Consider the following 57671-nt stretch of genomic DNA (forward strand, 5'->3'; position numbering starts at 1 on the left):
AGCCCACACAGTAGGCGCCGCCCACCCGCCGCGGACAGACAGCCGCCCACCCCACCGACCCCACCGCCCGGCGGCGAGCCGCCCCGTGGCAGCCAGCCCGGGTCGGCGCCGGCAAGGCGGACCATCAGCCTCGGGAGCAGCCGACGAACAGCCGGCTCCTCCCGGACGACCGGCCCGGGATCACCGGAACCGACCGGTGCCGCGATGGCTCCGGCGTGGTACCCCGTCCGAGTATCTCCGGGCCTGTGGACGCCAACGTCATCACAACACGAACACTCGCCACGCCTGCCACTCCGATTCGCCTTCGAGCTGCGGAACTCGCTGGCCACCGACACTCCTCAGTGCCCACAGGGAATTCGAGGCCCTACCGAAGCACACACCATGCACTACAGACGACCATCTCATGCCATCCCACCACCAACGACATAGCCCCCCCGAGTGCACACGTCGTGCGCGACTGGGGGAGACTGCCGCCGCGGTCCCCAAATGGTAGGGAGTTCGACGTGGCAGACGAATCGCCGCACAGCAAGAAGCTTCAGGAACTGATGTTCCGGGCGTGGGAGACCTTCGGCGACGCCCGCCATCTCGACAGCGATGACCGGGTCTTCGTGCAGGCGCTCGCGCGCCAGACCGCGGACCGCATCTCCGTCCTTTACGGGGCGAGCTGGCGAGAGGCGCTCGACTGGGTGGCACAGCGGTACGTGCCCACTGCGGATCTGCCGGGCGGGACGACGCCGGCGACACCGACCAGCGCGTCCTCGAACGGCAGCCCGGCCGTGCCCCGGCGCGGGACGGCTGCCGCCGAGGTCGGTTCGACCTCCTGACCGCCGCCCCGGCCGTACTACGGCCCGGTTTATCCCCGGCCTGCCCCTTATCCCCGGCCTGCCCCCTCCCGCGCCCACGGCCCCGCCGTAGCCCGCAGTAACGGGCGACGGCCGGTCCTAGGCGGGGCAGGCTCCGGACGGGGTACGAACCGCGCGCTGCGGACGTCCCGTCCCCGTCCCCGTCCCGCCGGTGTCTCGGTGTACTGGGGTCTCGGTGTACCGGTGTCTCGGTGTCAGTGCGCGAAGTGGCGCACCCCGGTGAAGTACAGGCTTACTCCGGCCTCGCGGGCGGCAGCGATGACGCTCTCGTCGCGCACCGAGCCGCCGGGTTCGACGACCGCGCGCACGCCGGCGTCGGCAAGCACCTGGAAGCCGTCCGGGAACGGGAAGAACGCGTCGCTGGAGGCCACCGCGCCCTTCGCCCGGTCACCGGCGCGGGAGACGGCCAGGCGGGCGGCGTCGACCCGGTTGACCTGGCCCATCCCGACGCCGACAGTCGCTCCGGCCGAGGCGAGCAGGATCGCGTTCGACTTGACCGAGCGCACCGCGCGCCAGGCGAAGCCGAGGTCGGCGAGGGTGGCCTCGTCCACCGGAGAGCCCGCTTCCAGGGTCCACCCGGACGGGTCGTCGCCCGCGGCGTCGAGGGCGTCCCGGGACTGCAGCAGCAGGCCGCCGGAGATCTGCCGCAGCTCCACGCCCCGTGGGTGGAGCGGGGGCGCGCAGACGAGGAGCCGGATTGACGGCTTGCGGGAGAGGATCTCCACGGCGCCGGGCTCGTAGTCGGGCGCGACAACGACCTCGGTGAAGATCTCGGCGATCTGCTCGGCCAGCTCGACACTGACCGGGCGGTTCACCGCGATGACGCCACCGAAGGCGGACACCGGGTCGCAGGCGTGTGCCCTGCGGTGCGCTTCGGCCGCGGTCGCGGCGACGGCGATGCCGCAGGGGTTGGCGTGCTTGATGACCGCGACAGCCGGGTCGGTGAAGTCGAACACCGAGCGCCAGGCGGCGTCCGTGTCGGTGTAGTTGTTGTACGACATGGGCTTTCCGTGCAACTGCCGCGCCGAGGCGAGCCCGCCGCCGCCGTCCTCACCGACGTACAGCGCGGCCCGCTGGTGCGGGTTCTCGCCGTAGCGCAGCACGCTGGTGCGGTGCCACTGTGCCGCAAGCACATCCGGCCAGCCAGTCTCCTGTGCCGTGTCGTCAGGTGCCAGCGCGCTGGCGAACCAGGATGCCACCGCCGCGTCGTAGGACGCCGTGTGCGCGAAGGCGCGGGCCGCGAGCCGGCGCCGGGTGGGCAGGTCGTAGCCGGATCCACGGACGGCGGCGGCGAGGTCGCCGTAGTCGCCTGGAGAGACGACCACCGCCACGGAGGCGTGGTTCTTCGCGGCTGCCCTCAGCATGGCCGGCCCGCCGATGTCGATCTGCTCGATCGCCTCGTCCTCGCTCGCGCCGGAGGCGACGGTCTCCCGGAACGGGTACAGGTTGACCACAAGGAGGTCGAAGGGCTCGATGTCGAGCTCCGCCAGCACGGCGGCGTGCTCGGCGTTGCGCAGGTCGGCCAGCAGGCCGGCGTGCACGCGGGGATGCAGCGTCTTCACTCGGCCGCCGAGCACCTCCGGGAACCCGGTGACGGTGCTGACCGGTGTGACGGCCACGCCCAGGCGGGCCAGGCTGTCGGCCGTCGAACCGGTTGACACCACCTCGACACCGGCGTCGACGAAAGCCGCGGCAAGTTCCTCCAGCCCGGTCTTGTCGTACACGCTCACCAGCGCGCGGCGCAGCCGGCGGTGACCGGTGGCCACCAGCTCACCCGGGGCGTCGACCCGCGGCGCACCACCCGGAACCGCTCCGCCGCCCGTGCCGCCCTGCCCGACCTCGGTCGTCGACGCCCCCGACATGACCCCTCCAGAACCGTTCACGATGCCTCCGTTGGCATGAGCTTCCACCGCTTCGACCTCGGGGGCCGGACCGCCCGACGCGGTGGTTCCCGGCGGCCTGCCCTCCCATGAGAGCTCACCGCGGACGAACCGGCCGATCGCGGCGACAAAGAGGCCACGCTCGACGGCCTGAATCCGGGCCCGCAGACTGTCCTCGTCGTCCTCGGGGCCGACCGGGACGGCCGCCTGCTCGATCACCGGCCCCGTGTCGACGCCCTCGTCCACCCAGTGCACTGTCACCCCGCTGATCCGCACTCCGGCGGCCAGCGCGTCACGCACCGCGTGCGCTCCCGGGAAGGCCGGGAGCAGGGACGGATGGGTGTTCACCGTCGGGAAGCGACCGATGACCTGCGATCCGAGGATCTTCATGTAACCGGCGAGCACCAGCAGATCCGGGTCGAAGCCGGCGATCCGCTCGGCGGTGGCCGCGTTGAACGCCGCCCGGTCGGCGCAGTCCTCCAGCCGCACGGTGAACACCGGTACCCCGGCAGCCTCGGCACGACGCTGCGCGAGGGTGCCCGCCCGGTCCGTACCCACCGCGACCACGCGCGCGTCGAACGCCTCGTCCGCGCACGCGTCCAGGATCGCCTGCAGCGTGGTGCCCGCCCCCGAGGCAAGGACCACTAGACGTGCGGGCACACAACCCTCCGTGAATCATGAAACGACCGGCCCCACCGGCGGTGGCATACCGGGCACACGCCCCCGCCAGCACGGGCCCGGAGCGGCAACGGTCCGAATGTACTTTCTCGGTGCCCCAGACACGCCGGACCAGCACGGAACGCACCCGGCACACCACCCGTGCCGCCAACGGCCGGGTGCGCTTCCCCGCACCCGAGGAAGCGCCCTCAGGCGGCCCAGCCGCCGCCCCAGCCCGCCTCCGGACCGTCCTGGTGCACCATCACCGCGGCCGGCGACCGCACCCAGTCGACGTCGGGGCCAGGGCCGTCGCAGGCACGGCGGCCGCGCACCCCGGTGGCGCCGGCCGCATCCGGACCAACCGCGTCATCACCGCCCGTGAGCAGGCCACCGTTCTCGCGACGGTAACGGCGAAGGGCACCGCCGACGCCCGTGGCCGGCGGTGTTCGCCCGGGAGCGGCGTCGGCCACGGCCCCCTCCTCGCCGAAGTCCAACCCGTCCAGCAGATCGCCCGGCCGGCAGTCGTAGAGCTCCGCGAGCCGCGTCAGTGTCAGCGCGGACGGCGCCCGGCCGCCCCGCGCCGGCCAGACCTCCCAGTAGGAGATCACTTTGCCCGTCTTCACCGCGCCGGCACCGGGCCACCGCTCGTTCCACCGGCGGGCGACGTCCTCCTGGGTCCAGCCGTGCGCCAGCCGGTACGCGACGCGGGCGTTGAGCCGGTGGCCACGGCGCAGTTCCAGGGCGATGCGCCGATAGCTCCAGCCGAGCCCGCGCAGCCGGGCCGACTCGGCCCGCAGCGCCTTCGAGGTGCGTGGCATCCCACCTCCCAGATCTGATCAACAGAAGCCGGAAGCTACCGGATGGGGCCGACATTCCGGTCCGGGCCGACCCACGCCCGTCCGACTCCTACGATGTCGTCCCAGGGACGAGCCCCGGACCGCCGAAGGCCGGCTGCGCCGCGGGGAAACGGAGAGATCGGTGTCCAACCCGCCTGATCACGACCCCGTCGGCCCGCCGGGATCCGCCCCGGCGCCAGGCTGGCAGGGCCACCACGAGACACCACCCGACTGGCCGGACCGGCGGGAGGCACCGCCTGCCAGGCCGTTCCCGGACGGCCTCCTCGCCCGTTACACCCGTCGCGGCACCGGCCCCGGTCAGCTGCCGCCGCCCGGCCGCGGCACGGGGCGGCTGGCCCTGGCGTTGGGCGCACTCGCCCTGGTCACGAGCGTCTTCATCATCGGCGGGGTGGTCGGCGTCGCCGCGATCGTGGTGGGCATGCGGGCACGCGCCCACGCCCGGCGCAACCGTGGCGGCGGCGGCCGCAGCGGCCTGGGTGGCGGGCGTGGAGGGGACGCCGCGGGCGCAGGTGGTGGCACCGGGACCGTCGGGCTGGCCCTCGGTGCGCTGTCGCTGCTGATCGCATTCACCATCGCCAGCGGGATGTGGGTCTTCTACGATCGACACGGCGACGATCTGCACGACTATCAGGAATGCCGGCGCGGCGCCCGCTCTGCCCAGGAGCTCGACGACTGCAGCCGCCGTTTCAACGACGCCGTCCGCACCGATCCCACCTCGAACGGCTGACCGGCGCGGCGCGCCGCCAGCTCCGCCACGCAGGACACGAGCACGGCCACCACCGTGAGCTCCGCGGCCGCGGCCAGGCCGACCGACCAGGCCGTCGGCCCGAAGCGCACCGACCCGCTCCCGATCCGGCCGGCGGACGACGCCGCGGCGAACATCATCAGCAGCCCGCTGACACCAGCCGCGGTGAGGATGCGGCCCAGACGGCTCCGGTGGCCGGCCCCGGGTGTTCCGCGCCGCACCGACAGCGCGAGCATCGTCCCGGCGATGACGGGCACGACGGCCAGCACCAGCCAGCCGCCCTGGGGCAGCGGGCCGGGCGGCAGCGCCGCGAACACCGGCAGGTCGGGAAGCAGCGCCACGTGTACCTCGTCGGGCCGTACGAAGCCGCTGCCGGTCCCGAACCCCGGGCCGAGGGTGTAGGCCAGGGCCCACAGGACGAGGTTGGGCAGGATCGCGAGCTGGATCGCCGCCAGGCCGACACCGCCGACGACGCCGGCCTCGAGCTCGCGGTCCGTCGCCGCGATCTCCGGAAGGGTGGCGGCCAGGACCAGCGCGACACCGAACGCCGACACGGCGATCATCGAGGTGAACGCGGCCAGCGCCGCCGCCACGGGCACCCGGACGGAGTCCGGCAGCGAGCGCCAGGCCGACCGCAGTGCCCCGTAACCGGACAGTACGCCGATCGCCGCACCCGTCAGGCTGAACGACAGCGCTCCGACGAGCACCGAGAAGATGTCCGGACGAGCCGCCGGCGCCGACACGATCAGAGCGATCACGAGGACGAGGATCGTCTGGGTACCTGCCACAAGCGCGACATCGCGGACCACCGCACCCCACGGCGGCGACGTCTCGACCCGCGGCGGGCGGGCCGGCCGAAGGCCGAGGCCCCGGGGCCGCAGACCCCGCTCCGGTGGGAGTCGTTCAAGGCCGGTGGTGGCCGCCCGGTGACCGGCGGTCGTCGCCGCGAGGATCGGCAGGAGTGCGAGGCCGAGGGGAAGCAGGTCGACCGGCCCGCCCGGCAGGCGCACGGTGGCGCCGTGTGCGAGCAGCCACAGGTCCGCGCCGATCCGCGAGGCGTCCTGCGGCCCGGCGGACGAGCCGGTGTCCGCCCCCCACACGACGAGCACGACGAACTGGATGAGAACAAGGCCGGCTGCGCTGGTCGCCACAGCGCTCAGAACCGAGCGGCCGTGGCTCGCCCAGGCCGCCGGCTCGAGGCCGGGCCTGGCCTGTTCCTCGGTCGGACTGCTTCCGGGCTGCGCCCCCGGGGCAGCTCCGGTCGGCGCACCGGAGTTTCGGAGGAAAGCAGCCACGCCGGCAGGCTTGCACGGACGGAGGACCACTTCCGGGACAACACGCCGGGATTGCCGAGAACGACTCACGTCGGTAACAGGACAGGGAGAAAACCCCACGCCGGCAGGCCGGGCCGATAAGGTTCCCGGCCCTGCACCCCCACTCAGGTGGCGTGTTCACCGGCCGCCCGGCACTGGGCCACCGGCCGGCCCTTGCCGCGGCTGCCCCACGGCCATGTACAAGCAAGCCTACGGCCGCCGCGAGCGCCGCACGGCCCAGGCGCAGGCAGCCAGCTCGGCGCCGGTGCCAGCCAGGGCCGCGTACAGCCCGGCACCGGCGGTGGCGGGCATCCGTGCCCTGCCCGCCATGGAGCGGGCGGGCAGGACCGGATCGACGAAGGCGGGCATCGTCAGCCAGACGACCACGACGGCCAGCACGGCGCCACCGGCCACCAGCACGGCCGTGCCGGCGGCCGGCACCGGGAGCCGCCCGCGGGCGGCCAGCCGGCCCAGGGCAGGGATCCGCCGCGCCGCCGTCGGCAGGACGACCACGGAGGTCAGCCCGGCGCCGAGGCCCATTGCCAGGATCGCCGCAAGGCCGAGATCCGATCCGGCGGCGGAGCTCCGGTAGGAGCTGTCGACCGGGACGGACCAGGGCAGGAAGACCGACAGGACGACAAGGAGACCACCAGCGAGGATTCCCGTCCTGGCCAGGCCAGGGCCGAACTGGTCGCCGGAGCGCGCACCGGTGCCCTCGCTCATCGGAACGGCGAGGGCTGGTGGCGGCCGGCGGATCGGCTCAGCGGTCGGAGGGCGGCTGACCATAGCCGGGCTGCTGCTGGCCGTATCCCGGCTGCTGCTGGCCATAGCCGCCCTGTGGCGGCTGCTGGCCGTAGCCACCAGGCTGCTGCTGGCCGTACCCACCCGTCGGCGGCTGCCCGTAGCCGGGCTGCTGCTGGCCATAGCCGCCCTGCGGGGGCTGCTGACCGTAGCCCTGCGGCGGCTGCTGACCGTAGCCCTGCGGCGGCTGCTGGCCGTAGCCACCAGGCTGCTGCTGGCCGTACCCACCCGTCGGCGGCTGCCCGTAGCCGGGCTGCTGCTGCTGACCGTACGGCTGACCGTACCCGGCGGGCGGCTGGCCGTAGGGCGGCTGGTTCTGGCCCGGGTAGCCACCACCGGACTGCGGGGGGCTACCGGCGGCACCGGACCCGGCGCGCAGGTTCAGCACGTTGAACACCGTCTGCACGATGGCCGCGATGAGGACGATGAACAGGCCGAAGGAGGGCCCGCCGTCGTAGCTGCTCGGGACGGACGGGTAGGCGATCCAGCGGATGATGAGCAGGAGCACCGCCAGGCCGGACGCACCGGCCAGCACCGCGGTCAGCGGGACGGGCAGCGTGGGCAGACGCAGGTTGGCGAACGTCAGCGCCGCGACGAGGCCCGCCACCGCGACCAGCAGCAGGATCGCCAGCCAGCCCCAGAACCAGCCGCCTAGATCGGTGCTCCACCCGTTCGCGCTGTCCGAAACGGATGAGCCGAAGAAGTCCGTGCTAATGGAGAACCACGGCAGGAAACTGAAGATGAACGTTGCGGCGCCGGCGCCGATCACACCGACGTCGTTGGTCGCGACGCTACGACCACCGATTTGTACCACGACAGGAATCCCCACTTCGTCTGGTCGGTCGGTCAGGTGGGCCGACCATCTTCCCACGACCCATCCTGACCGCAACAGGAGTCTTACAGCAAGGCCGCAAGACGGAAAGCGTTCGCGTCCGCGCCCCCCGCCCCGCGACCCAAAAACTCCTGGACCGCCCGACGCGGGGGCCTCCCTCGTGGCAGAAGAAGACCCCCCGCGAACAGTGTTACAGCGACCGCATGATGTCAGCCATCAGCCGTGCGGTTTCGCTCGGGGTCTTGCCGACGCGCACGCCGGCCTTCTCCAGAGCCTCCTTCTTCGCCTGCGCGGTGCCCGAGGAGCCGGAGACGATGGCGCCGGCGTGGCCCATCGTCTTGCCCTCCGGGGCGGTGAAACCCGCGACGTAGCCGACGACGGGCTTCGTCACGTGCGCCTCGATGTGGGCCGCCGCGCGCTCCTCGGCATCTCCACCGATCTCGCCAATCATGACGATCGCCGCGGTGGCGGGATCGGCCTCGAAGGCGTCGAGAGCATCAATATGTGTCGTCCCGATGACAGGGTCGCCACCGATACCGACGCATGTGCTAAACCCGAACTCACGAAGTTCGTACATCATCTGGTAGGTGAGCGTGCCGCTCTTGCTCACCAGACCGATCCGCCCACCTGGGGTGATGTCGGCGGGGATGATGCCGGCGTTCGACACGCCAGGGCTTGCGATACCCGGGCAGTTCGGGCCGATGATCCGAGTCGTGCCCTTTGACTGGGAGTAGGCAAAGAACTCGGTGGTGTCATGCACCGGAACGCCCTCGGTGATCACAACGGCGAGCGGGATCGAGGCGTCGACGGCCTCGATCGCGGCGTCCTTCGTGAACTTCGGGGGAACGAAGATCACGGAGACGTTCGCGCCGGTCTCGGCCATGGCGTCGGCCACCGACCCGAAGACCGGAACGCCCTCGACCTGCTGACCGACCTTGCGCGCGTTCACACCGGCGACGACCTTGGTGCCCGCGGCCAGCATCCGCCGGGTGTGCTTGCTGCCCTCGCCGCCGGTGATGCCCTGCACCACCACGCGACTGTTCTCGTCAAGCCAGATTGCCATCGGTTGTGTCCTCCGACCCAGGTCAGGCCGCAGCCGCGGCGAGCTCGGCGGCGAGCTTCGCCGCGCCGTCCATCGTGTCCACCGGCTTGACCACCGCGAGGTTGGCCTCCTTCAGAATCCGGCGGCCCTCCTCGGCGTTGTTGCCGTCGAGGCGCACCACCAGCGGGGTGGTGACGTCTCCGACGATGGCGAGAGCCTGGACGATGCCGTTCGCGACGGCGTCGCAGGCCGTGATCCCACCGAAGATGTTGACGAAGACGCTCTTGACGGACGGGTCGCTCAGGATGATCGACAGACCGTTCGCCATGACCTCGGCCGACGCGCCACCGCCGATGTCGAGGAAGTTCGCCGGCCGCTGGCCACCGAACTCCTCACCGGCGTAGGTCACGACGTCCAGCGTCGACATGACAAGGCCGGCACCGTTACCGATGATGCCGACCTGGCCCTCGAGCTTGACGTAGTTGAGGCCCTTCTCCTTCGCCTTCTGCTCCAGCGGGTCGACGGCGCCGACGTCGACGAGCTCGGCGTTCTCCGGGTGCCGGAAGTCCGCGTTCTCGTCCAGGCTGACCTTGCCGTCGAGCGCGATGACCCGGCCGTCACCGGTGAGGATCAGCGGGTTCACCTCGACCAGCGTGGCGTCGGACCTGACGAACACCTCCCACAGCTTCACCAGCAGCGTGGAGGCGCCGTCGAGCGCCGCTTCCGGCAGCTTGGCCGCGACCGCGATCTCGCGGGCCTTCGCCGCGTCGACGCCGGTCAGCGGGTCGATGTGGATGCGCGCCAGGGCAGCGGGGTTGGTGGCCGCGACCTCCTCGATCTCCATGCCGCCCTCGCGGGAGGCCATGGCCAGGAAGGTCCGGTTGGCGCGGTCGAGCAGGAAGGAGGCGTAGTACTCCTCGGCGATGTTGCTCGCCTGCTCGACGAGGACGGAGTGGACCGTGTGGCCCTTGATGTCCATCCCCAGGATCGCCGACGCCTTCGCGAACGCGTCGTCCGGTCCGTCGGCGACCTTCACACCGCCGGCCTTGCCGCGGCCTCCGGCCTTGACCTGAGCCTTGACGACCACCTTGCCGCCAAGCTCGGTCGCGATCTCACGTGCCTGTTCAGGGGTTGTGGCAATCCTCCCGGTGGGTACCGGTACGCCATGTTCGGCGAAAAGCTTCTTCGCCTGGTATTCGAAGAGATCCACGGTCCGTCCAGTCGGATGCGGTCGGTCAGGGGATGCACAGAACGCCTGCGAGCCTACTGACGAGGCTCCTGGGACGCTCGGAGCCGGACAGCGGGCCGACGTTGATCCCGGTCACCTCCCTGACCGCGGCACCCCCGACCCCACCCCGTCACAGGGGACCCTCGGCCCAGTGGGCCCGGGCGCTTTCGTGGCGGCTCCCACGCACGCAGAACCGCGTCAGACAGGCATGTTTCGGTTCAATTCGCGGCACGGACGGCCGCCGGCACCGGCAACCGAAGGGGCACCACCCAACAGCACGCCGCGTGGCGGACAGTCACCGGGCTCCGACCCTGCCGGAGGCCGCACGTTCCCATAGCCCGACGGTGGACGTTGATATGTCCGATCTCACACGCCCCGATCCGCACACTGATCAGCCTACGGAGGGGCGAACGCAGTCAGATCCGCGTTATCGGTCAGAAAACCGCCCAGACCGCGGTGCCGATGACAAGAGCACTCACGATGCCGAGCCAGCCCAAACCGATGCCGAGCGTGGCGGCGAACGTCCCGCGCCGCGGACGACGGCGCAGCTGCAGCCGGGCGACCAGGCCCAGAACCACCGCGGCGATGCTGCCCACCCCGAAGATCCACAGGATGCCGAGGGCAAGAGAGAGCAGCGCGCACGTGTTCCACTGCTCCAACAGCCGGGTCCGCACCCCTGCCACCCCTGCCATGCGCGGGCCGGGCGGCGCAGGTGGCGGCCCGACGACCCGCGGCCCGGACGGCAGCCCAGCCACCGCTCCCGACGGATCCGGGCCCTGCCCCACCTGCCAGGACCGCGGATCCGGCGGCGCGGTGAGCGGGACGGCATCAGCCGGGCGGAAGGTCGGCTCGCCGTGGCTCGGGGGCTCTCCCTTTCCCTGGCGGTGCTGCTCCCACCCGACGGCCGGCGGTCCACCGGGCAGGGAGCTTCCCTGCGGCCGGTTTCCCGGCAGCGGGCTTCCCGGCAGCGGGCTTCCGGGCGGCGACGTCGGCAGCGGGTAGCTCGGCGGCGACATCGGCACCCGCGCCGCCGGCTCGGAGAACGACGGGGGGCTGGCCGGCGGGACGGGATGGGCCGGCTGCGGCTGTCGTGCCGAGTCGCGTGCCGGGCCCCACGACGGACTCGTGCCCCGCCCCGCGACACCCGGGCCGGAGGTGGCGCGGAAGGACGACGCCGGGGGCGGCGGGCCGACGGGCCCCGCGCGCTGCGGCGGCTGCGGGCTCGCGACCGGAGCCGGTCGCGCCGGGGTCGGCGAATCGGGAGCGGAGACCCCGAAGGCGGGAGACGGGCCCGTCCAGGTCTGTTCCAGGACGGAGCCGGCGGCCCGGTCCGCGTCGGCGACGCCGTGGACCTCGTGGCCGACCAGCGCGGCCAGCACACCGGCCGGGCCCGGCCGGGCCTGCGGTGCCTTCGACAGCGCCTGGGCGACCAGCCCGCGCAGGTAGCCGGGGAGATGGTCGAGATCGGGCTCGTCACGCTGGACGCGCTGCGCCAGCAGGTCGGGAGCCTCCGCGTGGAAGGGGTGCCGGCCGGTCGCAGCGTAGGTCACGCAGCTCGCCCAGGCGAAGACGTCGGCAGCGGTACCGGCTGCCTCGCCGCGCATCTGCTCGGGCGCCATCCACGCGAGAGTGCCGATGACGTGGCCGCTGCGCGTGAGCGTCGCGCTGTCGGTGAGCTGGGCGATCCCGAAGTCGATGACCTTCGGGCCGTCCCAGGCCAGCAGGATGTTCGACGGCTTCAGGTCACGGTGGACAACGCCCACCGAGTGAATGGCCACCAGCGCGTCCGCGAGCCCGACCGCCAGCCCGCGCACCAGGTGGGGTTCCAGCCGCCCCCGGCGACGGACGGCGTCGGCCAGGTTCACACCTTCGACGTACTCGGTCACCATCCACGGCTGGGACGCGGTCGTGTCCGCGTCGAGCACGCTGGCCACGGCTCCGCCGCGCACCCGCAGCGCCGCACGGACCTCACGCTCGAAGCGGAACCGGAACTCGGCGTCCTCGGACAGCTCAGCGGCCGCCACCTTGACCGCGACCGGTTCGGAATCCGGAGTGAAGCCGAGATAGACGGTTCCCATGCCACCGGAACCGATGCGGTTGTGCAGCCGGTAGCGGCCAACCTGTCTCGGGTCTTCCTCCGTCAGCGGTGTGAGCATGACTCCCCTCGCCCGGGCCTGCACCGAACATGACCGCTCCAGGAGCAGAGCAGACCAGAGTATTCCGAACCCTATGACGCATGAGGAAGTGGTCTGCGACGGGCGGCGACCGACACGGCGACCGCGGACGGAGTATTCGTGACGGCACCCGCGAGGCGCATACCGGACGGACCGACCACTGCCCGTGCCGGCGGGGTACCCACGCGAGACCGATCCCACACAGCGTGGCACCGCTGGCCCCGGCACCAGCGAACATCTGTAGGCATGGCGCAACGCAGGAGCATCCCACCGGCCACGGACTGGCGGATCTCGCTGCTGGCCGATGTCATTCGCCGGCCCGCCAGCCCGGGCGCGCCCAACCGCCTGCACTGGCCGGACTACGACGGCCGGTCGGCGCTGTGGTGGGGAACCGGCCCGGTCCAGGGGGTGCCGGCGGTTGTCGCGGTATGGGACTTCACCGTCCACGGGGGCAGCTTCGGTGAGGCCGACGCGGCCGCGTTCACCGCCGCGGCCGGGGCGGCGGTCGCCGGCGCCCTGCCGCTGGTGTCCCTCGTCCGCAGTGGCGGGACCCGACTGCAGGAAGGCGTCGCCGGGCTCGTGGGCCTGGCCCGGGTCTCCCTCGCCCTCGGCGAGGTGACCCGCGCCGGCCTCGCGCACATCGCTGTGTCGGACCACCCCACGACCGGCGGCATGTGGGTCACCGTGGGGTCCCGGGCCGATCTGCGCTGCGCGGTCCTCGGCGCGACCGTCGGCTTCGCCGGACCCAGGGTCGTCGCCGCCGTGACCGGTGAACTGCCCCCGCCGAACAGTCACACCGCGCTGTCCGCCCAGGCTGCGGGGCTGGTGGACGCAGCCGTCGAGCCGTCCGAGGTCGCGGACTGGCTCCGTCGGGCGCTGTGCTCGGTCGGGCCCCCGGGACCGGCCACCGCGGTCGCCCACGGAACTCCGGCCGACAGCGGCGACAGCGGCGACAGCGGCGACAGCGGCGACAGCGGCCGCGGCCGCGGCGGCGGCGGCGAGAACGGTCATGCGGAAGACCACCGCGGCGGGTGGGAACAGGTGCAGGTCGCGCGGCGCGGGCCCCGCCGGGCCGCCGGGATCATCCTTGGCGACCTGCTGCCCGACGGCGTGGACCTGGCCGGACCGGACCGGACCGTGCGGGCCCGGGCCGGCCGGCTGGCCGGCACACCGGTTGTCGGAGTCGCGCTGGCGGCCGGACGCGACGAGGCACCCGGCCCGGACGGCTACCGCCTGCTCACCCGCGCGGCCGACCTCGCCGGGCGGCTGGGTCTGCCCCTGCTCACCCTGGTCGACACGCCCGGAGCGGCCTGCGGGCCGGTGGCCGAGGCGGGCGGTGTCGCGAGGGAGATCGGCGCGGCGATGGCAGCCGTGCTCGACTGTCCCTCCCCGACAATCTCGATCGTTCTTGGCGAGGGCGGCTCCGGGGGTGCGCTCGCTGCCTGCTGCACCGACGTCGTCCTGCTGTCTCCCGACAGCTATCTGACCGCTCTGTCACCGGAGGGCGCAGCCACCACCCTGCGGATCACCCCGGCCGCGGCCGCGGACAGCGCGGGCCTGCTTCCCAGCGATCTGACCAGGTTGGGCTTCGCGGACGGCGTCCTCGCCCGCAGCGACACCGATCTGCCCGGTCTGACACACCCCGTCAGGGATCACCTGCAGGCGCTTACCAGGGGTGACAGCAGCGTCCGCCTTGCGGCAAGAAGAGCAAAATGGTCGACAGGCTTGGGTGGCTTTCAGTAGCGTCGGTCACCCGCCCTGCCACCAACGCAGGCCCGCACGAAGGGGACGGTCATCGACACCCGGCTGTTCACCCGGATCGCAGCGCCCCAGCTCGACGGGGTGAAGGGGCTCGTGGTCGAGGCGGCCTGCATCGCCACCCACGCCGTGCTCTACCCGGCCGCCGTGATCGGGCGCCGGCGCGACGGCGGCCCGGCCGACCACTACCGCCTCGGCGATCTGACTCCCCTGCAGCGCGGGCTGATCGTCGGGGACCCGACGACCGCGCGCACACCGGTGCTGCTGGTGCACGGCCTGGTCGACAACCGGTCGGTGTTCGCCCGACTGGAGCGCTCCCTGCGCCGGCGCGGCTTCACGACCGTGACGGAGATCGATGTCCCACTGTTCGCGACCAGTGTCGAGGCCGCGGCGGAGCAGCTCGCCGAGACGGTCCGCCAGGTCGTCGGGCGGCACGGGCATCCCGGCGTGCACATCGTCGCTCATTCCCTCGGCGGGCTCGTGGCCCGCTACTACGTGCAGCGGCTTGGCGGCGGCGACCACGTCCACACACTGGTCACGCTGGCGACGCCACACAACGGGACCCGGCTCGCCCGCCGGCTCCCCCGGGTGGCCGCGTACCGGGTCCTGGCCCAACTGCGGCCAGGATCGTCGCTGCTGCGTGACCTCGACGAGCCGGCACCCGGGGTCGGAACCCGCTTCGTCGCTGTCGCGGGGGGCCTGGACACGATCGTCCGTCCAGACGAGGCGAGGCTCATCCACCCCGATCTGATCGCCGAGAACATCCTGGTGGACGGGGCTGGCCACCACAGTCTGCCGTTCAGCAGCGCGGTCGCACACATGATCGCCGGTGTGCTCGCACCCACCCCCACGCCGGCACGGACGTCCGCAGATCGGCACGAAGGTGCTACACCTTTGCGGCTAGTTGGAAGCATCTGTCCGAAACAGACGGTGTAGCCTCCTCCTCGGTTTATGGGATCCCTCCTCCCTCCGGTCCTCCGGCGGGTGCCTTGCGACCATGGGAGTGCGCGTTGACGCGACCGCAGTTCCCGAGATCCGAGCACGGAGAACGCCGACGCAGAGATGCCCCGCCCGTTGACGGGCAGGGCGCGTCCGTGCCCGGAAGATCGGGATTCGCCGCCGTTCAGCTACGGCGTACAGGAGTTGCCACGGCGGTGGTTTCCACCATCGGCCTGGCCATGATCAATACGACCGGCATCGCGCATTCCGAGGCGCCGGCGCAGCTGGAGGCCAATCCCTCCGGCACCGTGGTCGGAGCGTCCTTGCTTTCGGCCGGCAGCAGCGTGCAGGCCGGCGGCACCGCCGTGACCACGCAGGTCGTGGTCGCCGCCGGCGGCACGGACGATCTGCACGGCGGCGGCCCCGCCAACGGCGAGTCCGCGGAGGCGCAACGCCGGCTGGGTGACCTGCTCCAGGCCCGCGACGAGATCGTCGGCCGGGAGGCCCTCGCCGTGGTGGCCCAGCGCAACGCGGCGATCGCCGCGGAGGCGGAGCGGGCCGAGGCGGCGCGCTGGGTGCGCCCCATCGAGGCCCGGATCACCCAGGGCTTCGGCGGCTCGAACCATCACATCGGGGTGGACTTCGGCGCCGCCCACGGAACACCGATCCACGCCGCGCATCGCGGGACGGTGATCTATGCGGGCTGGGAGACGGGATACGGGAACTTCGTGCAGATCATGCACGAGAACAACGTGGTCACCAGCTACGGCCATCTCTCCCGTATCGATGTCCGTCTCGGCCAGGAGGTCGCCACCGGCCAACAGATCGGCCTGGAGGGCAACACCGGCAGGTCCACCGGGCCGCATCTGCATTTCGAGGTCCGGCTGAACGGCCAGTACGGGACCAAGGTCGACCCGCTGACCTGGCTCGCCGGCCACGGCGTCCACTACTGACCGCCGGGCCGTCAGCCCCGGGGCAGCCGGTGAACCACGACCCCGCCGGTCCTGGCCTGGCTGGTCGCGGGGCGCCCCGCGACCAGCCAGGCCAGGGTCCGTCAGAGCTTCTCCACCGGGGCGTACCGCAGCAGCAGGTCCTTCGTGCCCGTGCCGGAGCCGAAGTCCACCTTCGCCTGGCGGGAGTCACCGACCCCGCTGGTCGCGACGACGACGCCGAGGCCGAAGGTGTCATGGGTGACCCGGTCGCCGGGGCTCAGGTCGACGATGGGGCGGCTGGCCGGCCGGGCGCTCCGCGCCGCGAACGGGGAGTTCTGCGGCCGGGGCCCTGCCCCACCTGACCCGGACCCGGACCCGGAGCCACCGGACCCGAAGCCGCCGGACCCGCCGGAGCCGCTGGAGAACCGGCCGCCCGCGGGGGCCGGGGCCGGCTCAGGCAGCCTGCGCCAGTCGACAAGCGACTCGGGGACCTCACCCAGGAACCGCGACGGCGGGTTGTACGCCGGCTGCCCCCAGGCGCTGCGCACCTGTGACCGGGTGAGGTACAGCCGGGCGCGGGCGCGGGTGACACCGACATAGGCGAGCCGCCGCTCCTCCTCCAGCCCGGTCGGGTCGCCGAGAGTACGCAGATGCGGGAACACACCGTCCTCAAGTCCGGTGAGGAAGACCACCGGGAACTCCAGCCCCTTGGCGCTGTGCAGGGTCATCAGCGTGACCACCCCGTCGGAGCCGTCGTCGTCGGGGATCTGGTCCGCGTCGGCGACGAGGGACACCTGCTCCAGGAACTCGGCGAGAGTGCCCTCGGGGCGCCGCTCGGCGAACTCCTGGACAACCCCGACCAGCTCACGCAGGTTCTCGACCCGGCCCTGAGCCTCGATCGTGTCCTCGGCGACGAGCTCGGAAAGGTAGCCGGTCCGCTCCAGCGCGGCCTCGATCACCGCCAGCGGGCCCTCGGGCAGCAGCTCGCGCAGGCCGTCGAGCAAGGCGGCGAAGTCCCGAACGGAGCGAGCCGACCGGGCGGCGACGCCGGGCACCTCGTCGACCCGGGTGAGCGCCTCCGCGAACGGGATCCGCTCCCGCTCCGCGAAGGCCGACAGCATCGCCTCGGCGCGGTCCCCGATGCCCCGGCGGGGGACGTTGAGGATGCGCCGCAGGTTCACCGTGTCCGTCGGGTTGGCCAGTACCCGCAGGTAGGCGAGGAGGTCACGGACCTCACGCCGCTCGTAGAAGCGGACACCGCCGACGACCCGGTAGGGCAGGCCGACCCGGATGAAGATCTCCTCGAACACGCGGCTCTGGGCGTTCGTCCGGTAGAAGACCGCGACGTCTGCCGGCCGGGCCAGCTTCTCGTCGCCGAGACGGTCGATCTCCTCGGCGACGAAGGCGGCCTCGTCGTGCTCGTTGTCGGCGACGAACCCGACGATCCGCTCACCGTCACCGGCGTCGGACCACAGGCGCTTGGGCTTGCGCTGGGCGTTGCGGGCGATGACCGCGTTGGCCGCCGAGAGAATGGTCTGGGTGGACCGGTAGTTCTGCTCCAGCAGGATGACGGCCGCGTTCGGAAAGTCCTCCTCGAACTCGACGATGTTGCGGATGTTCGCCCCGCGGAACGCGTAGATCGACTGGTCGGCGTCACCGACCACGCACAGCTCCGCCGGAGGAACCGCACCAGACGGCGGGACCGCACCGGCACCGGCCTCGGCCTCGGGGTCGCCCGAGTCGGCCGCACCTGCCCGGCCCGGCCGGCCGACGAGCTCGCGGATGAGGACGTACTGGGCGTGGTTGGTGTCCTGGTACTCGTCGACCAGCACGTGCCGGAACCGGCGGCGGTAGTGCTCGGCGACGTCCGGGAAGGCCTGGAGCAGGTTGACCGTGGTCATGATCAGATCGTCGAAGTCCAGCGCGTTCGCCTGCATGAGGCGTTGCTGGTAGGCGGCGTACACCTCGGCGACGGTGCGCTCGATGTGGTTCGCTGCCCGGTCCCTGGCCGCCTCCCAGTCGACGAGCTCGTTCTTCAGCGCGCTGATGGCCACCGCCAGCCCTTTGGCGGTGTGCCGCTTGGGGTCGAGATCGAGATCCCGGGTGACCAGAGTGATCAGGCGCTGCGCATCCGCCGCGTCGTAGATGGAGAAGGAGGAACCGAAACCGAGGCGGCTGGCCTCCGAGCGGAGGATGCGCACGCAGGCCGAGTGGAAGGTGCTGACCCACATCGCCCGGGCCCGCCCGCCGACAAGGGCCTCGACCCGCTCCCGCATCTCGCCGGCGGCCTTGTTCGTGAAGGTGATCGCGAGGATCTCCCCCGGCCGCGCACCCCGGGCTGCCAGCAGGTAGGCGATCCGGTGGGCCAGCACCCGGGTCTTACCGGACCCGGCACCGGCGACGACGAGCAGCGGGGCGCCCGCATGCACCACGGCCGCGTGCTGCTGGGGGTTGAGCCCTTCCAGCAGTTCGTCGGGGTCGAGGTGGGGCGGTCGGGGGCGGCCCGCGCCGGCCTCCAGCACTGCCGGACCGAAGCCGGGGCCGGGCCGGTCACCGCCTGTGGCACCACCACGCGGCCCAGGGCCGGCAGGAGCCGCCGGGCCGGCTGGCGAACCGCCGTCGACCAGGCCCCCGGGGCCGAAGGTGTCGTCGAAAAGAGTGCTCATCAGACCTCGATCGTACGTTCGACGGACGAACCGCCCGACGCCGTGGTCAGGCCGGCCACCGCGTCATGATGCCGGGCGGGTCCGACACTTCCACGGCCGGCCCCGGCCCCGGCGGCCGGGTCTCATCCCACCCGCGCGGCGAGCGCCGCGACCCGCCTGTCGACAGCCGGGTCGAGGTTGCCACCGGAAAGGATGACGGCTGTCGGCCCGGAGGCGAGGTGCGGCATCCGCAGGAGTGCGGCGACTCCGGCGGCACCCGCGGGCTCCACCCGGTGGCCGGCACGCCGCAGGACGACCATCCCGTCCCAGAAGGCGTCCTCGTCGACCGTGACGACGTCATCCACCAGTCGTGCGGCCAGCGCGAGGGTCAGTCGACCGGGGGCACCTACCGCCATCCCGTCCGCGATGGTGCCCGCCGGTGGCTGCTCGCGGCCGTCGCCGGCCGCCGTACCGGACGCGCTGCCCCCGGGCGGCACGGTCAGGCGGCTGCCGGCGTGGAAGGAGGCGGCGAAGGCGGGCGCGGCGGCCGCCTGGACACCGATCACGCGGACGTCCGGGCGCTGGTTCCTGATCGCCACCGCCAGCCCGCACAGCAGGCCGCCGCCGCCCACCCCGGTGATCACGGTCGACAGGTCCGGGATCTGCTCCAGGAGCTCCAGGCCGATCGTGCCCTGGCCGGCGACAACCGCCTCGTCGTCGAACGGGTGCACCAGGAACGCGCCGCTGTCGGCGGCGTAGGCCGCCGCTGTGCGGATGGCGGCGTCCACGCCTCCCGAAACGTGCTCGACCCGAGCGCCCAGGCTGCGGGTCCGGGCCACCTTCGCCGGGTTCGCGCCCTCCGGCACGAAGATCGTCGCGGCGGCGCCGAACCGGGCAGCGGCGAAGGCGACACCCTGGGCATGGTTGCCCGCGCTCGCGGCCACCACCCCCCGCGCGCGGGCCCGCGGGCCCGCGGCAGCGATCCGGTTGTAGGCGCCACGCAGCTTGAACGAACCGGTGTGCTGCTCGTGCTCGCACTTGAGCCACACCGGTGAGCCCGGGTCCCCGGTGATCTCCGGGGCCACGACGACCCGGGTGCGGCGCGCGACACCGCTCAGGCGGGCCGCCGCTGCCCGCACGTCGGCGGCATCGACCGGCAGCACGTCCCCGCCGACCGAACGGAGGGCGTTGTCCCGCCCGCGGGGGCCGGTGCGTGCGCCGAGCGCATGGCAGGCGGACTGTGCCGGGCGTGCACGGTCCGGGCGGGGCAGACCCACCCGCACGCTGATCCGGGCGGAGGCGACCGCCGCTCCGCCCTGGCGATCTCCGGCGCCGTCGGCATCATCCGTGCCGCCTGGATCGTCCGCGGGGGACGCCGGGGCAGCAACGACCGACGGCCGGCGTACCGATGGTGATGTCATCAACACTCTCCTGGTGGCTCGGCGGCCACCTCCACCTGCGGCCGCGGCAAACAAAAAAGCCCCCCGCCAGAGGGCGGAAGGGCTCGGCGCGCGACCCGCTCGGGGCGGTCGCGCGCCTACGTAATCACCATGAGGGACCGCGGCACCTCTCCAGGGTGCGCCGCGGCGGGGACGTAGTCAAACCAGGCCTACGCCCATCCGCGCACGTACTGCCTGGACGGGCGCCCGTTCGGCCCGGCGCCGGGCCGCGTGCCCAGCTCGCACCGATCTTGGCCGGCCAGCACGCGCGGAACCGTGGCCCGCGCCAGGCGTTCGCCCGTCACCCCCGTGGTTCGCCCGTCGCCCACGTGGACGGGGGACGGCTGGCCCACCAGCCCGACACCTGATCGAGCGCCTACGACGACCAGTGCTCGAGGGACGGGCGATATTGGCGCCGAAGCAGAGAAGAGAGGTTGCTCTATGTCAACAACTCCGACGTTAGGGGCCTATTATCCCTAATGTCCGGTTCGACAACGAGTGAGCCGTTACCGGCGCATAGAGTGACAATGCCGAGCGGCCAACAAGCGGCGAGCCTGCGCGTGAATCATCGCGCCACGAACGCCGTGTGAACCAGGGGCCGAACCCGCAACCAACCGACGCGAGAATGAGCGGCGGACACACCCACGGGAAGCCACCGCGCAGTGCGCAGATCCCGATGACCCCACCACAACCGAACAGCCGGCCACCCGTCCGCCGGGACACGGCATCTCACCCGGCAGGACGGGACCTACCGCACACCCGGCGGGACCGCGGCCACAATACGCGCGCCCTGGCAGCCGCTATCGGGCGCCAGCGGCCGCATCCGCACGAAATCCACGACTGCGGCACTGACCGACACTGACCACCGCAATGGCGAAACATGTATTTCCCAACGCAACACATCACCGCATACGCCCTGGTGACGGTTCCGGCGAGGCCCCCGTGCCCCGGCCGGGCCGCGCGCGGCCCGGCGCAGCCAGGTGTCGCCGCGCTGCCGCCGCACCACCGCCGCACCGGCAACAGCGGTACGGAGCAGCGGTGCGGCGGCAGCGCGGGCGGCGGTACAGCCGCGGCCCGAAGCGGGTGCGGAGGCGCGCGAACCGGCCGCCCGCAGGCCTGCGCGAGCCGCCGGCGGCAAGCTGTTCGCTACTCCCACTCAATCGTGCCGGGCGGCTTCGACGTGATGTCGTAGACGACCCGGTTGACCTGCGGTACCTCGTTCACGACCCGGTTGCTGATGCGCTCGAGCAGCGCCGCCGGCAGCCGGGCCCAGTCCGCCGTCATCGCGTCCTCGCTGGTCACCGCGCGCAGGACCACGGGGCAGCCGTAGGTCCGTTCGTCGCCCTGGACCCCCACCGACCGGACGTCGGCGAGCAGGACCGCGAAGACCTGCCAGATCTCCCGGTCGAGACCCGCCTTGCGGATCTCCTCCCGCACCACGGCGTCGGCGGCGCGCACGATGTCGAGCCGTTCCGGCGTCACCTCGCCGATGATCCGCACGGCCAGGCCGGGGCCGGGAAAGGGCTGCCGCCAGACGATGTCCTCGGGCAGTCCGAGTTCCTCACCGAGCCGGCGAACCTCGTCCTTGAAGAGCGTGCGCAGCGGCTCCACCAGGGCGAACTGAAGGTCGTCCGGCAGCCCGCCGACGTTGTGATGCGACTTGATCTTGGCGGCCGTCGGCGAGCCGGACTCGATGACGTCCGGGTAGAGCGTGCCCTGCACCAGGAAACCGATGTGCGCCCCCTCGGTCTCGGCGGCGCGGGCGTCGAGCTCGCGGGCGGCCTCCTCGAAGACCCGGATGAACTCCCGCCCGATGATCTTGCGCTTCTGTTCCGGGTCGGTGACTCCCGCCAGCGCCGCGGCGAACCGGTCGGCCGCCTTCACATGCACGAGGTCGATGCCGGTGGAGGCGACGAAGTCCCGCTCGACCTGCTCCGCCTCGCCGGCGCGCAGCAGCCCGTGGTCGACGAACACACAGGTCAGGGCGTCACCGACCGCGCGCTGTACCAGGGCGGCGGCCACCGCCGAGTCAACTCCACCGGACAGCCCACAGATGAGGCGCCCGCCGCCGACCTGCCTGCGTACCGAGGCGACCGCCTCGTCGACGATGTTGAGCATCGTCCAGGATGGCCGGCAGCCCGCACCCACGAGCAGGAAGTGGCGCAGGACGTCCATCCCGCGGTCGCTGTGCACCACCTCGGGGTGGAACTGCACACCGTAGAGCCGGCGGGCGGGGTCCTCGAACGCGGCGACCGGCGTGGACGGGGTGGAGGCGGTGACCCGGAACCCGGGCGGGGCCCCGGTCACGGAGTCGCCGTGGGACATCCATACCTGCTGCGAGGTGGGCAGATCCGCGAAGAGCACGCCAGGGTCGTCGACGCGCAGGCGGGTCGCGCCGTACTCGGCGGTACCCGTGCGGGCGACCGTTCCGTCCAGCGCCTGGGCCATCACCTGGTGGCCGTAGCAGATCCCCAGGACGGGGACCCCGGCGGAGAACAGCGCCGGATCGACCCGCGGCGCACCCGGCGAGTACACCGACTTCGGGCCCCCCGACAGGATCAGCGCCGCCGGACGGCGGGCCAGGATCTCCGCCACCGGCGTGTCCCACGGGACGATCTCCGAGTACACATGGCACTCACGAACGCGGCGCGCGATCAACTGGGCGTACTGCGCACCGAAGTCGATCACGAGAACCGTGTCGTATCCGGGATGTGCATCGGTGGAGCCATAGCTGCCACGAGGTGACTCGTTCACCCATCAAGCGTACGGAGCCCGCGGCGGGCCCGCGCCGGGTGGCACGACCGCCGGCACTGCCGCCACATTGGACGTGTCTTCGGAGCGCCCGGACGAACCAGCCGGCGAACCACCTCCGAAGACCATGAAGCCCGGATCGGATCGCAAAGGTCGGAGAAGGGCACCGGTGAGTGATGCATCGGCCGACTGACAGTGCCCGCAGAGATGGGCATCGGTGACAAACGTGGACGGCAAACCGCCACAACTGGCCCGCGCTCCACAACGGGCGTACGGTAGGCGCCTTTCGGGTGCTCACTCTGTACCGCTAAGGTGCGTTGTGAGGGACATCCGGGCCCCGATACCGAGCCATCCTGGTACGACCTGTTCCGGGAGGCTGGCGGAGAGGTTGCGAAGGTACGTGCGCAGACAACCGATGGCCAGCACCACGGGCATGGCCGCAGATCAGCCGCCGATGCCGGCTGCTGGTTCGCCCGTCGAAGGCGACGGGCATCACGACGACCAGCCCCCCATGCCGCCGCGCCCGGAAAGATCCGGCCGCCGCGGCCTCCGCCAGTTGGTGACCGACCCGACCAACTGGCGGGTGCGCACCAAACTGATCGCAATTCTTGCCGTACCGGTCGTGGCCATCCTGGTCAACTCGTCGATCCAGGCGGCGTCGGTTCTGACCAGCACGCGTGATGTCAACCGAATCCGCGATCTCATCGAGATCAACAGGTCGGCCGCACCTCTGATCTACGCCCTGCAGCAGGAGCGGACGTTCACCACCAGTTTCGTGGCCACCCGGCCCGGCGGCGTCGCGCCGTCGGTGGAGGTCCTGCAGACCGCGGTGGACGACGCTCTCGCCGGCTACCGGAGCGCAGCCGACCGCCGCCGGGGCTCCTTCGGCCCGGAGGTCAACGAGGCGCTGGTCAACGCTGACACGGCACTGGGCCGGATCGAGGGCATCCGTACCTCGATCGTGCGGATCGCGGACCCGGACTCGGTGCGCACCGCCTACAAGCCGATCATCGACTCGCTGATCGACCTCGTGATCCTCATCCCGCAGGGAAATGACGATCAGGAACTACTCACCAGCGTCAACGCGAATGATCACCTTGTCCGGGCGGACGAGGAACTCGCCAACGCACAGGCGCTTGCGCACGGCGTCATCGTCGGTGCGCAGCCATTCTCGACCGACGACTACCGTGAGTTCCTCACCACCCACTCGCAGCGCACCGAACTGATTCGCGCATTCGAGAGAGATGCGACGCCCGCCCAGCTCGCTACCTACCGTGACAATGTCAGCGCTGAGAATCCGGACATCGCGCTCACCGCTCTGTATACGGAGCAGATTCTCGACGCTCCTACGGACGTGCCACTGACGACACCGGCGGCGCCCGCGTCCGACAAGTGGGCGCGCGTGACCAAGGAGACCCTCGACCGCAGCAACGAGGTCAGCGCCAGTCTGGTCAACGACGCCGACGACCGGGTTGACGAGCTGCGCGGCGGAATCCAGCGCGGGGCCCTGCTCTCCGGTCTGCTGATCGTCTTCATTCTCGCCACCGCGCTGCTCGCGGCCGTGGTCGTCGCCCGGTCACTCGTCCGGCCGCTGCTCTCGCTGCGGACCGCCGCCCTCGATGTCGCCGGGCGCCGACTGCCCGAGGCTGTCCGCCGCCTGCGTGACTCCACCGACCAGACCCTCGACGACGACGTCGAAGCGATCGGTATCGACTCCGACGAGGAGATCGGTGAAGTCGCGCGGGCGTTCGACGCCGTGCACCGCGAGGCGGTCCGGCTCGCCTCCGAGCAGGCTGTCCTGCGGAACAACGTCAACGCGATGTTCGTGAACCTCTCCCGGCGAAGCCAGGGCCTCGTCGAGCGCCAGCTTCGCCTGATCGACGACCTGGAGAACCGCGAGCAGGACCCGGACCAGCTCGCCAACCTCTTCAAGCTCGACCACCTCGCCACCCGTATGCGGCGGAACAACGAATCCCTGCTCGTCCTCGCCGGGACGGACACCGCACGCCGGTGGACGCACCCGGTGCCGGTCAACGAGGTCGTCCTCGCCGCCATCTCCGAGGTGGAGCAGTACACCCGGGTGAAGCAGACCGGCGCGGCGCCGGTCTCCATCGCCGGAAGCGGTGTCAGCGACGTGGTCCATCTGATCGCCGAGCTGCTGGAGAACGCCACCTCCTACTCGCCGCCCGTCACCGACGTCGCGGTGTCCAGCCACTCGCTGGGCCCCGGCGCCGGCGCGATGATCGAGATCGAGGACCAGGGCATCGGCATGCCCGCCAAGGAGCTCGAACGGGTCAACGAGCGGCTCGCGAACCCGCCGGTCGTCGACGTCTCCGTCTCGCGGACGATGGGTCTGTTCGCTGTCGGCCGGCTGGCCGGCCGCCACGGCATCCGGGTCCAGCTGCGCGAATCCGCCTCCGGCGGTATCACCGCCGTCGTCCGGCTGCCCGCCAAGCTGGTCACCGGCGACAGCGGTGCACTGCCGAGCGGACCGCGCCCGGCAGCGATCGCCCCCGCGAACGGGCGGGACGCCGGTTCGGCCGGCGGCCGTGGCCCCGCCGGTCCGCCCGCGCTTCCACCCGCGCCCGAGCGCAACGGCATCGGGTCGGGCCTGCAGACCACGAACTTCAACCCGATCGTCGACCCGGCGACCGCCTCGGCCGCAGGTGGCTCGTCCGTTGCCCCCGGCGGCAACGGTGCCGGGTTCGGGCAGGCACCGGGCGGTGGCTTCACCAGCCCCGGCGGAGCATCGCTGTTCGGTGGGCCCCGCCCGCCCCGGCCCGACTCCGCCGAACCGGCTGGCCGCGGTGAGCGGGGCGGCTGGGGCGAACGGGACGACCGGGCCGGGCGCAACGGCCAGTTCGCCCGGGACTCCGGCAGCGGGCCCGGTTCCACCGGGCCCGACCGGTTCGACGCCGGCCCGCCTGCCGGCTTCCCCGACCAGGGGCGTACCGGTCCCGAGGATTCCGCCGAGTACCCGCTCGAGGCCTTCGACTCCGGCTCCCTGCCCCCCCGGGGCGGCACCGGCTACGACCAGGGCGATTACGACCAGGGCGGTTACGCCGAGGGGCCGCACACCGGCGAGCACCCCTACACCTACCCGCTGGAGACCGGCGGGCGGCGGGCTGAGACCGGCCCACAGCACACCGGGCCGCAGCAGCACACCGGCCCGCGCGGGTACACCGGCCCGCAGGAGCTCACCGGTCCCCGGGAGCACACCGGCCCGCTGGAACTCCCCGGGCACCTGGACCGGTCCGGCCCGAACCGGGTCCCGGACGCCGGGCGAGGGCTCACCGACTCCAACGGCTACCCGCCCGCGGACGTCCGAGGTGGGGACGACCTGTCTGGCCCGCTGCAGATCGGGCTGCCCTCGGGGCCGAACCAGGTCTACAGCGAGCCTGACACCGACGCGCTGTCACGCCCGGGCGGAGTGTTCAACCGCGGTGCCGGGCGGCCCGCACCCGACACGGGTGACCCGTTCCCGCGCACCGGCCCGGGCCTGGCTGCGGCTTTCCGCGGGAACCGGGAGATCGGCCCGGGCGAGACCGGCCCGAACCAGAGCTCCACGTTCGGGCGCGCCGAGGACACCGGCGAGACGGCGACGGGCGAGCTGGAGGGCGACGACACCTTCACCACGCCGATCTTCGACTCGGTGTCGGCCTGGTTCCAGCGCAAGACCCCGTCACCCGCGAACGGCGCCGGCAACGGCAACGGCAACGGCGCGGTGAACGGCCGGGCTGCCGCGGGCCGCCCCGCGCCGGCCCGCGGGCAGGCACCGGCGGGCCCGCCCGTCCAGGCCACACCGCTGCCCCGGCGGGCCCAGCCACCGGCTCCCGCCCGACCGGGCACCGGCATCCAGCCGCCAGGCGCACCGAGGTCACCGCTCCGCGGCGAGCCGGCACTGGACTCCCCCGGCCGGGGGATCCGCCGCCCCGGCCCCGGCGTGCAGGTCCCTGCCGCCGCGGCGCAGGCTCCCCGCCAGGTGCCGCAGACCGGTCCGCAGCCCATGGCTCCCGCCGGGCAGGCGCCGGACGGATCCTGGTCGTCCGCGGGCGACGAGGGCTGGAAGGCTGCGGAGCAGCTCCGCCAGCCCACTGCCGGCGGCACCACCCGGTCCGGACTCCCGGTTCGAGTTCCCATGACCCATCTCGTGCCCGGCAGCGCCGAACCAGCGCCCAGCCGGCGTCCCCCCGAGCCGGCGGCGACACGCTCCCCACAGGCCGTCGGTGGCCGGCTCGCCAGCTTCTACCAGGGCGTGCGGCAGGGACGTGATGTCGGAGTTGACACCACGAGAAACCCCCGACGTGATGCGCAGGAGGAACGGTGACACCCGTGAGTTCCGAGGCCCAGAACCTCAACTGGTTGATCAACAACTTTGTTGACCGGGTTCCGGGCGTCGCCCACACCGTGGTGGTTTCCGCCGACGGACTGCTGCTGGCCGTCTCGGACGGTTTCCCCCGGGACCGGGCCGACCAGCTCGCCGCGGTGGCGTCGGGGCTGGTGAGCCTCACCGGCGGCGCCGCCCGGGTCTTCGAGGCCGGCGCGGTGACGCAGACCGTCGTCGAGATGGAGCTGGGCTTCCTGTTCATCATGGCCATCAGTGACGGGGCCAGCATGGCCGTCCTCGCCGCACCGTCCTGCGACATCGGGCTGGTCGGCTACGAGATGGCGTTGCTCGTCAGCCGCGCCAAGGACGTCCTCACGCCGGCCCTGCGGGCCGAGCTGCAAGGGACGCTTCCGCGGTGAACGGTAAGTCCAGGGAGTCAGGGTGAGCATCGATCCCGAGAACGCGCCCGGACCGGTCGTCCGTCCCTACGCGATGACCGGCGGGCGAACTCGGTCACGCTACGAGCTCGCCATCGAGGCACTCGTCTTCACGACCCCGCTCGGTGAGGAGCGGGCACTAAGCCTCAACCTGGAGCAGCAGACCATCGCCGCGATGTGCCGGCAGGTGCGGTCAATCGCTGAGATCGCAGCCGGTCTGAGGGTGCCTCTCGGGGTCGCCCGCGTCCTGGTAGGCGATATGGCGGACGAAGGCTTCGTCCGCGTCCACCAGCAGCCGGACCGCGATGAGGCGCCGGATCTCGCGTTGCTCGAAAGGGTTCTCAGTGGCCTTCGAAAGCTCTGACCACCGACGGGTCAACTCCGCCGTCGCCACGACCTCGGTCAAGATCGTGGTGGCGGGTGGGTTCGGCGCCGGCAAGACGACGTTCGTGGGCTCCGTGTCCGAGATCGTCCCGCTGCGCACCGAGGCCGTCATGACCGAGGCCGGCGCGCACGTCGACGACCTCACACACCTCGTGGACAAGACCACCACGACCGTGGCAATGGACTTCGGCCGTGTCTCCCTCGACGAGGACCTGATCCTCTACCTGTTCGGGACGCCCGGGCAGTACCGGTTCTGGTTCATGTGGGACGACATCGTGCGTGGCGCCATCGGCGCGATCGTGCTGGCCGACACCCGGCGCCTCGCCGACTGCTTCGCCGCCGTCGACTACTTCGAGCAGCGCCAGCTGCCGTTCGTCGTCGGGGTGAACTGCTTCGACGGCATCCTGCGACACTCCATCGAGGATGTCCGGGAGGCACTGCAGATCAACCAGGCCGTCCCGATCATCACCTGTGACGCCCGCAACCGCGACTCCACCAAGACCGCCCTGATCGCGGTGGTCGAGCACACGATGACGCGCGCGGCGGCGCGTACCTGACCCGAGGCCGCGGGGTCGACCGCCCCGCTGCCCCCACGCCGTCTGCGTCACCGGGACCGGCCGCCCCGCACGTCAGTTGACCTCCTCGGCCTGCAGGTCAATCATCCTCTGGTCAGGCTCGACGATGACGTTGAGCCCGGGGGTGGTGGCACTGACGACGTGCAGGCCGAATTCGTTGTTCTGCTGCGTCCACACCCCGCCGGCCAGCGGGACACTCGCGACGTTCTTCGGCAGCTGTTTCGCCTGGTCCCCGAAGGTGACGGGGCCGACAACAGTGCGGGCCTGCTGCAGCCTGGAGATCGCATCGGCGATCCCCTGCGGCTCGTCGATGGATTCGACGGTGACGAGTGCCTGCGCGAGCACCTCGAACATCGCGTGGGTGAACCCCAGGATCGGGGGCCAGGGCCGCCCTTTGTCGTCGTTGTACTCGGCCGCGATCTCCTCCGCCGTACGCTGGGTGAGATAGCTGCGGAACTGGTGCCGCGGGGACCAGCCCACCTCGGTCGAGAATCCCTTCGCAGCGACACCGAAGGCCTGCAGGTCGTCGCGGAAGAGAAGTGCCCGCGACAGGCACACGATGTGCGGCCGATAGTTCTGCTCGTTCAGCTCGCGCCAGAACGCGGAGAAGTCCGTCACGTTGGGCACGCCGGCGACAATGGATACCTCGTTCTCGACGATGTTCCGCACTATCGACGAGTAGGAGCGGGCGTCCACGTTGTAGCGGTAATCCTCCGGCCTCCCGACGATCTGGAAGCCTTCCTCCCCCAGTTTGGGCAGACCGTAGTCGGGATTGGCGAACGCGTCGCCCTCCTGGTCCCGCGGTAGCAGCAGCGCCACGCTGCGGGGGACCTCCAGCGGGCCCCACATGCCCCGGTAGGCCGCCCGCAGATCGGCCATGCCCCAGTTGAGGTGGTACGTCCAGACGAACGGCCGCTGCGGATCACCGCCGCGAGCGTAGAACCAGGCCTCCCACGGCACCGCGGACGAGATACAGGGAACTCCCTGTGCCTCGCAGATGTCGGACACCGGGTTCACGTTGTCCGCAGTGCCACCGACCAGAACGACGTCGACCCGGTCGGTGAAGATGAGGTCGGCGGCGGCGGAGGCGGCTCTGTTGCGGTCGGACTGCCCGTCCCGGACGAAGATCTCCACCGGCAGCGTGTTCCTGCCGACCCGGATGCCGTCCTTGAACTGGTTCCGCATCCGCTCGACAACATGATTGTCGACGTCGGCGTAGTTCCGCAGTGCGCCGGTTTGCGGGCTGACCATGCCGATACGCACCGCACGACTGCCGCTGCCGCTCGAACCACCGCCGCAGGCGGCAAGCAGGGCAGCCGACGGAACCGCAGCCGCGGCCATTCCCGCCGCCTTGAGAAGGCCCCGGCGATCGACCAGCCGCCAGCCCTCCGGACGCATCTCGACGCGGGGCCCGGCCGGGCTCTCCGGCGCCGTGACCAGGTCCGCTCCGCCGGGATCAGGGAGGCCAGAACCTCCGTGGTTCAAGATTTCCTGAGCGGCGTGCCGCCGCCTGGCACCAGCAACACGGTCAGACCAGAACATGACACACGATCCTGCCCCATGACCGGAAAATGCAATTCACCGGGTCCGCGGACCGGCGGGCCGCCAGGAACATCGGATAGCGTGCCGATCCCATTTGTCGGGCTTCTCCGGTAAGCCCTCACGCAGCGCAGCGAGGTCGATCCGCGGCGCTGACGGTGATCGCGTCCGACACTCACCGCCCCACTCTCAACACCGCCCCCGCATTCCACAAAGGGCACACTTCGTGAGGGAGAACCCCGCCCCGTGTGGTGGAGGAGTACGGAGGCGGAGGGGTACGGAGGCGGATCAGTTCACGTAGCAGGCCCGGTCCGGCTGGTTCTGCGCCGCACGGAGGAAGAGGGTTCCCTCCGCCCTGCCGCCCGCTCCGCGACCGGGGGAAACGAGGCTGTCCCCGGACACTCCCGCGAGCGGGCCGCTGGTGAACTGAACGGCGGCGACCGTGGTGTCCGGATTATCGCCCTGCGAGGGATCCATCCTGTACTCCCCCGGGGTGTTGTTCCACCGGTACGTCAGCCCCGTCGGCTCGACGACGAACACGTCCGGCAGCGGCTCGCCGGCGGAGTTCACGTCAACCATCAGGCGGCAGCGCCAGGTCCCGTTGACCAGGGCCCTGCCCTGCAGCGCCTCCTGTGTGGTCGGCTCCTGGGCGACCTGGCTGGCCTGCGGGGCCGTCGGCTCCGGCGATGACTCCTCGCCGCTGTCCCCGCCCATCAGCACCGTGTACAGCCCGACCACGAGCAGCGACACCACCAGGGCGATCGCCAGCGGGCCGATCCAGCCATGCTTGAGCCAGGCGAACCGGTCGGCTTCCGGCGACGCGGAGTTCTCGTCCGGCTCGTCGTGAAGATCCGCGGGTTCGAGCACACCGACCGCTCGGGTCCCACGGCGCTCCGCCGCGGCACCGCCGCGCGGACCAGTCCCGCCGCTGCCGCGGCCACCGTCACCGCGGCCACCGTCACCGCGGCCACCAGCGCCGCGCACGGCGGACCCACGGCTGCCGGTGCCACGACTACCCGTCCCACGGCTGCCGGTACCGCGGTTGTCAGGCCCGTCGAGCCCGTCCGCACGGTCCAGACCTGCCACGTCGGTGGCACCCGTGTCCCGGCCGCGGCGGCCCGCACGACCCGCACCGCGCGCCGCCGACCGGCGGTTCTCCGGGCGCAGATCCTCGACGTCCAGCGCGCCGGCGGCGGACCGGTCCCGGCGCGGTGTACGGGTGCGCCCGGCGGACCCCGTCTCGTCCAGGCCGGCGTCGTCCCGTGCCTCGCCCGGCCGGGGCGACCCGCGCCGCGGCGCCGGTGTCGAGACGGCCTGCAGACTGTCCGTGTCGGTCACCGGATTCGGGGTGCGCCGACGGTCGGCCGGCACCCCTCGCTGCCCGGTGCGGCGCACCGAGCGGGACGGCTGCCAGCCCGAGTCCTCGTCCCGGTCGGCCCCGCTCCGCCCGCGGCCCCGGCGGGTGACCAGCGACGTCATCTCGACCGCGCTCTCAGGACGCCTCCCGCGGCCCGGACCGGTCGTGGTGACAGCCGGGCTCGCGGCACCCTGCGGACCCGTCCCGACCCCGGCGACCGGTCCGGCACCGGACGGGGCCGTTCCCGGGCCTCCCGGGCCTCCCGGAGGCAGTGCCGGGACGTCCGTGCCCGGCCGGAAGGACGGCCGCGCGGTGAGAATCGTGTCCTCGATCGGCGCGCCGGCCGGCAGCGCGCGCCAAGGCCCGGACGGCCCCGACAGGGCGCCCGGACCACCCGGGTCCGGCCGGCCCGAGCCTGGCCCGTCCACCCTGGCCGGTACCCCGTTCGGCAGCGGGCCGGACAGCGGATCCATGCCAGGCGGCAGTGGCTCAGCACCGCGGCGCCGCGCGGGAAGGTAGTCCTGGGGCACGTCCCGACCTGGGACGCGCCATGGGCCCGACGCCTCACCGCCGCGTGGCTCACCAGCCTGATCCGCCATCGGCAGGCCCGGTGACGACGGGGTGGACCAGGAACCGGACGGAAGCGAGGCCCGCGTGCGCGCCGGCGCCGGACCGGTACCACTGTGGGCTCCTCCGGTGCCGCCCGGCGCGAGTGCCTGGTGCCCGCCGGCTGCGCCAAGTGGCATCGCGCTGCCCGATCCGGCGGCGCCAGCCGTGCCGGCCCGCGGCCCGGATTCGCCCCCGATGGGCATTCCGCCGGTGACCGCTGGGCCGCCGAGCGGGTACGGACTCGCTGGCGGAGGATTCCCCGGCGGCAGGCTCGCCGGCGACGGCGCGCCGGGTGGCAGGGCGCCGGCGGAGCGCAGGGGCCCACCGGGCGACGGGGCGGACGAGCCATGGGCAGGCCCGGACTCGACGCCGTACCCACCCGGGCCGCCGATGCGGTATCCACCGGTATCCGTGCCACCCAGACCAGTGCCGCCGCCCAGAACATAGGGGCCAGGGCCGCTCGCCGGTCCGGAGCCAGAGCCAGGCGGCGGATCGGAGCGGTTCGTCGGGTAGCCGTCCTGCGGCGGTCGCGCGACCCGCGGCAGCCCGCCGGTCGGCGGACCCTGCCGGGGCGGTAGTGAAGCGCCCATCTGCTGCCCGGTGCCCGAGCCCGCGCCGTTCCACGGGTCGACAGCCGCCCCAGGCCCGGTTCCTTCGGGCTGGCCGGAGTATCCGGTCGCCGGTCGGCGGAACCCGCCGGTCTGGTAGGGCCGGGGGAATCCGCCGGTCTGATCCGGGCGGAGCGGGCCACCGCTGCGCGGCCGGTCCGTGTCGGGATGCGGCTGCCGCTGTGGCGGCTGTGGCTGTGGCGGCTGCTGCGGCTGCGGAACGCCCGCGCCGTAGCCCGGATAGCCGCTCGGCTCGCCTCCGATACGCACCGATCCGGTTGCCGGACCGACAGGACCGGTCGGGTTGGCGGGAGTGACCAGGTGGTCCGGCAGGAGGGGCGAACGCTCGGTCGGATAGCGCGGCGGGGGCGTGGACTCGACGTAGCCCCGCTGCGCCGCACCGTATCCGGAAGGTGAGCCGAACACATCGGTGACCGGCGGCCCGGAGTCAGGCCTCGCGACGGCCGGCAGACCCGGCGGCAGGGGAACCGCGTGGGACGGAGCGGGGGTTGCGCCACGGCCGTCAGGAACAGCACGGGGCGTCTCGGCCTCGACCGCCGGACCGGCAGCCAGCGGTGACGGGCCACTCCACGTCGAGCTGACGTCGAACGGGTCGCTGCTCGGCGCGCCGACGACGACACCAGCCCCACCCACGACCGGGCCACCGCTGACGACCGGGCCGCCACCACTGACCACGGGGCCGCCACCGACGACCACGGGACCGCCTGCCGGACCGCCGCCACCGACATCAGGACCGGAGGACGGCCACGGCGTTGTGTCCCACCCGCCGCCGGACGCCGGGGCCGGGCGGTAGGACGGAGCCGCCTCCTCGGGTTCGCCGACCCGCTCGACAGCGAAGAAGTCGTCGTCGCGACGGCCGCCGGAGGGCCGGTCCGTGCTGTCTGTTGTCACGGATCAATCACCCGCCTGCCACCGCGATGGTTGGGCCCGCGTCGCCCGGCACCAGGCCCGCACCGCGCTGTCGCAGCCTCGTCGACTCCGCTCATCGACCGCCCTCGCCGACGAGGCCATGACTGCGACCGCGAATGTGGCCACGACCGTCCCGCACGCCCGAAACGGACCACGGAATCGACCGAGACGAACGCGAATCGGTCGCAAACGGGATCATCACACTGTACACGGACGCTCTCATCGGAGATTGCGGCAGGCCGTGTAGATCTCGCGCACGATGCGCTGGGAGCTGTCGGAACTGACGTCCCGGTTGAGGGCCAGGTACTGGTCCTGGGTGTACTGGCCCTCCAGTTTCGTCAGGGTGCAGGTGCAGAAGCGCTCGTTGCCGTCGCTGACGTTGAGGCATTCGTTGATGTAGGTCTGGCGGAGCTTCGGGTCGTACCGGCCTTCGCCCGCAGCCACCGGGCCGGTCACCGCGGGCGCGTCGTCGCCGCCCAGGACGATGAAGCCGGCGACTCCGAGTGCCGCCACGAGAACGACCGCGAGCGCGACCGCGGCCACGACCGGCCGGCGCAGCGTCGCGGCGAGCCGGCCCGGCAGCCCACCACGGTCCGCCGCGACCCCGGCATCGCCGCCGCCGGAGTCGCCGTCAGCAGAGCCGGCGCCGTCGGGGTCGTCGTTCCAGTCCGCGGACGGGTCGTCCAACATCCCCGGCTGGCGCTGCCCGCGCGCCCGGCGCACCGGCGGGCGGCGCGCGGATGCCGGGGCGTTGTACCAGGCGTCCTCGTCATCGTCCTGGTCGGCGTCGGCGTCGGCGTCATCCAGATCCGCGCCCGCGCCCAGGGCGGCCCGCGGCCCGGACCCCGCGCGCGACCCGGCACCGCCGGGCAAGCCCTCGGCCCCGGAGGCTGGCCGCCCGGCGGCTGGCTGCCGGGGCTGGACTGTCCGCCGAGGAATGCCCTCGGTGTGCTCAGGCGGCTCGGATCCGCTCTGCGGATCCTTCTGGAGCGCGGGAGCGGCGGGCCCTCCCGGCACGCGGGGGGCGAGCGGATCCGTGTGCTCCGGATTCCTGGTCCCCAGGTCGGCGGTCCCGGGGTCGACGTTGCCCGGTGTCCGGTTCCTCGGGGCGGAGACCACAGGATGGGCACCGCTCCCGAAGGGATCGACACCCAGCGGATCGGCGGTCTGGCCGGCGCGGTCGACGCCACGGCCAGCTGGTGTGGCGGGGTCGAAGGGGCCGGTGCCGGCCAGGTCTGCTGCTCCCGGCCCGGGACTGGCCGGGCCCGGCCGGGTCGCCGGCGAGCCGGTCTGGTAGCCGACGAAAGTGCCCGCCGTGGGCGTGGGCGTGGGCCCGGTGTAGGCCTCGCCGGTGAAGATCGGGCCAGTCGGGGCGGGGCCACCGGAGTTACCGGAGCCACCGGAGCCACCGGAGCCACCGTCTGGCGGCGTCCAGCCGCCGCCGGCCTGGCGGGCGGCCTCGCCGGGCGAGGCCGCGTCCGGCACGCCGACCCGGAAATCCGTCGTGTTCTCGGCAGTCGAGGCCGGGGCACCCACCCAGTAGCCGCCGCGCCGGGGGCTCTCCGCCCCACTCCCCTGGCCCGGGCGTGCCGGCCCGACAGAGACCGCCGCGGCGGCGCCCGTGACAGCGGAGCCCGCCATGGGCAGGTCGGAACGCGACGCGACGTTCGCGAGCCGCCAGGTCTGGGCGGGTTCGTCCCAGACATAGGCGCCGTCGTCGCTGACCCAGCGGCCGTTCTCGTCGAGGCGCATCAGCCGTCCTTCACTCCGGAGACGGACGGCTCCCAGAGTGCCACGACGGATCGGCACCCACGGCGCCCGGGTCGGTCACATGGCATCCGCATGCCGCGAGCCGGTCAGGCACCGCCCGTCAGCCGCCGGCGGCGACCATGATCTCGGCCTTCTGGAACTCCTTCAACGTCGCGTAGCCCGTAGTGGCCATGGCCGCGCGCAGCGCTCCGGCGATGTTCGCCACACCGTCCACGGCGTTCCCCCCGGCTCCGGTGAGGATCTCCGCCACGGAGCGGGATGCCGGCAGCTGTGCCCACCGCCCGCGCGGCAGATCGGAGTGGAGCATCTCCATCGACCAGACCGCGCCCTGACCCGGGGCGTCCACTGCCTGCGCCAGCAGCGAATCCACCATCACCGCGTCGGCACCACACGCCACGGCCTTCGCCACATCCCCCCCGCTGCGCAGGTCGCCATGCGCGATGACGTGCACGTAGCGGCCACCGGACTCGTCGAGGTAGCGCATTCGCGCCCCTGCGGCGTCGGCGACGGCCGTCGCCAGCGGCACACCGATTCCGAGGGTTGCGGCCGTGTCGTCACCCAGCCCGCCGCCGACGCCGACGATCACGCCGGCAGCCCCCGTTCGCATCAGGTGCAGTGCGGTGGAGAAGGAGGCACAGCCACCGACGATGACCGGAATGTCGAGCTGTCCTATGAACTGCTTGAGATTGAGCGGCTCGGTGCGCCGGGACTGGTGCTCCGCCGACACCGCCGTGCCATGGATGACCAGGAGGTCGACGCCGGCCGCGACGACGTACGGACACAGCGACCGGACCTTCTGCGGTCGCAGCGCGGCGGCGGTGACGATGCCCGCCTCCCGCATCTCGAGCAGCCGGGCACCGATCAGGTCCGGCTGCACCGGAGCGGTGTACAGCTCGCGCAGCCGCCCGGCCGCCGCGAGCGCGCCGGCCTCGGCGCCGAGCGCCGCCACCTCCGCCAGCAGCGGCTCGGGCTCCTCGTGCCGGGTCCACAGCCCTTCCAGGTGCAGGACCCCGAGCCCGCCCAGCCGCCCGAGCGCGATCGCCGACGCCGGCGAGGTCACCGCGTCGGCCGCCGCGGCGACGATCGGAAGGTCGAAACGGTAGGCGTCGATCTCCCATCCGAGCGACACGTCGGCTGGGTCGCGGGTACGCCGCGAGGGGACGATGCCCACGGCGTCCAGGCCATAGGCCAGCCGCGCGCTCTTCCCGATACCGATCTCGACGTCAGCCACCGTGTCCGGCCTCCTGGTCAACCTTGGCTAGTTCCGCCGACCATCCTGCCCGTCCGGCCGGCGGCAGGCCGTGACGAGAGGCAGCCGGGCTCACCGGGTGTAGTTCGGCGCCTCGACGGTCATCTGGACGTCGTGCGCGTGGCTCTCGGTGAGGCCCGCGGAGGTGATCCGCACCAGCTGGCTGTACTCCTGCAGGTCGTGGATCGTCGCCGAGCCGGTGTACCCCATGGCCGCTCGCAGGCCGCCGATGAGCTGGTGGGCCATGCCCGCGAGCGAGCCCCGGTAGGGCACCTGGCCCTCGACGCCCTCCGGGACGAGCTTGTCGTCCGACAGGACGTCGTCCTGGAAGTAGCGGTCCTTCGAGTAGGACCGGTTACCCCCACGGCTGCGCATGGCGCCGAGCGAACCCATCCCGCGGTAGGACTTGTACTGCTTGCCGTTGATGAAGATGAGCTCGCCCGGGCTCTCGTCGACGCCGGCGAGCAGACTGCCGAGCATCACCGTGTCGGCCCCGACCGCGATCGCCTTCGCGATGTCGCCGGAGTACTGCAGGCCGCCGTCGCCGATGACCGGGACGCCAGCCGCCCGCGCCGCGCGCGCCGCCTCGTAGATCGCGGTGACCTGCGGCACCCCGACGCCGGAGACGATCCGGGTGGTGCAGATGGAGCCGGGCCCGACCCCCACCTTGACCGCGTCGGCGCCGGCGGCGACGAGAGCGGCGGCGCCGGCGGCGGTGGCCACGTTGCCGCCGATGATGTCCAGCGGCCGGCCGTTGGCGCCGGCGGGCATCTCGGCCTTGAGCCGGGCGATCATGTCCGGCACGGCGCGGTGGTGGCCGTGCGCCGTGTCGACGACGAGGAAGTCGACCCCGGCCGCGACGAGGACCTGAGCACGCTTGAGGGCGTCCTCACCGACGCCGATGGCGGCTCCCACCACGAGGCGCCCGTCGGCGTCCTTCGTGGCGTGTGGGTACTGCTCGCGCTTGGTGAAGTCCTTCACCGTGATCAGCCCGCGCAGGCGGCCGGCGTCGTCGACGATGGGCAGCTTCTCCACCTTGTGGCGTTGCAGCAGGCCCAGGGCGTCGTCCGCCGACACACCCACCGGAGCGGTGACCAGCGGCATCGGGGTCATCACGTCGCGGACCCGGCGGGTGTAGTCGCGCTCGAAACGGATGTCGCGGTTGGTCACGATGCCAAGGAGCAGACCGCCCGGCTGGGTCACCGGTACGCCTGAGATGCGGTACCGCGCCATCAGGACGTTCGCGTCCTCGATCGTCGCGTCCGGGCCGCAGGTGATCGGTGCGGTGATCATGCCCGACTCGGACCGCTTCACCATGTCGACCTGCTGTGCCTGCTCGTCGACCGACAGGTTGCGGTGCAGGACGCCGACGCCGCCCTGGCGCGCCATCGCGATCGCCATCCGCGCCTCGGTCACCGTGTCCATCGCGGAGGAGACCAGTGGCACGGCCAGGGAGATGTTGCGGGACAGCCGGGTGGACGTGTCCACCGATGACGGAACCACCTCGGACGCGGCCGGCAGGAGGAGCACATCATCGTAGGTGAGGCCGAGCATCGCCAGCTTCGGGGGAAGGGCTGCCCCCTCGGCCCCCGGTGCGGACCGGACGTCGGCCGCCGGGCCGGGCATCGGGTCGATGCGGGGTTCTCCGGCCGCACGCGTGGTCGAGGTCGTCGGGGTGGCGGCGGAACCGTCCATGGCACCTTTCCGTTCGCGTCGGCCCCGCGCCTGCGGTGGCTACCCCGCGGCGCGTGGGGGATCCCGCGCCCGGCTACCGGGCGAGCCGGCCCACGCTCGGTGGACATGTCAGGGGCAGACGCAGGTCAGGAGCAGCAGACGCAGGTCGGGAAGGACCTGTCGCGCATGCGGCTTCGTGCGCGGCCCGCCGGTCGGGCGACGGTGATGTCCCCATCGTAGAGGCCTGGCATCGACCCCGAACTCCCCCGCGTGACCGAGAGCACCCCACAGGCCACGGACGAGCCTTCCGGCCGCGTATCGCACCCTGCTCCGTACTCAGCCGGCCCGGCCGCGGCGCAACCAAAGCGGAATACTGGCTCGCTAGCACAAAGAGCGCGGACCTGTCCCCGGAATCAGGCGAAAGGGATGCCGACAACAGGCAGACCGGGCACGGACCAGGAGCGCGGGGATCCCCGGGGCACCTCCTGAGAGCAGCGCAGGCACCACGGGAAGCCATCCAGGCCGGGACAGATTCGGGCATCTGGAACGAATGCCCCGCACGTCAGTGCCGGACTCGGTATCGGGACCACTAAGCTGTGGCTACAAGCGTAGCGTGTTCCTCGTGAGCAACGAGCCCCTCGACCCCTTCGCGGGCGACCCCGAGGACCCGGCGGCCGAGCTCGCGCAGCTCGATTCCGCCGAGGATCTGGACCTGCTCGAACCGCTGTCCCTCCGGGAGCGGGAAGAGATCCTCGCCGAGCTGGGCGACCTCGACGTCTTCCGGACGCTGCTCGAACCACGTGGCTACCGGGGCCTGGTGGTCGACTGCGAGGGGTGCGCCGAGCCGCACTACTTCGACTGGGACCTGCTGGCCGGGAATCTGCGCCACCTCCTCGACGAGGGGCGCACCCGGGTGCACGAGCCCGCCTACGCCCCGGACCCAGCCTGCTACGTGAGCTGGGACTATGCGCGCGGCTTCGCCGACGGCGCGTACGAGGCGTCGGCGGCCTCCGAGGCGGACACCCGCTGACCCCCGGGCGGCCCACCGCCGCCCCCGCCCCGGCCGACCGGTCCGCCCGGCCGCCGTTCGAAGGTCACTGATTCCGGGCACGCGCAACGCTGCGCGTGCCCATCTTTCTTGTGCCTGTTCCCGCGCCGCCCAGCCCAGCGCCGCCCCGCCCCGGTGCCGCGCCGCCCCGGTGCGCAGGGCGCCGGACCGCGACCCAGCCCACGCTTGGTGATCATTTTCGCCTGCGCCGGGAATTCGGATGCTGATTCGTGTTACGACCGTGGCGACGGGTAGGCGTCAACTGCCGGCGGCGCGCATCCGCCAACTGTCGACTGGTTGGCGGCGACGTGCGTGGTGTCGGTGCCCGGCGTGGTCGGACGTCCACGGTTGTCCCTGGTCGCGCCGTCCCGCCCGCTCCGGCCCGATCCGCGTCGGGAGCGCGGTCCGCCAGCAGGGAGACGGCGCCGTTCGACCGGGTGAAATTCCAAGATCTCCAGTCGATGGCGGGCGGCTACGGTGACCGGGTAGTCGCGGCGCCAGCCGCTCAGGTCGAAAGGGGGGTCAGGCCTATGACCGACGTCCGACGACTTCCAGGCCCCGGCGCGGAGAAGTGGGAGTGGCAGCTCCACGGTGCCTGCCGAGGCGAGAGCACCGAGCTCTTCTTCCATCCGGAGGGGGAGCGCGGCCCGGCCCGTGCCGCCAGGGAAGCCGCAGCGAAGGCCATCTGCGCGCGTTGTCCGGTTGTCCGAGCCTGCGGGGAACATGCCCTAGCCGCCCGGGAGCCCTACGGAGTATGGGGCGGAATGAGTGAGTCCGAACGGGAGGCGGTCCTGACCGGACGCACCCGCCGGGGTGCTGCCCGCCATGCGCCGGCGAGGCCAGGTCTCGCCCCGGCCTGCTAGACAGCCGGGGCCGTCGGATGACGAGATCCCCGGGTCCATCCCCGTCGAACGGGACGGACCCGGGGATCTCGCGTTTCCGGATCACCGGGCACCGACGGCCCACGAAGATCGCGCGGGGCGCCTGGCGGCCGTCCGGTTCGGTGCTCCTTGCGGGGACATGTCGCCCCAACCCCGGCGACCACCCGCGACGGGTGAGCGGCCCGCGATCAGCTGTCAGGTGCGCGACCTCGGGTGGCGCCCCGCCCTTCCCGACGACCAGCAGGCCCACCGGCATCGGTACCGGGGGACAGCGCACCGGCACCGGGCGGAAAGCGGACGAGGCCCGGTCGATACCAGTCAGACTGGTATCGACCGGGCCTCGTCCCGTGCCCATGTCACCGTGCTGCCCCGTGCGGCCGGCGCGCTGCTGCGCGACCGGCCGCACGGCTACCCGGACGGATCAGAAGCCCGGGCCGTGCGAGTGGGAGTGCCCGTGCCCACCGTGCGAGTGGCCATGGCCGTCGCCGGCCTCGGCCTCGGCCGGCTTCTCCACCACCAGACCCTCGGTGGTGATCAGCAGTGCGGCGATCGAGGCCGCGTTCGCCACCGCGGAGCGGGTGACCTTCACCGGGTCGACCACACCGGCGGCCACCAGGTCGCCGTACTCGCCGGTCGCGGCGTTGAAACCGTGGCCGGTCACGCCCTCGCGCACCTTGGACACGATCACCGCGCCCTCCAGCCCGGCGTTGCGCGCGATCCAGGTCAGCGGCGCGTCGAGCGCGGCGCGCACGATCCGCACCCCGGACCGCTCGTCACCGGTACGGCCGAGGTCGCCGTCGAGGGCCGTGGCGGCGTGGACGAGGGCGCTGCCGCCGCCCGCCACGATGCCTTCCTCGACCGCGGCCCGGGTCGCCGAGACGGCGTCCTCGAGGCGGTGCTTCTTCTCCTTGAGCTCGACCTCGGTCGCGGCGCCGACGCGGATGACCGCGACACCACCGGCGAGCTTGGCCAGGCGCTCCTGGAGCTTCTCCCGGTCCCAGTCGGAATCCGAGAGCTCGATCTCCTGCTTGATCTGCCGCACCCGCTCGCTGACGGCGCCGGCCTCGCCACCGCCGTCGACGATGGTGGTGACGTCCTTGTCGACGACGATCCGCCGGGCGCGACCGAGCTCGGCCAGCGTGATCGAGTCGAGCTTGAGACCCACCTCGGCGGCGACGACCTGGCCACCGGTGAGGGCCGCGATGTCCTGCAGCATCGCCTTGCGACGGTCCCCGAAGCCGGGGGCCTTCACCGCGACGACCTGGAAGGTCTTGCGGACGGCGTTGACCACGAGAGTGGACAGCGCCTCGCCCTCGACGTCCTCGGCGATAATCAGCAGTGGCTTACGCTCCTGCACGACCTGCTCGAGGATCGGGAGGATCTCGGTGAGTGCGCCGATCTTGCCGGGGTACAGCAGCACATAGGCGTCCTCGAGGACAGCCTCCATGCTCTCGGCGTCGGTCACGAAGTACGGCGAGATGTAGCCCTTGTCGAACTGCATGCCCTCGGTGAGCTCGAGGTCCAGACCCATGGTCTGGCTCTCCTCGACAGTGATCACACCGTCCTTGCCGATCTTGTCCATCGCCTCGGCGATGAGCTCACCGACCTGGCTGTCCTGCGCCGAGATGGCCGCGACCTGGGCGATCGTTTCCTTCTTGTCGACCTCGATCGCCGCTTCCAGCAGCGCCGACGACACGGCCTGGACAGCCGCCTCGATACCGGCCTTGAGCGAGAGCGGGGAAGCGCCCGCCGTCACCTGCTTGAGGCCCTGGCGGACCATCTCCTGGGCCAGCACCGTCGCCGTCGTCGTGCCGTCGCCGGCGACGTCGTTGGTCTTGGTGGCGACCTCCTTGGCCAGCTGCGCCCCCAGGTTCTGGTAGGGGTCGTCCAGCTCGACCTCACGCGCGATCGTCACACCATCGTTGGTGATGGTCGGCGCGCCGTACGACTTGCTGATGACGACATTGCGACCGCGGGGGCCGATCGTCACCTTGACCGCGTCAGCGAGGGCGTTGACGCCCCGCTCGAGCGAGCGGCGAGCATCCTCGTTGAACGTCAGAATCTTCGGCATACCTGTTGTGTCCCTCCGACACCGCTACCTGGCGGAACAAACAGGAAGGGCGCGCCCCGCCGTGGTACCCGGTGGAGACCGGGGACCACCGGTGGGACACGCCCCGCCTGTTACTTGCCGGCGTCCGGCTACTTCTCGATGATCGCGAGAACGTCCCGAGCGGAGAGCACCAGGTACTCCTCGCCCGCGTACTTGACCTCGGTGCCGCCGTACTTGCTGTAAAGCACGACGTCGCCGACCTTGACGTCGAGCGGGACGCGCTTGCCGTCCTCGAAACGACCCGGGCCGACGGCGAGGACGGTGCCCTCCTGCGGCTTCTCCTTCGCCGTGTCCGGGATCACGATGCCGGACGCGGTGGTCGTCTCGGCGTCCGAGGGCTGGACCACGATCCGGTCCTCGAGCGGCTTGATTGCAACCTTGGTGGCGGTGGTCGTCACGATCGACCTCCCCCTTCCTTCGCTGGATGAGAGAGCGACCCTGGCGGCCTGCCGTCGCGGGTGAACAGGCGCCTGTCGCTGGCACTCGCGAGTGCCGAGTGCCAACCTAGCACCCGCACCACGGACGTCAACCAAGACGGTCGGATCTGTCAAGACCGGCATCGGCTCGCTCGAACTGCCATGCGTGCGCAGACCCCGCCGTGAGCTCGTCTGGCGGTGCCGGCAGCGGCTGTCCCGCGGCACCGGAAGGCTCCTCGACACCACCACCGACGTGCAGGAGGACCACGACCAGACCCGCCGACTCGCCTCGCCCGAGGTAGATCTCGGCGACCCGGCCCGCCACCACGGAACGGACCCAGCGCTCCAGCTCACCGACCCGCCCCGGTGCCGCCCGGGCCTCCCACATCCAGGTGGTCATCAAAGCGACCGCCCGCCGGGATCAGCCGCGCGGCGCGGCGCGCCCACGGCCCCGGGCGCGCCGCGCGGCGCCACCACTGGCGCCATCCCGAGCACCGGCGCCATCCCGAGCACCGGCGCCATCCCCGGCACCGGCGCCATCCCCGGCACCGGCGTCGGCACGGGCGTCGGCACGGGCCACGCCCGGCCGACCGGTGCCGCCGGCCGGCGGCACCTCCGGGCTCAGCGTCGCCTCGACGGCCACGCACGCCGCGGCGCCCTTCGTCGGATCCATCGCGACCAGATGTTCCGAGACGACACGCGCGAGCGCTGTGAAGGTCTCCCGATCCGCGGGCGGCAGCGGTGCCAGCACATGGTCGTCGACGGCCCGCAGCGCGGACCGCGCCCGCTCGTGCGCCCGCACCCCGCGCTCCGTGGCGATGATCATTCGGGCCCGCCGGTCGGTCGGGGCGGGGCGCCGCTCGACGAGACCAGCCTGCTCCATCTCGTCGACGAGCCGGACCATGACCGTACGGTCGATGTTGAACCGGCGGGCGACCTCGATCTGGTTGTGCGCAGCGCCCTCGACCGCCGCACCGAGAACGTAGAAGCCCTTCAGCCCACCTGGAAGCCCGCTCATCGCGGCGAGCGACGCGGCCAGGTAGCCGTGGTGAATCTGGCCGACGATCCAACCCAGGTCGGCCCGGACATGGTCGGGCAGGTCGAGATCCGCGCCGGCGGCGGCGCACGCGGCGTCGACAGCCGGCTCGCAGGCGGAACCGGAGCCGGAGCCGGGCTCACGGGCGGAACCGGGCTCACGGGCGGAACCGGGATCGCAGGCGGCAGGCACAACAAGCCCACAGGAGTCGTCGTCACCAGCCGGGCGCGCGCCGACCGGCGCGGCGGCCCGCGACGGCAGCGCCGAGATCTCTCCCAACGACCCCTCCACGCTCACACAGTACCCCGATCACCTCGGAATCCGATCATCGAAACAAGTCTTCCCCGCAGATAGGTGTTGACACAGATTATCTTCGAGGTCGACTATCTGCTTGACCACGAAATCAGACCGCGGGCCAGGCCACCCAGCCGCCAGCCCACGGATCAAGGAGAGCCGCGATGTCCCACCTGCTGCACGTCGACTCCAGCTTCGCGCCCGAAGGATCGGTCTCCCGCGGGATCGCCGCGGCGTACGTCGAGGCGTGGCGCGGCCGCAACCCGCAGGGAACCGTCACCCACCGGGACCTGGCTGCCACCCCGCCCCCGCACCTGAGCTGGACGCTGGTCTCAAGCGGCTTCGCCGACCCCGAGCAGCTCACCTCCGAGCAGGCGGAGGCGGTGCGGATCCGCGAGGAGTACCTCGCCGAGGTCGAGAAGGCGGACGAGTACGTGATCAGTGTGCCGATGTACAACTACTCGTACCCGTCGACGATCAAGGCGTGGCTGGACCAGATCATCGTCATGGGACGGACGGCGGGCGGCGCGGCCGGCGATGGTGTGCTGGCCGGCCGCAAGGTCACGGTCGTGACGGCCCAGGGCGGCTCGTACGCCCCCGGCACCCCCAAGGAGGGCTGGGACCACCAGGTCCCCTACCTGCGCCACGCCTTCGAGGTGCTCGGAGCGGACGACATCGAGTTCGTCACCGTCGTGATGACCCTGTCGACGGTGAACCCCGCGCTCGCCCAGTTCAAGGACGTCTTCCAGGCCTCCCTCGAGGCTGCGGAGCTGTCCGTCCGGGAACGCGCGGCGGCCTGACGGCGCCGCGGCCGAGGGCACCGGACCGAGGGTCCGGGACCGAGGTCTCGCGGCCGCGGAGGTCTCGCGGCGGAGGGTCTACAGCGGCAGTGTGGAGGTCGCCGGCAGGTCCCACGGGGACGGTGCCACCCCAGCCTCCACGCGCAGCGAGCCGAGGGCGGCCACCATGGCTCCGTTGTCGGTGCACAGCCCCGGCCGCGGCACCCTCAGCTGGATGCCGGCCGCCTCACACCGGAGCGCGGCCAGTGCCCGCAGTCTGCTGTTCGCCGCGACCCCACCGCCGATCACCAGGGTGTCGACTCCCTGCGCCCGGCACGCCGCGACCGCCTTCGCGGTCAGGACGTCCGCGACCGCCTCCTGGAAGGACGCGGCAACGTCCGCCACGGGCACCGGCTCACCGGAGCACTGCCGTGCCTCCACCCAGCGGGCCACCGCGGTCTTGAGGCCGGAGAAGGAGAAGTCGAAGGTTCCGTCCCCTGCCTTGGCGCGGGGGAACGCGATGTCCGCCCGCCCATGGCGGGCCGCCGCGTCGATCGGCGGACCGCCCGGGAAGGGCATCCCGAGCAGGCGCGCGACCTTGTCGTAGGCCTCGCCCGCGGCGTCGTCCACGGTGGCCCCCAGCGGGACCACCGGCTCGGTCGCCAGATCGGGCACCAGCAGCAGCGAGCTGTGCCCCCCGGAGACCAGCAGCGCCACCGAGGGGCGTGGCAGCGGCCCGTGCTCCAGGGTGTCCACGGCGACGTGCGCGGCCAGGTGATGAACGCCGTGCAGCGGAACGCCGAGCGCGAGGGCGTAGGCCTTCGCCGCCGCGACGCCCACCAGCAGGGCGCCGGCGAGACCGGGGCCCGCTGTCACCGCCACCGCGTCCACGTCGCGGTGCCGCAGGCCCGCGCGGTCCAGCGCACGCTCGATGGTGGGGACCATCGCTTCCAGATGCGCGCGGGCCGCGATCTCGGGGACGACACCGCCGTAGCGGGCGTGCTCGTCGACGGACGACGCGAGCGCGTCGGCGATCAGCGTGCCACCGCGGACCAGGCCGACGCCGGTCTCGTCACAGGACGTCTCGATCCCGAGCACCAGGGGGCGGTCCGTCACGGTGCCACCTTCACGACGTCGCCCCCACGTTCCGTCCGCACGACGTTGCCTCCACGTCCCGCTCGCACGACGCGGCCCTCACGACATGCCCTCACGACGCGGCCCTCGCGTCCCGGTCGATCGCCGCCTCGGTCTGGTCGAGCATCGACCCGTATCCCACTGTGTCGATCGGCCGGGCCCGCATCACATAGGCGTCGCCGCCCGACGGCTGGTAGTACCCCCGGCGGACGCCGAGGTCGACGAAGCCGAGCCGGGCGTAGAGGGCCCGGGCCGGACGGTTGTCCGTCCGGACCTCCAGCCCGCAGCTGCGCGCGCCGCGACGGCGTGCCTCCCGCAGCTGCGCGATCATCAGCCGGCACCCGACGTGACGGCCCCGCATCGCCGGCACCACACCGATTGTCTGGATGTAGGACTCGTCCCCCTGCATCGCCAGCCCGGCGTAGCCGACGATCGAGCCGGCCGACATGGCGATCAGATAGTTTCTGCTGTCGCCCTGGGCCAGCTCGGACCAGAACAGCTCGGCCGACCACGGATCGAGGGCGAAGACCTGCCGCTCCAGCACCGCGACCCCGCCCAGATGCCACCAGCGCATGGGAACCAGCTCGACGCCGCCCACCGCCGGCCCCGAGGCCGGACCACCACCGGACACGTCAGCCCGCCACGGTGACGGTCTTGGGAGCGCGGGGTTCCGCGGCATCGGGCCGGCGCAGGTAGAGCGGCACCAGCGACGCTGGTGTACGACCACCGAGGATGTCCGCCGCCACGCAGCGCACGAGGACCGCCGGCGCCGGCGAACCAGGCACGGGCGGCCCATCCGCCCCGCCCGCGCTGTGGCCGAACTCCGCGAAGGCCTCGGGGTAGAGGGCGACGCCTGGGCCGGTCACCTGCGTGGCACCGGACGCTCGCAGCTGCGCCGCGACCGCGGCCGGGGCACCGACACCGGGCTCACCGACACGCGTCCCGTCCTGGTAGCGGGCCCAGAAGACCTCGCGGCGGCGGGCGTCCGTGATGACACCGACCGGGCCGTTGGTGACGGCGCCGATCCCGTCCAGGGAACAGACGCCGTGTACCGGGATGCCGAGCGCGGCGCCGAACGCGGCCCCCGTCACCATGCCGACCCGAAGGCTGGTGAAAGGCCCGGGGCCGGCGCCGACGACGACAGCGGCCAGGTCCGGTGGCCGGATGCCGGCCCCGGCCAGCGCCTCGGCGACCAGGGGCGCGAGCAGTTCGCCGTGGCGGCGGGCGTCCCACACTGCCCGCTCGAACAGTGCCCGCCCCTCGAACGGTGCCCGGCCCGCCGCGGCCTGGTCCTCCGGCGCCCGCTCCTGCGACGCCCTGGCATGCGACGCCTGGCTCGCCTGCCACCGAGAGTCGACGGGCAGCACACCCAGTTCGACCAGCGCGACCGCACACGCCGGGGTCGAGGTGTCAAGCGCCAGGACAAGCACCCGTCCAGCCTACGGATCCGCCGCACGGCGCCCGTGGGCGGCACGCCAGCCCGTCCTCACGCCGGGACGCCACCCGCCCCCCGGGCCGTCGCTCCGTAGACGAACCATCAGCACCGTGGATGGAGCGCCCGCGCCGGTGCCGCCATCAGAGGCGAACAGCGGAATGCGCCGGCCGGGGCGGCCCGCAAGCTTTCCGACGGCCCGTCCACGAACCAGGCCGAATTCCCGCGGAAGGCTCCCGGAAGGAATACCTGCAGTATGACCGGATGGAATAACAACGCGAATGCGAAAAGGGTGCGCCAGAACGATCGCCCGCCACCGCGCCGGATGTGAACACCGCGCAACACGAGGCGGCGCCGGGGCTGTCCGCGGGCAGCCCCGGCGCCGCCGGGAAATCACAACAGATGCACCGTGATCAGGATGGCTCACCGGGCACAGGACGCCCCCGGGGAACACAACCCGGGCCGGCGCCGGGAGTCGGCGGCCAAGCCGTTCGCGCCGGTGCGACGCGGTGCGCTAGTGGGTACGCCGGCCCACCGCACCGGAGGGGCGGTGGCGCAGACGTGGGTCAGCACTGATCGCCGGCAGACCTGCACGGCCGTGGACCACCGCGCTGGCGCTCCCCGTGGTCCGCGTCGGCCGGGGACCCCGAGGCGGCAACGGCAGGCCCGCCGGAGCACCAGCGGGTGCGGGAGCTGCGGGAACGGGCGGGAACGGGGTCGCCGCGGAGGTCATCGCACCCCCGGCGAGCGGGGGGAACCCCGCACGCATCGGAGACCAGCCGGTGAAGCCGAGCATCCGCAACGCCGAGGCGGTGAGCTTCTGCGCCGCCTGTTCGGCCGACCAGCCCAGGGTGTCCAGCAGGTCGACGATCACGCGCTCGTCGAAGACCGACGCCCACAGCAGCACCGCGTAGTCGGGCTCCTGCGGAGGCAGCACACCCCCCTCCACCAGGCCCAGAACGACCGGCGACAGCACCTCGTGCAGCCGGGAGACCAGGTCGTCCTGGCCGCGCAGCCGGGCGAGGTAACCCTGCGCGGACCGTACGTGGACCGCCGCGCGGCCCCAGCGGGCCACCGAGCGGACCCACACCTCGCAGACCACCTCGAAGTTGCCCAGGTGGTCGTCGCCGGTGGCCAGCGCCCGGATGTCAGTCACCAGCCCGTCGATGAGCTGAAGGTAGTAGCCGTCGAGTGCGTCGTGGACGTCGACGAAGTGCCGATAGGCGGTCGCCGTGGAGACGCCGGCCTCGGCGGCGAGGTCCACCAGGCTGAACCGGCGCCCGTTGCGGGCGAGGAGCCGCCCGACGGCGTCGAGCAGGTCCCGCCGGCTGGCAAGGAAGTCACTACGTGTCCGGCGGGACCGGGTCGAGCGCTCTACCGGAGCGTCTACAAGGTCGACAGCGGTGCTGCTGCGCACGCGCTCCCCTCTCCCGGCCCCAAAGGCCATACGGTTCTCCGCGGCCATGACGCGACTGGGCCGTCGCATGCATGAACTTCGCGCCTACGCCGCCAATATAGCGGAACAACTCATCAACTACGGAACGTTGACTATTTGTCCTCAAGGGCGGCTTGGCATGGCACGCCACCCCGCGACGCGGTATGGGCGGACGCCGGGACAGCGCATTAACAGGGGGACATCTCAGCTTAACATGATCTAGGAGGCCCCCAGCACCGTGTCGCGGTTCACTTCCCGCGCACCGACCCTTTCCAGGCCTCGTGACCAATTAACCGCCATCGGCAGTCCAATGTTCCTGGAATCACTTTCTCGATTACCCGAACATGCCCACCCGAAAAGGTGCTAGGCCGGCCACGCCGCAACCCGGCGGTACCGGTCCGCGCTGGTCCGCGCCGGCCGGACGTCCGGCCGGCGTTGGGCTCCCCCGCAGGTCGGCCCGGCCGCGCTCCATGCCGCCGGGCCCGCAGGACGGCCCGGCATGGAGCGGATCGAGGGCTCCGGCGACCCGGCACGTCCGGATCACCGGCGTGGAGCTGCTGGCGACGGACCGCCCGGCCTGGCAGCGGGCCAGGTCCGGCAGCGCGAGCCGGGCCGGGCGGAACACGTCGACGGATTGACCCGCCGGGCCTGGCGTCCACACGCCGCGCGGGGCGGGCAGCCGGGCGTCCCGCCGGCTACAGAAAGCCTGTTCAGGGGCACCACGCGGCTAGCGCTCCCGCGGGCCCCCGGTATCAGGATGGGGTGGGCGTACCGTGCCGGTCAGCTCGCCGGCAGGTCGGCCGCGGCCAGTCGCTCCGCCCAGTCCGCCCCGACCGGATGGAGGAGGACACGCCGCACCTCACCCTCCTCGTCTCCTGCCGGACGGCGGATCTCCACCCGCAGATGGGCACCCGCCAGCTGCTCCACCAACCCCGCGCCCCACTCCACGACGCATACGGACCGGTCGACGTCGGCGTCGAGATCGAGGTCGTCGACCTCCGCCACCCCACCGAGACGGTAGGCGTCCACATGGACCAGTGGCAGGCGGCCGTCGGTATGGACACGAGCGAGGACGAACGTCGGTGACGTGACCGCCCCGCCTATCCCCAGGCCGCGTGCCAGCCCCTGGACGAAGACGGTCTTTCCCGCTCCCAGCGGCCCACCGAGGACGATCAGATCCCCGGCTCGCAGTACCGGCGCAAGTCGCGCGCCGATCGCGCGCATCTGCCCCGGATCCTCGGCCTCGATCTCCGCGACGGCGGGCATGGTCATCCGTTCGTGTCCGCCCGGTTCATGACGGGGCCGACTGGGCCGACGAGGTGGGCTGGGTTGGCTGGGTGGCCGAAGGGGCGGCGATACGACGCGGCCCGGCGCTGCCGCTCCGGCGCCCGCGGGGCCTGGCACGCGCAACGAGGTCGCGGATCGCGGCGTTCGTCGCAGCCGGACGCTCGAGCATGACCGCGTGGCCGGCTCCGGCCTCGACCCGCAGCTCGGCGTCGGGCAGGAGCTCGGCGAGCTCGCGGCTGTGCTCGATCGGCGTCATGAGGTCACCGTCGCCGACGAGGATCATCGTCGGAACGTCCCGCAGGCCGGCCACGGCGCTCACCTTGTCATGGTCGAGCAGCGTCGACATGAACGCGGCCATCACCGGGATCGGCGTGTCCCCCACCATGGTCTCCAGAAAGGAGACCACGGACGGTGGCACATCGCTCCCTCCGAAGGCGATCCGCCGGGTGATCTCCCAGGAGAAGTCGCTGCCGCGGCGGCGGGCCCGCTCGAACAGTGACGGCGCACGCTGCATCCCGACCGTCAGGGTCGGCAGGACCCGGCGCACCCCACTCGTGATCACCGCCGGCAGGCCCAGAGTCAACCGGGCCAGGTCCCCCGCACTGGTCGACAGGAGCACCACACCGGCGACCCTGTCCCGGAACAGCTCCGGGTGGGTCCCCGCCAGGGCGATGATCGTCATGCCGCCCATCGAGTGGCCGACCAGCACGATCGGCCCCTCGGGAACCCGCTCGGCCAGCACCTGGTGGAGGTCGGCGGCAAGCTGGTCGATCGTGCAGTTCCCCGCCTCGGAGGGGCCGGAGCGCCCGTGCGCCCGCTGGTCGTAGAAGACCATCGGCCCCAGATCCCGCAGGGCGCGGTACTGGAACACCCACGAGTCGCCGTTGACGCAGAAGCCGTGCACGAAGACCAGAGTCGGAGTGGCCGCGCCGTCGCCGGCAGCGGTGCCCGGTGCCGGGCCGGGCTCCTGCGCGGTCTCCTCCACGTACAGCGGGACCGCGTCCGCCGTGGTGACGACCGTCGAGACACGCCCGCCGATCGGGCCGACGCCCTCCTCAGCCGGCAGATCAGGCAGGTCGCGGTGGCGCCGCACGACGCGGCGTTCGGCGATCAGGCCCGCGGCGACGACCGCCCCGACCAGGCCGACGGTGCCGCCACGCCGGGCTGCCTGCGAGCCCACCACCGTGCCGGCAGCCCGGGCGACGGCGCGAGCAGCGCCACCCACGGATGGAGCACCCGCCATCGCCAGCCACCTCTTCCTGCCGAGCGTTCCTGTTCCTGCCGAGCGGCCAATCCAGTCCCCACCGATCCCCACCGAGATGACGGTGGGCACCGAAAGGACAACGGTCGCCAAAAGGCGCGCGACATACCGATAATGCCCGATGGTGCCACCGTGGCGGGCAGGACGCCCTCGGCGGCAGCCCGGTGACCGGCCCGTCCTCACCGCGGTGGGCCACGCCAGGGACCACTGACCACCGCAGGGACGGCCGGAGGGCACCCGTGGGCGCGGGCACAGGCGGATAACCGACAGGGGCTCCCGGAGATCCACCGGGACCCGGTCCGGATCCTCCGCTAGCGTTGAACGGGTCGAGCCGTGCGGTTGCGACAAGGGGAGGCGTCGTGAAACTGCGGTGGCGGAAGAGCAGGCCGGCCGTGTCGCCGGTCCACAGCGGCGCTGTCGATGTCGAGGACGACCTCGACGAGCTGGACCAGCTGGGCGGAGACCTCGGGATCACAGAACCGGCCGGGCAGGCGCCCGCGACCGGCGGGCCGGTCATGCTGACACTGACCACCCGCACCGAGCTGGAGAAGGCCGCCGAGCGCGCGGCGAACCCACAGCCGGTACGCCGCCGGATGGAGCGCGGCATGTTCGGCGGCGGCGCCGCCACCGGTCACTCCCACGGCGCTGAGGGCGACGGCGGCGGAGGCTGCGGCAGCGGAGGCTGCGGCTGCTGAACGGGTGGAAGGGCTGACCGGCTGACCGGTCAGCCGCTCCCCCGGGCCTTGGACGTGGCCGGGTCTCAGACGTAGACGCGCGGCACCCTGGCGCCGATGCGGGTGACGATCTCGTAGTTGATGGTGTCCAGTGCACGCGCCCAGTCGTCGGCGGTCGGCTCGCCGTGGTCGCCCGGGCCGAAGAGAACGACCTCGTCCCCGGCGGCGACCGGGTCGACGCCGACGTCCACGACGAACTGGTCCATGCACACCGTTCCGGCGATCCGACGGCGGCGCCCACCGAGCAGCACCTCGGCGGTGTTGGTCGCCGTGCGCGGGATGCCGTCCGCGTAGCCGAGCGGGATGACGGCGAGGTTGGTCTCGGCCCGCGTCGTGTACCGGTGCGCGTAGGAGACGCCGGTGCCTTCCGGAACCCGTTTCACCAGGGCCGTGCCGGCGCGCAGTGTCATCGCCGGGCGCAGGCCGAAGGCCGAGGGCGGGCCGACCTCGGGACCAGGCGACAGCCCGTACACCGACACCCCGGGCCGGACCATGTCGAAGTGAGCTTCCGGGCTGACCAGAGTCGCGGCCGAGTTCGCGAGGTGTCGCAGGCGTGGGGTCAGGCCGGCCTTGCGGGCGGCGTCCACCGCGTCACCGAACCGCCCGATCTGCGACTGGACGGTCGGGTGGCCCGGGCTGTCGGCGAAGGCGAAGTGGCTCCACACTCCGACGACCTCGAGCAGCCCCTCGGCTTCCAGCGCCGCCGCGGACTCGCACAGGTCCGGCCAGACCTCCCCGGTGGCGCCGGCTCGACCGAGACCAGTGTCGATCTTGAGGTGCACCCGGGCCGGCCGGCCGACCTGCCGCGCGGCCGCGGCGAGCTCATCGAGTGCCCAGCCCGCCGAGGCGGAGAGGTCGATGTCGGCCGCCACCCCGGCGGCCAGCCGCTCACCGGGCCCGGCCAGCCAGGAGAAGACCGGCGCGGTGATCCCGGCGGCGCGCAGGCTCAGTGCCTCCTCCAGGAAGGCGGTGCCCAGCCAGGTGGCGCCCGCCTCCAGCGCAGCCTGGGCGCAGGGCACCATGCCGTGCCCGTAGCCGTCAGCCTTGACCACGGCCATGGTGACGGCGTTGCGCGCCCGGGCCACCAGAGCCGCGACCGAGTCGCGCACAGCGTCCAGTTCGATGGCCGCGTAGGCGCGCGGCGGATGCGGCAGGCTCACCCCCTGACGCTAGCAAGCAGCTCCGCGATCACCTCCGGTAGCAACGCCGGCAGGTCTCCGGCGGCCAGCGGGCGCGGACCGCGCTCGGCCGCCGAGCCGTGCAGGAAGGCGCCTGCCGCGGCGGCGAGCTCCGGCGGCAGTCCCGCGGCGAGCAGCGACCCGGCCAGGCCGGTGAGGACGTCCCCGGTCCCGGCTGTGCCCAGCCAGGGCGTCCCGGTCAGGTTGACGAACGCCGCGCCGCCGGAGCCGGCGACGATGGTCCGGTTGCCCTTGAGCAGGATGGTCGCGCCCAGCTCCGCGGCCGCCTGGCGGACCGTGCCCAGGCGGTCCGTCGCGAGACGGGCCGGCAGGTCGGCGGCGTCCCAGCCCAGGGCCGTCGCGACAAGCCGGGCGAACTCGCCTTCGTGCGGGGTGAGGACGACCTCAAATCCGCTGCCCGGGCCGGCGCGGTCGTGCAGCAGGCGGGGCCGGGCGGCGATGAGTTCGGCCAGCGGCTGCAGCGCACCCGCGTCAGCGAGCAGGCCGGTGTCGGTCTGGTCGAGCAGGGCGGCGACGAGCCGCCCGGTCGCCTCGTCCGGGGGGAGCCCCGGTCCGATCGCCCATGCCTGCACGCGGCCGGCGGCCAGTGCAGCGTCGGCGTCGCCGGGCGCGATCACCGTCACCACGGTTTCGGGATGCGCCCGGCGGATGTGGGCGGCGGCCTGTTCCTCGGCGATGACCCGCAGGTAGCCTGCGCCACCCCGGAGAGCGCCACCGACGGCCAGCACGCCCGCGCCGGGGTAGCGGTCGCTCCCGCCGACGAGGCCGAGCACGCCCCGGGAGTACTTCGAGTCGGCGGCGGACGGCACCGGCAGAAGGCGGGCGACGTCCTCGCCGCCGAGAGCACGCAGGTCGGCGGTGGGCAGATCCAGCCCGATGCCGACCAGCTCGACCCGCCCCGTGTGGGTGGATCCGGGCCCGACCAGCAGGCCCCGCTTGTACGTGCCGAAGGTGACGGTGCTGCTGGCCCGCACCGCGCCGTCCGCCACCGCGCCGGTGTCGGCGTCGACGCCGCTGGGGACGTCGACGGCCACGGTGCGCGCTGGCGGTGCCAGCCGGGCCAGCAGTGCGTGTGGTTCCCGCAGCGGGCCTCGCCCGCCGATACCGAGCAGCCCGTCCAGGACGAGGTCGGCCGAATCCAGGAGGTCGGCGGACGCGTCGCCGCCCAGCCCCGGGCCCGTCCCCTGGGCTGGATCGCCCCGCTGGCCCGGTGCCGGGCCGGGGCCGGTGTGGTGCAGGCGTCCGCCGGCGGCGAGCAGGGCGGCTGTCGCCTCCGGATGGGTCCGCCCCGGCGCCAGGACGTGCACGGTGGCGCCGCGGGCGGCCAGCCGCGCACCGGCCCACAGCGCGTCCCCACCGTTGTCGCCCCCGCCGGCGAGGACGACCACGCGGGCTCCGTACACCCGGCCGAGGCGACCGACGGCATGGGTGACCAGCCCGGACACGGCACGCTGCATGAGCGCGCCCGGAGGCAGGGCCGCGAGCAGCGGCGCCTCGGCGGCCCGGACATCGGCCACGGTGTGAGCTTCGATCATGTCGCCATGCTCCCGGCTCGGCCGCCCGCGCGCCCGCGGCCACCCCGTGGCGCGCCCGGCGGGTTCGGGGCGGATCGGACCGCCAGATGAACCGCCGGTCAGACCGCCCCGTGCTGGCGGCCGTGCCAGGCGACGGTGGCCTCCCACAGAGCGTCGGCGACCGCCTCGCTCTCGTCGGCGGCGTCGAGCAGTGTCTCCACCAGCTCCGCGCGCGGGACGCGGCTCAGGAAGACCCTGATCGCCGCGTGCACGGGGTCGTCGGCGAAGAGGTCCTCAGTGCTGCCTTCCTCGTCGTCCTCCTCGTCGTCGGCCATGCCGGCCGAGCCGGTGGCAACCAGCGCCACCGCGACGGCGTGCCGGCAGAAGGCGCCGCCGACACTGTCCGTACAGGTACAGGTGGAACCTGGCCCCTCGTCGCCCGCCACGAGCCGGACCTGCTGGTGGCCGTCGTCGTCGACAGTTCCCGAAGCGTTGGTGGGACGGATCCGGAGCTGCTCCACCCGGCCGAGCAGCGCCAGGCTGACGCCCTCCATGAAGACGGCTGTGCCCGCCCGCTGTGCGCAGGCACGCTCCTCGAAGGCGGCCTCGAGCGGGGTGACCGCCTCGTCGCCGTGCCCGTCGCCCTCGGACGCCGAAATGATCATTCCTTAATCCTACGGAACCAGCGCGGGAGCGCGCTGGCTAGGGACCGAGTTGGACTAGCCGACCGCTCCATCGCGATATATCGTGAGCGTACGCAAAGCAACGCGAACCTTGATCCAAGGAGATCACCATGAGTTCACATGCCCTTCCTGACTGGGAGGCCCGCTGGGAGGGTTGGAGCAGGTTCTTCCCCTTCGACCCGTCCCGAGTGGTCGAGGCCGCCCGCCAGGCGGCGTTCGCCGAGGCCACCAGAGGTGCCGACCGCACCCGTGACCGCCACAGCCGGATGCACGGCGAGCACGGCCACGGCGAGCACGGGCAGCACGGCCACGGCGGGCCCGCGGGGCGCGGCGGAGGCCGGGGCGGCGGGCGCGGCAGCCGCCAGAACGTGCCGTTCGGGCCGGGAGGCTGGCCGTTCGGCCGCGGGTTTCCCTCGGGTCCGGGCTTCGGGCGCGGGGCGCGGGTCGCTCGCGGCGACGTCCGCGAGGCCCTGCTCGCCCTGCTCGCCGAGGAGCCCATGCACGGGTACCAGATGATCGGCGAGCTGGCCGCCCGCAGCGGCGGCACGTGGCGGCCGAGTCCCGGCTCCGTCTACCCGGTGCTGTCGATGCTGGCCGACGAAGGCCTCGTCCGGGCCGAGGAGCGGGACGGGCGGCGGGTCTTCCACCTCACCGAGGCGGGCCAGGCCCATGTCACCGCCCGGGCCGGCGCCGCGAAGCCGTGGGAGACCGCGGCGGCGAGCGCGGCCGACGACGGCACCGCCGCACTGCGCACCCTCGCGTTCGGAGTGGGTGCCGCCGTGATCCAGGTCGCCCAGGCCGGTGACACCGACCAGATCGCCGCGGCGCGCGAGCTGCTCGTCGAGGCCCGCCGGGGCCTGTACCGGATCCTCGCTGGCGACCTCGAGCCTTCCGCCGCGACACAGGAAGCCGCGGAAGGCGGCCACGACGAGGCCGGCCGGACGACTGGCGCCACGGGTGCCACGGGTGCCAACGGCGATGACGCGCGCGCCACCGGCGGCCCGGCGAAGGACCTCGGCTGAACCGACTCCGGCGCCACCGCCCGGTGACGCCGGACCCGACGGCCCGGAGCGGGGCACCCGCCGCCGCTCCGGGCCCTGCCGGAGCGGCGGGCTATTCGACCGTGACGGACTTGGCCAGGTTGCGGGGCTGGTCGACGTCCAGGCCGCGCGCCAGCGCCAGCTCGCAGGCGAACACCTGCAGCGGCAGCGTTGTGACCAGCGGCGCGAGCAGAGATGAGGTGGCCGGCACCCGGATCAGGTGATCGGCGTAGGGCTCGACCGCGGTGTCGCCCTCCTCCGCGATCACGATGGTGCGGGCGCCGCGAGCCCGTACCTCCTGGATGTTGGACACGATCTTGCCGTGCAGGTTCGCCCGCCCGCGTGGCGACGGGACGACCACCACCACGGGCAGGCCGGGCTCGATGAGCGCGATGGGTCCGTGCTTCAGCTCGCCGGCGGGGAAGCCCTCGGCGTGCATGTAGGCCAGTTCCTTCAGCTTCAGTGCGCCTTCCAGCGCCACCGGATAGCCGACATGCCGGCCGAGGAACAGCACCGCCTTCGCCCCCGCGAGGCTGCGGGCCAGCTCGCGCACCGGCTCGACCGTCCCGAGCGTGCGCCGCACCAGCTCCGGCATGCGCTGCAGCCTGTCCACGTAGGCCGCGACCTCGTCGCCGTACAGGACGCCGCGGGTCTGTGCCAGGAACAGGCCGACAAGCAGGCAGGCCGCGACCTGCCCGAGGAACGTCTTGGTCGCGGCGACGCCCACCTCGGGACCACAGCGGGTGTAGAGGACGGCATCCGACTCACGCGGGATCGTCGAGCCGTTGGTGTTGCAGATCGCCAGGACGCGCGCCTTCTGCTCCCGGGCGTGCTTGACCGCCATCAGGGTGTCGAGCGTCTCCCCGCTCTGACTGATCGCGACCACCAGCGTCGACCGGTCCAGCACCGGGTCGCGGTAGCGGAACTCCGAGGCCATCTCGACCTCGCAGGGCAGCCGCGTCCAGTGCTCGATGGCGTACTTGGCGATCAGGCCGGCGTGGTACGCCGTCCCGCAGGCCACGATGAAGACCTTGTCGATGTCACGGAAATCCTGGTCGGAGAGTCGCTCCTCG

The 57671-nt window shown here is 72.6% G+C and carries 44 protein-coding genes and 1 pseudogene (1 of these 45 running past the window's edge); 14 read left to right on the forward strand and 31 right to left on the reverse strand.

Features of this window, described 5'->3' with window-relative positions:
* The first annotated feature begins 503 nt into the window (after positions 1 to 503).
* Positions 504 to 824 carry a hypothetical protein gene (locus AB1460_RS00005; RefSeq protein WP_071083921.1) on the forward strand — a complete coding sequence of 107 codons (321 nt, stop codon included), beginning with the start codon at positions 504 to 506 and terminating at the stop codon, positions 822 to 824.
* A 233-nt stretch (positions 825 to 1057) separates the two neighbouring features.
* Here AB1460_RS00005 and purH read toward each other — a convergent pair whose 3' ends face one another.
* The 3 genes and pseudogenes from purH to AB1460_RS00020 form a co-directional block, all read right to left on the reverse strand.
* A complete protein-coding gene (purH, locus tag AB1460_RS00010; protein WP_368958656.1) occupies positions 1058 to 2725 on the reverse strand; it encodes a bifunctional phosphoribosylaminoimidazolecarboxamide formyltransferase/IMP cyclohydrolase in 1668 nt (555 codons plus the stop codon).
* Between the two features lie 126 nt (positions 2726 to 2851).
* Positions 2852 to 3403: pseudogene (gene purN, locus AB1460_RS00015) on the reverse strand (phosphoribosylglycinamide formyltransferase); the annotation flags it as partial.
* A gap of 206 nt (positions 3404 to 3609) precedes the next feature.
* Positions 3610 to 4218: a helix-turn-helix transcriptional regulator gene (locus tag AB1460_RS00020; protein ID WP_368958462.1), complete on the reverse strand. Its 609-nt coding sequence runs from the start codon at positions 4216 to 4218 to the stop codon at positions 3610 to 3612.
* 160 nt (positions 4219 to 4378) lie between these two features.
* On the opposite strand from AB1460_RS00020, the gene AB1460_RS00025 reads away from it, so the two are divergent.
* Positions 4379 to 4984: a hypothetical protein gene (locus tag AB1460_RS00025; protein ID WP_368958463.1), complete on the forward strand. Its 606-nt coding sequence runs from the start codon at positions 4379 to 4381 to the stop codon at positions 4982 to 4984.
* Here AB1460_RS00025 and AB1460_RS00030 read toward each other — a convergent pair.
* From AB1460_RS00030 to AB1460_RS00055, 6 genes are all read right to left on the reverse strand, one after another.
* Positions 4885 to 6297: a DUF6350 family protein gene (locus AB1460_RS00030; RefSeq protein ID WP_368958464.1), complete on the reverse strand. Its 1413-nt coding sequence runs from the start codon at positions 6295 to 6297 to the stop codon at positions 4885 to 4887. The two genes, AB1460_RS00025 and AB1460_RS00030, sit on opposite strands and share 100 nt — an antisense overlap.
* 228 nt (positions 6298 to 6525) lie before the next feature.
* Positions 6526 to 7101 (reverse strand): hypothetical protein, encoded by a 576-nt coding sequence (locus AB1460_RS00035; RefSeq protein ID WP_368958465.1) that lies wholly within the window; start codon positions 7099 to 7101, stop codon positions 6526 to 6528.
* A complete protein-coding gene (locus tag AB1460_RS00040; RefSeq protein ID WP_368958466.1) occupies positions 7076 to 7930 on the reverse strand; it encodes a hypothetical protein in 855 nt (284 codons plus the stop codon). The genes AB1460_RS00035 and AB1460_RS00040 overlap by 26 nt, the downstream gene beginning before the upstream one ends.
* Before the next feature lie 208 nt (positions 7931 to 8138).
* The gene (sucD, locus tag AB1460_RS00045; RefSeq protein WP_368958467.1) at positions 8139 to 9011 is read right to left on the reverse strand and encodes a succinate--CoA ligase subunit alpha; all 873 of its coding nucleotides are present in this window, start codon (positions 9009 to 9011) and stop codon (positions 8139 to 8141) included.
* A 22-nt stretch (positions 9012 to 9033) separates the two neighbouring features.
* Complete coding sequence (sucC, locus tag AB1460_RS00050; RefSeq protein WP_368958468.1) at positions 9034 to 10200, reverse strand: ADP-forming succinate--CoA ligase subunit beta; 1167 nt, start codon at positions 10198 to 10200, stop codon at positions 9034 to 9036.
* Positions 10201 to 10652: 452 nt separating this feature from the next.
* Entirely contained in the window at positions 10653 to 12374 is a 1722-nt protein-coding gene (locus AB1460_RS00055; RefSeq protein WP_368958469.1) for a protein kinase domain-containing protein, read from the reverse strand.
* A gap of 264 nt (positions 12375 to 12638) precedes the next feature.
* Here AB1460_RS00055 and AB1460_RS00060 point away from each other — a divergent pair, with 264 nt between their 5' ends.
* The 3 genes from AB1460_RS00060 to AB1460_RS00070 all read left to right on the forward strand — a co-directional run bounded on the left by AB1460_RS00060 (position 12639) and on the right by AB1460_RS00070 (position 16042).
* Entirely contained in the window at positions 12639 to 14135 is a 1497-nt protein-coding gene (locus AB1460_RS00060) for a carboxyl transferase domain-containing protein (protein WP_368958470.1), read from the forward strand.
* A 99-nt stretch (positions 14136 to 14234) separates the two neighbouring features.
* Positions 14235 to 15086, forward strand: a complete 852-nt coding sequence (locus tag AB1460_RS00065; RefSeq protein ID WP_368958471.1) for a lipase family alpha/beta hydrolase — start codon at positions 14235 to 14237, stop codon at positions 15084 to 15086.
* Positions 15087 to 15304: 218 nt separating this feature from the next.
* A complete protein-coding gene (locus AB1460_RS00070) occupies positions 15305 to 16042 on the forward strand; it encodes a M23 family metallopeptidase (RefSeq protein ID WP_368958472.1) in 738 nt (245 codons plus the stop codon).
* Positions 16043 to 16143: 101 nt separating this feature from the next.
* Here AB1460_RS00070 and pcrA read toward each other — a convergent pair whose 3' ends face one another.
* The 3 genes from pcrA to guaA all read right to left on the reverse strand — a co-directional run bounded on the left by pcrA (position 16144) and on the right by guaA (position 22859).
* The gene (gene pcrA / locus AB1460_RS00075) at positions 16144 to 18687 is read right to left on the reverse strand and encodes a DNA helicase PcrA (protein WP_368958473.1); all 2544 of its coding nucleotides are present in this window, start codon (positions 18685 to 18687) and stop codon (positions 16144 to 16146) included.
* 122 nt (positions 18688 to 18809) lie between these two features.
* Positions 18810 to 20087, reverse strand: a complete 1278-nt coding sequence (locus tag AB1460_RS00080; RefSeq protein ID WP_368958474.1) for a threonine ammonia-lyase — start codon at positions 20085 to 20087, stop codon at positions 18810 to 18812.
* Positions 20088 to 21251: 1164 nt separating this feature from the next.
* Positions 21252 to 22859, reverse strand: a complete 1608-nt coding sequence (guaA, locus tag AB1460_RS00085) for a glutamine-hydrolyzing GMP synthase (protein ID WP_368958475.1) — start codon at positions 22857 to 22859, stop codon at positions 21252 to 21254.
* 412 nt (positions 22860 to 23271) lie between these two features.
* Between guaA and AB1460_RS00090 the strand changes: the two genes are divergently transcribed.
* The 4 genes from AB1460_RS00090 to AB1460_RS00105 are packed head-to-tail and all read left to right on the forward strand — an operon-like array spanning position 23272 to position 28561.
* The gene (locus AB1460_RS00090; protein ID WP_368958476.1) at positions 23272 to 27183 is read left to right on the forward strand and encodes a nitrate- and nitrite sensing domain-containing protein; all 3912 of its coding nucleotides are present in this window, start codon (positions 23272 to 23274) and stop codon (positions 27181 to 27183) included.
* Positions 27180 to 27602, forward strand: coding sequence for a roadblock/LC7 domain-containing protein (locus AB1460_RS00095; RefSeq protein ID WP_018638950.1), 423 nt, complete (start codon positions 27180 to 27182; stop codon positions 27600 to 27602). Before AB1460_RS00090 ends, AB1460_RS00095 begins: the two co-directional genes overlap by 4 nt.
* Positions 27603 to 27624: 22 nt before the next feature.
* On the forward strand, positions 27625 to 27984 hold the full coding sequence (locus AB1460_RS00100) for a DUF742 domain-containing protein (RefSeq protein ID WP_006541596.1): 360 nt from the start codon (positions 27625 to 27627) through the stop codon (positions 27982 to 27984).
* Positions 27965 to 28561, forward strand: coding sequence for a GTP-binding protein (locus AB1460_RS00105; RefSeq protein ID WP_018638949.1), 597 nt, complete (start codon positions 27965 to 27967; stop codon positions 28559 to 28561). The genes AB1460_RS00100 and AB1460_RS00105 overlap by 20 nt, the downstream gene beginning before the upstream one ends.
* A gap of 72 nt (positions 28562 to 28633) precedes the next feature.
* Here AB1460_RS00105 and AB1460_RS00110 read toward each other — a convergent pair whose 3' ends face one another.
* From AB1460_RS00110 to guaB, 5 genes are all read right to left on the reverse strand, one after another.
* Positions 28634 to 30064, reverse strand: coding sequence for an ABC transporter substrate-binding protein (locus tag AB1460_RS00110; RefSeq protein WP_368958477.1), 1431 nt, complete (start codon positions 30062 to 30064; stop codon positions 28634 to 28636).
* Positions 30065 to 30406: 342 nt separating this feature from the next.
* Positions 30407 to 33604: a hypothetical protein gene (locus AB1460_RS00115; protein WP_368958478.1), complete on the reverse strand. Its 3198-nt coding sequence runs from the start codon at positions 33602 to 33604 to the stop codon at positions 30407 to 30409.
* Positions 33605 to 33841: 237 nt separating this feature from the next.
* The gene (locus AB1460_RS00120; protein WP_368958479.1) at positions 33842 to 35374 is read right to left on the reverse strand and encodes a hypothetical protein; all 1533 of its coding nucleotides are present in this window, start codon (positions 35372 to 35374) and stop codon (positions 33842 to 33844) included.
* A 118-nt stretch (positions 35375 to 35492) separates the two neighbouring features.
* On the reverse strand, positions 35493 to 36623 hold the full coding sequence (locus tag AB1460_RS00125; protein ID WP_368958480.1) for a GuaB3 family IMP dehydrogenase-related protein: 1131 nt from the start codon (positions 36621 to 36623) through the stop codon (positions 35493 to 35495).
* A 90-nt stretch (positions 36624 to 36713) separates the two neighbouring features.
* Entirely contained in the window at positions 36714 to 38195 is a 1482-nt protein-coding gene (gene guaB, locus AB1460_RS00130) for an IMP dehydrogenase (RefSeq protein WP_368958657.1), read from the reverse strand.
* A 733-nt stretch (positions 38196 to 38928) separates the two neighbouring features.
* Between guaB and AB1460_RS00135 the strand changes: the two genes are divergently transcribed.
* On the forward strand, positions 38929 to 39345 hold the full coding sequence (locus AB1460_RS00135) for a DUF5319 domain-containing protein (protein ID WP_018638427.1): 417 nt from the start codon (positions 38929 to 38931) through the stop codon (positions 39343 to 39345).
* Between the two features lie 548 nt (positions 39346 to 39893).
* Positions 39894 to 40226, forward strand: a complete 333-nt coding sequence (locus AB1460_RS00140) for a WhiB family transcriptional regulator (protein WP_035741549.1) — start codon at positions 39894 to 39896, stop codon at positions 40224 to 40226.
* A gap of 439 nt (positions 40227 to 40665) precedes the next feature.
* On the opposite strand, the gene groL is transcribed toward AB1460_RS00140, so the two are convergent.
* The 4 genes from groL to AB1460_RS00160 all read right to left on the reverse strand — a co-directional run bounded on the left by groL (position 40666) and on the right by AB1460_RS00160 (position 44103).
* Complete coding sequence (gene groL, locus AB1460_RS00145) at positions 40666 to 42315, reverse strand: chaperonin GroEL (RefSeq protein WP_368958481.1); 1650 nt, start codon at positions 42313 to 42315, stop codon at positions 40666 to 40668.
* Positions 42316 to 42443: 128 nt separating this feature from the next.
* Positions 42444 to 42752: a co-chaperone GroES gene (gene groES / locus AB1460_RS00150; protein ID WP_018638430.1), complete on the reverse strand. Its 309-nt coding sequence runs from the start codon at positions 42750 to 42752 to the stop codon at positions 42444 to 42446.
* A gap of 127 nt (positions 42753 to 42879) precedes the next feature.
* Positions 42880 to 43170, reverse strand: a complete 291-nt coding sequence (locus AB1460_RS00155; RefSeq protein WP_368958482.1) for a hypothetical protein — start codon at positions 43168 to 43170, stop codon at positions 42880 to 42882.
* A 21-nt stretch (positions 43171 to 43191) separates the two neighbouring features.
* Positions 43192 to 44103 carry a MarR family winged helix-turn-helix transcriptional regulator gene (locus AB1460_RS00160; protein ID WP_368958483.1) on the reverse strand — a complete coding sequence of 304 codons (912 nt, stop codon included), beginning with the start codon at positions 44101 to 44103 and terminating at the stop codon, positions 43192 to 43194.
* Between the two features lie 161 nt (positions 44104 to 44264).
* Here AB1460_RS00160 and AB1460_RS00165 point away from each other — a divergent pair, with 161 nt between their 5' ends.
* Positions 44265 to 44900: an FMN-dependent NADH-azoreductase gene (locus AB1460_RS00165; RefSeq protein WP_368958484.1), complete on the forward strand. Its 636-nt coding sequence runs from the start codon at positions 44265 to 44267 to the stop codon at positions 44898 to 44900.
* Between the two features lie 78 nt (positions 44901 to 44978).
* Here AB1460_RS00165 and tsaD read toward each other — a convergent pair whose 3' ends face one another.
* The 6 genes from tsaD to AB1460_RS00195 all read right to left on the reverse strand — a co-directional run bounded on the left by tsaD (position 44979) and on the right by AB1460_RS00195 (position 51410).
* Positions 44979 to 45995, reverse strand: coding sequence for a tRNA (adenosine(37)-N6)-threonylcarbamoyltransferase complex transferase subunit TsaD (gene tsaD / locus AB1460_RS00170; RefSeq protein ID WP_368958485.1), 1017 nt, complete (start codon positions 45993 to 45995; stop codon positions 44979 to 44981).
* 91 nt (positions 45996 to 46086) lie between these two features.
* Complete coding sequence (rimI, locus tag AB1460_RS00175; protein WP_368958658.1) at positions 46087 to 46587, reverse strand: ribosomal protein S18-alanine N-acetyltransferase; 501 nt, start codon at positions 46585 to 46587, stop codon at positions 46087 to 46089.
* Positions 46588 to 46645: 58 nt separating this feature from the next.
* Positions 46646 to 47443 carry a tRNA (adenosine(37)-N6)-threonylcarbamoyltransferase complex dimerization subunit type 1 TsaB gene (gene tsaB, locus AB1460_RS00180; protein ID WP_368958486.1) on the reverse strand — a complete coding sequence of 266 codons (798 nt, stop codon included), beginning with the start codon at positions 47441 to 47443 and terminating at the stop codon, positions 46646 to 46648.
* A gap of 516 nt (positions 47444 to 47959) precedes the next feature.
* On the reverse strand, positions 47960 to 48862 hold the full coding sequence (locus AB1460_RS00185; RefSeq protein WP_368958487.1) for a TetR/AcrR family transcriptional regulator: 903 nt from the start codon (positions 48860 to 48862) through the stop codon (positions 47960 to 47962).
* A 798-nt stretch (positions 48863 to 49660) separates the two neighbouring features.
* The gene (tsaE, locus tag AB1460_RS00190; RefSeq protein ID WP_368958488.1) at positions 49661 to 50152 is read right to left on the reverse strand and encodes a tRNA (adenosine(37)-N6)-threonylcarbamoyltransferase complex ATPase subunit type 1 TsaE; all 492 of its coding nucleotides are present in this window, start codon (positions 50150 to 50152) and stop codon (positions 49661 to 49663) included.
* Positions 50153 to 50171: 19 nt separating this feature from the next.
* Complete coding sequence (locus AB1460_RS00195) at positions 50172 to 51410, reverse strand: alpha/beta fold hydrolase (RefSeq protein ID WP_368958489.1); 1239 nt, start codon at positions 51408 to 51410, stop codon at positions 50172 to 50174.
* Positions 51411 to 51787: 377 nt separating this feature from the next.
* On the opposite strand from AB1460_RS00195, the gene AB1460_RS00200 reads away from it, so the two are divergent.
* Positions 51788 to 52123 (forward strand): hypothetical protein, encoded by a 336-nt coding sequence (locus AB1460_RS00200; RefSeq protein WP_420497145.1) that lies wholly within the window; start codon positions 51788 to 51790, stop codon positions 52121 to 52123.
* A gap of 65 nt (positions 52124 to 52188) precedes the next feature.
* On the opposite strand, the gene alr is transcribed toward AB1460_RS00200, so the two are convergent.
* From alr to AB1460_RS00215, 3 genes are all read right to left on the reverse strand, one after another.
* Positions 52189 to 53322, reverse strand: a complete 1134-nt coding sequence (gene alr / locus AB1460_RS00205) for an alanine racemase (protein ID WP_368958491.1) — start codon at positions 53320 to 53322, stop codon at positions 52189 to 52191.
* Positions 53319 to 54896, reverse strand: coding sequence for an NAD(P)H-hydrate dehydratase (locus tag AB1460_RS00210; RefSeq protein ID WP_368958492.1), 1578 nt, complete (start codon positions 54894 to 54896; stop codon positions 53319 to 53321). The genes alr and AB1460_RS00210 overlap by 4 nt, the downstream gene beginning before the upstream one ends.
* Positions 54897 to 54994: 98 nt before the next feature.
* Positions 54995 to 55540, reverse strand: a complete 546-nt coding sequence (locus AB1460_RS00215; protein ID WP_368958493.1) for an SWIM zinc finger family protein — start codon at positions 55538 to 55540, stop codon at positions 54995 to 54997.
* Positions 55541 to 55668: 128 nt separating this feature from the next.
* Between AB1460_RS00215 and AB1460_RS00220 the strand changes: the two genes are divergently transcribed.
* Entirely contained in the window at positions 55669 to 56580 is a 912-nt protein-coding gene (locus tag AB1460_RS00220) for a PadR family transcriptional regulator (protein ID WP_368958494.1), read from the forward strand.
* Positions 56581 to 56671: 91 nt separating this feature from the next.
* On the opposite strand, the gene glmS is transcribed toward AB1460_RS00220, so the two are convergent.
* Positions 56672 to 57671: the 3' portion of a glutamine--fructose-6-phosphate transaminase (isomerizing) gene (gene glmS / locus AB1460_RS00225; RefSeq protein WP_368958495.1), read on the reverse strand. The gene runs 986 nt beyond the window's last position; the window shows 1000 of its 1986 coding nt (coding positions 987–1986); the start codon falls outside the window, past its right edge; it ends in the stop codon at positions 56672 to 56674.

Source organism: Parafrankia sp. FMc2, from assembly GCF_041008525.1.
Classification (GTDB): domain Bacteria; phylum Actinomycetota; class Actinomycetes; order Frankiales; family Frankiaceae; genus Parafrankia.

Coding starts and splice junctions, on each gene's coding strand:
- purH (WP_368958656.1), bottom strand. CDS start 2,725: ATGTCGGGGGCGTCGACGACCGAGGTCGGGCAGGGCGGCACGGGCGGC.
- AB1460_RS00020 (WP_368958462.1), bottom strand. CDS start 4,218: ATGCCACGCACCTCGAAGGCGCTGCGGGCCGAGTCGGCCCGGCTGCGC.
- AB1460_RS00035 (WP_368958465.1), bottom strand. CDS start 7,101: ATGGTCAGCCGCCCTCCGACCGCTGAGCCGATCCGCCGGCCGCCACCA.
- sucD (WP_368958467.1), bottom strand. CDS start 9,011: ATGGCAATCTGGCTTGACGAGAACAGTCGCGTGGTGGTGCAGGGCATC.
- AB1460_RS00055 (WP_368958469.1), bottom strand. CDS start 12,374: ATGCTCACACCGCTGACGGAGGAAGACCCGAGACAGGTTGGCCGCTAC.
- AB1460_RS00060 (WP_368958470.1), top strand. CDS start 12,639: ATGGCGCAACGCAGGAGCATCCCACCGGCCACGGACTGGCGGATCTCG.
- pcrA (WP_368958473.1), bottom strand. CDS start 18,687: ATGAGCACTCTTTTCGACGACACCTTCGGCCCCGGGGGCCTGGTCGAC.
- AB1460_RS00080 (WP_368958474.1), bottom strand. CDS start 20,087: ATGACATCACCATCGGTACGCCGGCCGTCGGTCGTTGCTGCCCCGGCG.
- AB1460_RS00090 (WP_368958476.1), top strand. CDS start 23,272: ATGGCCAGCACCACGGGCATGGCCGCAGATCAGCCGCCGATGCCGGCT.
- AB1460_RS00120 (WP_368958479.1), bottom strand. CDS start 35,374: ATGCGCCTCGACGAGAACGGCCGCTGGGTCAGCGACGACGGCGCCTAT.
- guaB (WP_368958657.1), bottom strand. CDS start 38,195: ATGCTCGGCCTCACCTACGATGATGTGCTCCTCCTGCCGGCCGCGTCC.
- AB1460_RS00140 (WP_035741549.1), top strand. CDS start 39,894: ATGACCGACGTCCGACGACTTCCAGGCCCCGGCGCGGAGAAGTGGGAG.
- groL (WP_368958481.1), bottom strand. CDS start 42,315: ATGCCGAAGATTCTGACGTTCAACGAGGATGCTCGCCGCTCGCTCGAG.
- AB1460_RS00155 (WP_368958482.1), bottom strand. CDS start 43,170: ATGACCACCTGGATGTGGGAGGCCCGGGCGGCACCGGGGCGGGTCGGT.
- AB1460_RS00165 (WP_368958484.1), top strand. CDS start 44,265: ATGTCCCACCTGCTGCACGTCGACTCCAGCTTCGCGCCCGAAGGATCG.
- rimI (WP_368958658.1), bottom strand. CDS start 46,587: ATGCGCTGGTGGCATCTGGGCGGGGTCGCGGTGCTGGAGCGGCAGGTC.
- tsaE (WP_368958488.1), bottom strand. CDS start 50,152: ATGACCATGCCCGCCGTCGCGGAGATCGAGGCCGAGGATCCGGGGCAG.
- AB1460_RS00195 (WP_368958489.1), bottom strand. CDS start 51,410: ATGGCGGGTGCTCCATCCGTGGGTGGCGCTGCTCGCGCCGTCGCCCGG.
- AB1460_RS00210 (WP_368958492.1), bottom strand. CDS start 54,896: ATGATCGAAGCTCACACCGTGGCCGATGTCCGGGCCGCCGAGGCGCCG.
- AB1460_RS00215 (WP_368958493.1), bottom strand. CDS start 55,540: ATGATCATTTCGGCGTCCGAGGGCGACGGGCACGGCGACGAGGCGGTC.
- AB1460_RS00220 (WP_368958494.1), top strand. CDS start 55,669: ATGAGTTCACATGCCCTTCCTGACTGGGAGGCCCGCTGGGAGGGTTGG.